Raw genomic sequence first — 57,671 nt, 5'->3', positions numbered from 1 at the left:
GGGGACGGCCATCGACTGCAGCCGACGGATCGAGCCGATCGGCACGGCTTCGGCACGCCGCTGCGCCGGCCACCACAGGAACACGAACGCGCTGCTGGAGCCCAGAAGCTTCGCCGTACCTGGCAGGGCCGCAGCGTCGCCAGTGAGCATCACCTGCACCGGCGTGCCACCGTGACCATCGCGGATGGCTTCGGCCTTGTTCAGCGCATACAGCGCCGCACCGATGGCCATGAAGCAGACCACGCCCATGCACATGCCGGTCAGCGGGCGGAACCCGGAAAACTCCCAGTTCATCCACGGCGATTCAGAGAACAGCATCCGCCATCCCCAATGCCGTGCACGCAGGCGCGCCACCTTGGCCGGGTTGCGCCGCCGCAGTGTTTCCGGCCCGCCCAGCAGCACCGCCAGCAGCGCGCCCAGCAGCAGGATCAGGATGTAGGCCGGATCACGCAGACCGGCAACCAGGAAGTCGCTGACCTGCAGGTAATCCAGGATCGACAGTCGGAACTTGACGTAGAAGAAATAGCTCGACCACAGCCCCAGCGCGGACAGGAACACGTACCCCGCACTCACCATCAACGCCGGTTCCTGCCGGAGCAGGCGCCAGATCACCGCGACCATCGAGTCTTCGTTGCCATGCGTGACCGGCAGCAATGACCAGTCGGTCGGTGTCTGATCCGCCGCTGGTGTCTGCGACCCGCCGCCAGCGGCCGTCGCGATGCCCTCGTCCCTGTTCCCCATGCGCCCTCCCCGTTCAGCAGAGCATCGCGCACTTTGGCGGTGGACGGAAGCGGGCGTGGCAATGGGCGGATGTGGTGCGAGAACCGCCCCGCTTCAGTGCACGCTGAAACTGGCCACCGTGGCGTGCTCGGTTCCTTCGATACGCAGGTCGATGGCGAAGCGGTCGCACAGCCGGTGCACGATCGCCAGGCCAAGCCCGAAGCCGGCACTGCCTTCGCCTTTGGCGAAAGGCCGCAGGATCGTGTCAGGGTCACCGGCCGGGGCGGTGTTGCGGATGCGCAGCCGTCCGGCCCCGACATCGATGTGCACCTCGCCTGCCCGCGTGTGCGCGAACGCATTGCCGACCAGATTGGCCAGCAGCATGTGCAGCACCGGCCCGGGCACGGTGAGGCGTACGTCACCGGGCACATCGACCCGCACCTGCACCGGCTTGCCGTCCAGCAGCGCCGCCTGTTCAATCACCACCTGTTCCAGCACCGGCAGCACCGCCAGCGGCAGCGCCTCCTGTTCAACGCTTTCTTCGCGGGCCAGGGTGAGCAGCGTGATCACGGTCTGTTCGAGCTGCCGCGCCGAGTGCTGTACATACTCCAGCTGCAGCCGTCCGGCCGCGGACAGCCCCGGTTCGTTGGCCAGCTGTTCGGTTGCGCTGCGGATCACCGCCAGCGGCGTGCGCAGCTCATGACTCGCATCGCGGGTGAAGGCATGTTCGCGGGCTACAAAGGCGCGCACCCGCCCGGTCAGGTTGTCCAGCCCCCGCGCGAGCACGCCGATTTCATCATCGGGGAAGTCGCGCGCGAACCCGATTGGCAGCCGATCCGGTGCCATCCCATCGACCAGTGCGGCCAGTCTGGACAAGGGACGTGTGGTGCGTCGTGCCAGCCACGCACCGGCCAGCACGGCAACCACCACCACGGCCAGCCCGGACCAGGCCAACAGACCCAGAATCTGGCGGCGCATCGGCCGCACCACCAGCTGCTGGCTGACCTCGGCGACCAGCCATCCTGGTGTACCGGCGCCGCCCGGCTGCAGCGCGCGCAGGTGATAGTGACGTCCCTGGGTGCCGGCGAACTCGTGCCGCCACGGCTCGGCATCGAACGCGGTTTTCAGATCAGCCGGGAACGTGGCGCTGCTCTCATGCACGGTCATGAACGTATTGCGCGGCGGCGACCAGCTGCCACTCGCGGCGCGCTGATCCAGCTGCTGCTGCGCTTCCTGTTCGAGCATCGCATCGAAGAAGCGATCCTCCACGCTGTACACGAACACCGCCACGTACAGGCCGAACAGACTGGCCACCGCCAGTGCGAACACCGCGAAGGCCAGCATCAACCGGTTGCGCAGGCGATTCACACGCGTCGTCATGCGTCGGCCTCCAGCTTGAAGCCAACATCGTGCACGGTCTTGAGCATGGGCCGATCAAACGGTTTGTCCAGGAGCTGGCGCAGCAGGTACAGGTGCGAGCGCAGCGGATCCGACGGTGGCGCCTCATCGCCCCACAACCGACGGATCAGCTCGCTGCGGGTCACCGTACGCGGCCATGCCTCGGCCAGCAGCACCAGCAGGCGATACGCGGTCTGCGGCAGCTCGAGCACCTGGCCGCTGCGGGTCACGCTGCCGCTGCGGCGATCGATTTCCAGCGAGCCGATGCGCAGCATGTGACCCTCGCGCCGCACATGCCGGTGCGCCAGCGCCAGGCACCGCGCCAGCAGTTCCTCACCGGCGAACGGTTTGACCAGATAGTCATCCGCACCAGCCTGGAAGCCGACCAGCTTGTCGGCCAACGTGTCGCGCGCGGTCAGCATCAGGATCGGGATGTGGCGGTCGGCCTGCTCGCGCAGATGGCTGCACACGCGCAGGCCATCCATGCCCGGCAGCGTCAGGTCCAGGACCAGCACCTGAGGTGGCTCATCCAGCGCCATCTGCAGGCCGCTGAGCCCATCGGCGGCGAAGGCCACGCGATGGCCGCGCGCCTCCAGCAAAGTGGCCATACCGGCGCGCAGCGCCGGGTTGTCCTCGATGACCAGGATGTGCAGGCCGTCATGCATGGCGTCAGCCTTCGATCGTGTCCTTGAGCTGCTTAGCTTCGGCCATGTCAGGGTGCGTTTCCAGCAGTTTGCCGAGCACGCTGCGCGCCTGTTCCACCTCGCCCAGCCGCCAGTGCGCCCGCGCGATGCCCAGCGGCAGCTGCGGCTCGCTCATGTACGGCGCGGCCAGCTGCATGATCGCCAGGGCGTCACGCACGGCCGCATCGTCCTGCGCGGCCTGCAGCTGGTAGTAGCCGAGCACGCCGATCAACTGGTCGTGATAGCCGGTGCGGTTGCTGGACAGCTCGCGCTTGACCGCGTCGCCCTCGCCGTCGAGCAGGCGCTGCACCAGCGCCATGCTGGCTTCATCGCGCCAAGGAGTACGGGCGACCGGGGTGCGACCGGTGGCGCGCACGATCGCCTCGGCGACCGCCGGCGTGGAGTACGGGTTCTGCCCGGTGATAAGCCGCCCGTCCACTACCAGCTTGGGCATCATCAGCGGCGCCTGCTCCCAGCGCGCGCCGCGCTCGCGCAGCGCCGTTTCGAGCAGGAATGGGAACTCCTTGGCCCAGCGCTTGCCGAACACGCCCTCCTCGGCATTGGTGAAGCCAGTCATGCGGCGCCCGGCGACCAGCAGTGATCCGTCCGCCAGCCGCACATCCACCAGTGCGGCCGGGCCGTGGCAGACGGCGGCGACCACGGCGCCTTGATCGTGCAGCGTGCCCAGCACCGTGCGCAGCGCGGCATCAGCGGGCAGATCGAACATCGCGCCCTTGCCGCCAACCACGTAGACCGCCGCATAGTCGGCCGCACGCAGGGTCGCGGTGGCGCGGGTATCGGCCAGCAACGCGGTCGCCGCCGGATCGGCCAGCACGCGCGCGTTGAAGGGCTCCTTCGGGTCGAACTTGTCGGCCTCCACCGGCCCGCCGCGTGGGCTGGCCACCTGCACGGCCAGGCCGTTGTCGCGGAAGATCAGGTAGGCCTGGGCAAACTCGTCCATCTCGAATCCGGGGCGGGTCTTGCCCTGGTCACGGCCTTCGCCGCTGACCACGATCAGTACCGTATCGGCCGCCGCGGGGCGGGCGTGGACTGCAGGGACAGCGAGCAGCAGGGCCAGAAAGGCACCGGTGCGGCGCAGCAGGGACAGCATCATGGGCAGCACTCCTTGGGAAGTGACCCCAGCCTGCCGCGCGGATGTGAAGCAGATTTCAAGCGGTCGCCTGCGTGCACACAGCTGAACAACCCGACCGCCGGACGCCGTGTCGATGGCTCCATCGGCCCGAAGATGCGAAAATCCCTCCCCCTCCAGGGCAGGCCCCGCGCCAGCCGATTCCCGAGATACCGTGAAGACCCCTCAAGGCTTGCAGGCGCTGATCGACGACGGCGTGATCGATGAAGTGCTCCGCCCGCTCAAGAGCGGCAAGGAAGCAGCGGTATACGTGGTCCGCAGCGGCGACGATGTGCGCTGCGCGAAGGTCTACAAGGACATGGCCCAGCGCAGCTTCCAGCAGCGCGTGCAGTACCAGGAAGGCCGCAAGGTCCGTGGCAGCCGCGAAGCGCGCGCCGTGGGCAAGGCCAGCAACTACGGCCGCAAGCAGCAGGAAGCGGCCTGGAAGAACACCGAGGTCGATGCGCTGTACCAGCTGCGCGATGCCGGCGTGCGCGTGCCCGAGCCGTATGGCTACTTCCACGGGGTGCTGGTGATGGAACTGGTCACCGATGCCGAAGGTTATTCCGCCGCGCGCCTGGGCGAGGTTGAACTCAGCCCGGAACAGGCCCGCGAGTTCCACCAGATCCTGGTCCGCCAGGTCGTGCGCATGCTGTGCTGCGGCCTGATCCACGGCGATCTGTCGCCGTACAACGTGCTGGTTGGCCCGGAAGGCCCGGTGGTAATCGATTTCCCGCAGGTGGTCAGTGCGGCGGGCAACAATGCCGCGCGCACGATGCTGCTGCGTGACGTCAACAACCTCACCGCGTACCTGGGCCGCTGGGCACCGGAGCTGCTGGAGACCTGGTACGGCGAGGAGATGTGGGCGCTGTTCGAGGCCGGCGATCTACTGCCGGACAGCGTGCTGACCGGCGAGTTCGTGCAGGATGAAAGCACCATCGATCTGGATGGCGTGCGCCATGCCATCAATGATGCGCGCGAAGAAGCCCTGATCCGCCAGCAGGGCCGCGAAGCCGCCGAAGAAAACGACGACTGAGCGGGCGTTGCGGCCTGATCGGCCGGTTGGTTCACATCAAAAAGCCCCGCCGAAGCGGGGCTTTTCGTCTTACTCAGCGCACACCAGCCGTCACGCTGCCTGCAGTGCCACCGGGCGGCGCAGGCCTGCTGCGGCGTTGTCCAGCTTGAACACCGCCACCGATTCGGTCAGTGCGTGGGCCTGCTGCTCCAGCGCGCGGCTGGCGGCGGTGGCTTCTTCCACCAGCGCCGCGTTCTGCTGGGTCACCTGGTCCATCTGCACGACCACCTGGTTGACCTGCTCGATGCCCGCAGCCTGTTCCTTGGTAGCCGCGGCGATGTCGCTCATCAGCTGATTGGTGCGCGAGCTGGCCTGGGTCAGGCGGGCAATCGCCGCCTCGGACTGCACGGTCACGCTCAGCCCGGTCTTGACCTTGCTGCTGGACTCGTCGATCAGGTCCTTGATCTCCTTGGCCGCCGTACCGGCGCGCTGCGCCAGCGTGCGCACCTCGGTCGCCACCACCGCGAACCCGCGCCCGTTCTCACCGGCACGGGCCGCTTCCACCGCTGCGTTCAGGGCCAGGATATTGGTCTGGAACGCGATGCCATCGATCACCGAGGAAATCTCGGAGATGCGCGCCGAGGACTGGTCGATCTCGCTCATGACGGCGGCCATCTGCGCGATGGCCTGCTCGGTCGCCTTGACCGCGGCACCGGCCGCATGGGCTTCGTGGTCGGCCTGATTGGCCAGCTCGGCGTTCTGCCGAACGGTGGAGGTCAGCTCCTCCATCGAGGCCGCGGCTTCCTCCAGATTGGCCGCCTGCTGCTCGGTGCGGCGCGACAGGTCGTTGTGGCCTGCGGCCAGTTCCTGTGCGGCATCGTTGATGCTGCCCGCCGCGCCCTGAATCTGCTGCACGATGCCGGTCAGCTGCACGGCGGTGACGGTGGCATCGTCGCGCATCTGCGCGAACACGCCTTCGTAGTGACCATCCATGCGCGAGGTCAGATCGCCGGTGGAGATCGCACGCAGCACCTGCGACAGGTCGGCGATGCTGCTCTGCGAGCTGGCCATCATCCCGTTCAACTGGGCGACCATCGCGCGGAACTGGAACTGGAAGCTGTGCTCGCTACCACGCACCGAGAAATCACCGGCGCGCGCCGCCGAAGCCAGCGTTTCGATCTGCTGGTTGATCGCCATCAGGCTGTCCTTGACGGTGGCCATGGTGGTGGTCAGCACGGCCTTTTCGCCCGGATAGCTGTCCAGATCGCGGCTCAGATCGCCGATGGCGTAGCGCTGCATCACCTCCACCATGTGGAACTCGACGGCCACGTGCGAACCGACCAGCTCATTGGTCGCGCGGATCATGCGCCCGAAATCGCCCGGGAAGGCGGCCTCGTCCATGCGGTAGCTGATGGCGCCGGCTTCATGCTGGCCGGCCATGTCCAGCTGCGCGGTGATCGCGCCCTGGACGGTCTGACGCACGGTGGCCATCGCATTGCCCAGCTGGGTGATTTCGTCGCGGCCGCCCAGGCGGAAGTCCTGCTCCAGGTCGCCCTTGGCCATGCGGGTGGCCAAGCCGACGGCGCGTGCCAGCGGGCCGGTCAAGCTGCGTCCGATCAACACCGAGGCAGTGATGCCGACCACCAGCGCGATCGCGCCCAGCACCAGCAACTGCAGGAACGTGCGCTCACCCAGCCGGATCGCCTCGGCGGCCGCCTGGCGGCTCTGCGTTTCTTCGTAGCTCACACCATCGCCGAGGGCTTTGTTCCAGGCGTTGGCTGCTTCCTGCACAGCGCCCAGCGTCAACGCGGTGGCACCGGCGAAATCGCCCTGCTTGAGCTGTTCGCTCATCTGCTTGTTGAGCGGGCGCGCGACCGCACGTGCAGCCGCGATGGCGTCGCCGATCGCCTTGTCGTCAGCATTGGTGGGCAACGCCTGGTAGGCAGTCCAGCTGGCCTCGTAACGCTTCACCAGGTTGGCGATGCGCACTTCGTCATCGGCCAGGCGATCGCCCTGGCGGATCAGCATCTCGCGGCGGACCACCATCATCTGGTTGTTGGCATCGAGCATTTCCGACAGCAGCCGGACCTTGGCCACATTGACCTCGACCACCTGCTGCATCGACTGTTTCTGTTCCGCGCTGCCGGTCGCGCCGATGGCGACGACCGCAGCCACCAGCAGCAGCAACAGGCCAAAGCCCAGGCCAAGCCGCCAGACGACGCTGACGTTCCGCAAATAATCCATGACAACTTCCAAACGTGGGGGGTGCACTGGTATCGGCCTTCCCTGGGCGGCCTTGATCCGTGGGCGTGTCAACGGGTGAACGGGTTCACGTAGCGGACACATTGGCTGAGGCCGTGACCCTGCTCAGCCGCGCGTCAGGCTTTTCACGGCCGCTGCGCATGTCCGGCAGGCATGGTGGAAGCACGTCTCTCCTGGAATCGCCGATGACCCTTCGCCTGCATCAGATCGCCCGCCTGTCCGCCCTCGCCCTGGCCTTGGCGGCCCCTGTCTGGGCGGTTGCGCAGACGGCACCTGCCGCGGCACCGACGACCGCCACGGCCGGCACGCCGCTGGCCACCGGGCCGCGCTCGGACCTGCATGCCCAGGTGCTTCTCGACCGCGCGCACTTCTCTCCCGGGCAGATCGATGGCGAAGTGGGTTCCAACCAGAAGCGCGCGGTGTCTGGCTTCCAGGCCGCCCGCGGTATCAAGGTGACCGGTGAGCTGGACGATGCGACCTGGAAGGCCCTGCAGCCGGACAGCGCCCCGCCGCTGGTGCGCTACACGCTGACGGCCGAGGATGTGGCCGGCCCGTTCCAGCCCGTCCCGAAGGGCCCGGCCGAACAGGCCAAGCTGACATCGCTGGGCTTCGGCTCGGTGGAGGAAGCGCTCGGTGAACGCTTCCACGCCTCGCCCGACCTGCTGAAGACGCTCAATCCCGGGGTGGACCTGGGCAAGGCCGGCAGCGTGATCCAGGTGCCCAATATCGCCGTCACGCCGCTGGCCAAGGCCAGCAAGCTGGTGATCGACAAATCCGACTCGACGCTGCGGCTGTTCGATGCCGAGGGCAAGGTGTATGCGCAGTTCCCGGTGTCCTCCGGCAGCAAGCATGATCCGCTGCCGATCGGGAAGTGGAAGATCCTCGGCATCTCGCGCGATCCCACCTTCCACTACAACCCCAAGCTGTTCTGGGACGCCAAGGCCGGCGACAGCAAGGCGGTGCTGCCGCCGGGCCCGAACAATCCGGTCGGCGTGGTCTGGATCGACATTTCCAAGCCGCATTACGGCCTGCACGGCACGCCCGAGCCTGGCCACGTCGGCAAGACCGAGTCGCACGGCTGTGTGCGCCTAACCAACTGGGATGCGCTGCAGGTGGCCGACGCGGTGGATGCCTCCGTGCCCGTGGTGATGCAGGAGTAAGCGCATGAAAACCCTGCGACTGCTGGCGGTGGGCCTGGTGCTGGGTGTGGTCGGCTATTGGTTGCTGGGGCCAGGGCCCTCGGCCCGCCTCGGCGCCGCCGAACCAGCGAAGGTAGGCTCGGCCACGAGTTCCACCCGTGCCGCACTCGATGCGCCGCCGCCATCCCCCCCGGCCCGCGCACCCGCACCTATCCCGACCACGCCCCTGCCGCCCGCGCCTGATGCCGGCGGTGTCGCATCGCCTCCTGCAACTGCGGGTGGGGCCCTGCTGCTGCCGGTGCAGGGCATCCGTGCGGACCAGTTGCAGGACACCTTCACCGATGCGCGCAGCGATGGCCGCGTGCACGATGCCATCGACATCCTGGCGCCGAACGGCACGCCGGTGCTGGCGGTCGCCGACGGCACCGTCGAGAAACTGTTCGACAGCGTGCGGGGCGGGCTCACCGTGTACCAGTTCGAACCGAGCGGTCGGTACTGCTATTACTACGCCCATCTGGACCGCTACGCCGACGGTCTGGCGGAGAAAAAGACGGTCAAGCGCGGTGAGGTGATCGGCTATGTCGGCAGCACGGGCAACGCGAGTCCGGAGGCACCCCATCTGCATTTCGAGATCCATGTACTGGGCCCGGAAAAGCAGTGGTGGAAGGGCGAATCAATCAACCCCTATCCGGTGCTGACGGGGCGGCAGGCGTTGTGATCAACGCGGGCGGGCTGTTGCATCCCGGATCGCCCGTGCCAGTTCCCAGGCACGGCCGCGCAATGCGTCCAGACGCTCATTGAGTTCACCAGCGTCCACTCGCCACTGGAAGTGGCCACTACTGTAGTCCTGCCCCAACGCAAGATCATTGAACGACCCCATGCCGCCATAGGCGCGCAGCAGGCTCTCCGGCGCACTTGGATCGCCCTGCTCAAGGCGGGCGATGACCCGCTGCATCCAATCGGCCCAGTGGTTTTCTCCGTCGCCGCGCAACAGCGCTTCCAGCTCGCACACCACCGCATGCAGGGCGCGGTTCGCGTTGCTCATGCCGATGGTGGCGTGATCAGCAGATTCCATGCTGCCCCGTCTGATGGTTGAGAGGCCGCACAGCATGCCATGGCATCGCCAGCATGGCGCCCACGAAAAAGCCCCGCTCGCGCGGGGCTTTCTCATTTACACCGGGTGGCACCGCCAGGCATCGCCCGTCAGTGCCCGCCTGATCAGGCGAACGGATCCTGCAGGACCATGGTGTGGTCGCGGTCCGGGCCGGTCGAGACGATGCTGACCGGGCAACCGGCCAGCTCTTCCAGCGCGCGCAGGTAAGCGCGGGCAGCCGGCGGCAGGTCGTCCCAATTGGTGATGCCGTGGGTGTTCTCGGTCCAGCCCGGGAACTCCAGGTACACCGGCGTGCATTCTTCCCAGCCCTGCGCGTCCAGCGGGGCGTACTCGGTACGCTTGCCGCGGTACTCGTACGCGATGCAGACCTTCAGCTTTTCCATGCCATCAAGCACGTCCAGCTTGGTGATGCACAGACCGCTGATGCCGTTGATGGCCACGGCACGCTTGAGCGCGACGATGTCCATCCAGCCGCAGCGACGCGGGCGGCCGGTCGAGGCGCCGTACTCGGCACCGCGGTCACGGATGCCCTGGCCGACTTCATCGTCCAGCTCGGTCGGGAACGGGCCACCGCCGACGCGGGTCGCGTAGGCCTTGGCGATACCCAGCACGTAGTCGATCGCGTCGGCGCCAACGCCGGCACCGGCCAGTGCGCCACCGACGGTGGTGTTGGAGCTGGTGACGTAGGGGTAGGTACCGTGGTCGATGTCCAGCAGGGCGCCCTGGGCGCCTTCGAACAGCACGCGCTTACCCTGCTTGCGCAGGTCGTGCAGGATGCCGGCAACGTCGGACTTCATTGGCTCGACGTATTCGCCGAAGGCCAGTGCTTCGTCGTAGGTCTTCTGGAAGTCGACCGCGTCGGTCTTGAGGTAATTGGTCAGCACGAAGTTGTGGTAATCGAGTGCCGTGCGCAGGAGTTCTTCCAGCTGGGCCGGGTAATGCAGGTCGGCGATGCGGATACCGCGACGCGCCACCTTGTCTTCATACGCCGGGCCGATGCCACGGCCGGTGGTGCCGATCGCCTTGCCGCCGGCAGCGCGTTCGCGCGCCTGGTCCAGGGCGATGTGGTACGGCATGATCAGCGGCGCGGCCGGGGAGATCTTCAGGCGCGAACGCACTTCCACGCCGGAGGTTTCCAGCTCGGCGATTTCCTTCTGCAGCGCGGCCGGCGAGATCACCACGCCGTTGCCGATCAGGCACAGCGCGTCTTCACGCAGGATGCCCGACGGAATCAGGTGCAGCACGGTCTTCTTGCCATTGATGACCAGCGTGTGGCCGGCATTGTGGCCGCCCTGGAAGCGCACCACAGCGCCGATTTCCTCGGTGAGCAGATCGACGATCTTGCCCTTGCCTTCATCGCCCCACTGGGCACCCAACACGACAACTGACTGACCCATGACGGGTAACTCCTGGTTTTTGTGCGGCCATCGGGGCCGCGGGTTTGGGACCATGCCGGGGTGGCCGCTCAGCGCGGGGTGGCGGGCTCCAGCGGGGAGCGCGCCGACGCTGGAGTACCCAGACACGGAAAAAGCCGGACGAGTGACTCTGAAACAGAGTGCCCGTCCGGCTTTTGTGCATTATCCGGGTTTCCGGTGGCCGCTGCCACCCCGGGGGCCGGTGGACTTCACCGGCCGGTCAGGACCGCCGCCCGGGGAGTGCCGGCGCGTGGCGGTAACCCGCTCAGTGCTTCAACCACCACAGCGTGGTCAGGCCCGCCAGCAGGATCACCCCGCCCCAGGTGCGCAGGGCGCTGCTGCGCAGCATCAGCAGCTGCTCGGCCATCCGCTTCCAGGCCAACGGGGCGGCGAACAGGAACAGGCCTTCGAGCACGGCGACCAGGCACAGGGCCGAGAACAGATCTTTCATGACATCTCCACAAACAAAACGGGGACCCGGTCTGCACCGGGTCCCCGTGGATGACTACCGCCTGCGGCCTCAGCGATCGCTCTTGAGGTACTGCAGGAACGGGTCGTTCTTGTCGAGCACGATCACGCCGTTGCCGTCGGTCATGGAGCCACGGTAGGCCTCCAGGCTGCGATAGAAGGCGTAGAACGACGGGTCGGCCGAGCCGGCCTTGCCGTAGATGCGGGCGGCGTCGGCATCGCCGGCACCGCGCAGCTGCTGGGCGTCGCGCTCGGCTTCGGCCACGATCACGGTGCTCTCGCGGTCGGCCTGGGCACGGATGGTCAGCGACTGCTCTTCACCCTCGGCGCGCAGCTTGGCCGCTTCCTGCTTACGCTGGGCGCGCATGCGCTCGTACACATCGTTGATCACCTGGCTGTCGGTCGGCAGGTCGATCTGCTTGATGCGCAGGTCGATGATCTGCATGCCGAGCGCCTTGACCGACTCGTTGATCCCGGTCAGCTGGTTGGCGATCAGTTCGCTGCGATCCCCGGACACCAGCTGCTGCAACGAGCGCGAGTTGATCTGGTTGCGCAGCGAGTCGGTGATGATCGGGGCCAGACGGGCATTGGCCACGCGGGCATCGCCGCCGGTCGCACGGAAGTACGCGCGCACGTCGGAGATGTAACCGATGGCGAAGAAGTCGACGCTGACGTCCTTCTGCTCGGCGGTGAAGTAACGCGCCGGGGCGGTGTCGAGCACCTGGAAGCGGCGATCGAACACGCGCACCGTTTCCACCAGCGGCACCTTGAAGTGCAGGCCCGGCTTGATGTCCGCACGGACCACCTTGCCAAGGTTCAGCACCATCGCAGTCTGGTCCTCACGGACCACGTAAACCGAACCCAGCAGGCCGAGCAGGACCGCTACGGCCAGACCAATCCACAGTGAACTTCTCATCGGCTGCCCTCCTCACGACCGGTCGGGCGCGTCGTCGGACGCTCCGTGTTGCGAACGCCATCGACGGCCGTGCTGGCAGGCAGCGACGGCAGCATGACTTCCGGGGTCACCGCCGGGGCGGCGTTGGTGCTGCTGGTGCGGTTGTCGCCCGGCATCGGCACGTAGATCAGCTGACGGCCATCGCCACCGATGATCTTGCGGTTCTCCGAGAGCACCTTCTGCACGGTTTCCAGCCACAGGCGCTTGCGCGTGACTTCCGGGGCGTCCTTGTACTGGACCTGCAGCAGGCTGAAGCGTTCGGCATCACCCTCGGCCTTGGCGACCACGGCCTGCTTGTAGCCTTCGGCGGTGGTCCTGGCCCGCGAGGCCTGGCCGCGCGCTTCCGGGACAACCTTCGCCGCGTAGGCCTGGGCTTCGTTGATCAGACGCTCTTTCACCTGCTGGGCACCGTTGACCTCGTCGAAGGCCGGCTTGACCTCCTCGGGCGGACGGGCATCGGGCAGGGTCAGGCCGGTCACCGACAGACCGGTGCGGTAGCTGCCGAGCGAGGCCTGCAGGCGCTCTTCGGCGGCCACGGCCAGCGGGCCACGGTTGTTCAGCACGTTGTTGAGGTCGGCACGACCGACCTGCTCACGCACCGCGCTCTGCGCGGTCTGTTCCAGCACCTGGTCGGCATCGACCGAGCCGAACAGGTACAGGCGCGGATCATCGATGCGGTACTGGACGTTGAGCGAGACGTTGACGATGTTCTCGTCGCGGGTCAGGACCGGCACCTGGCTGCTGAACGTCTTGATCTCGGTGGCATTGACCTTGGTCACCGATTCCAGCGGCCACGGCAGCTTGAAGTTCGGGCCAGGCTGCAGGATGCGATGGAATTGACCGAAGCGCAGCACGACGCCGCGTTGCTGTTCGCCGATCAGCTGGAAGCTGGAGAACAGCAGCAGCAACACCGCAGCCACTGCAACCCACCGCAGGATGCCGCCATCGAACAGGTCTTTCAGCGGACCGGGCAAACCGCCCCAACCGCCGCCATTGCCGCCACCGCGAGGACCGAACGGCCCACGTCGATTCTCGTCGGGGCCTTGTCCGCCCTTGTTGCCGCCGGGTGTATTCCAGGCCATGCACGCTCCATCAAGGTAAGGTTGCCTGCGGGCCACTCCCGCACCGTCAACCGTTAAAACGTTGTCGATTCTACTAGATGGGGCAGATCGACAGGATTGGAAGGGGTCACGCATCTCGGGGAACGATTCATAACCGCAGCGGGTATGGTGGTGGTTTCCCCCCGTCAGGCATCTTCATGGCAATTCCCGACCGGTTCAACGCCTTCCGCATCCACCAGGACGATACCGGCTACCACGCCGGGCTGGAACCGATCGGTCTGGACCAGCTCAACCCCGGCGAGGTGGTGATCCGCGCGCAGTGGTCCTCGGTCAACTATAAAGATGCGTTGGCCGGCACCGGCAAGGGTAAGATCCTGCGGCGCTTCCCCCTGGTCGGTGGCATTGACGTGGCCGGCACCGTGGTCGCCTCCACCGATCCGGCCTACCGCGAGGGCGACGCGGTGCTGGCCACCGGCTGCGGGTTGAGCGAGACCCGCGATGGCGGCTACAGCCGGTATGTGCGCCTGGCCGCCAGCGCAGTGATCCCCCAGCCGGCCGGCCTGACCCCGCGCGAGGCGATGATCCTGGGCACGGCCGGTTTCACCGCGGCGCTGGCCCTGGTGCGCATGCTGGACAACCGTCAGACGCCTGCCCACGGCCCGTTGGCGGTCACCGGGGCCACTGGTGGCGTCGGCTCGCTGGCGGTGGATATCTTCACCCGCGCCGGTTTCGAGGTGCATGCGATCAGCGGCAAGGCCGACCAGGCCGGCTATCTCCGTGGACTCGGTGCCCGCGAGGTCCTGCCGCGCGAGGTGCTGGCGACCACCCGGCCGATGGAATCGGCCCGCTTCGGTGGAGGTCTGGACAATGCCGGTGGCGCGATGTTGACCAGCCTGCTGGCGCAGACCGCGCCCTACGGTTCGGTGGTCAGTGCCGGTCTCGCCGCCAGCCCGGCGCTGGAGATGACGGTAATGCCCTTCATCATCCGCGGGGTGTCGCTGCTGGGCGTTTCATCCTCCAGCGCACCGCGTGATCTGCGCGACGCGGTCTGGGAAAGGCTGGGCGGCGAGTGGAAGCCGGCGCATCTGGAGACGATCTGCACCGGCGAGGTCGGGCTGGATGGCCTGCCGGCGGCGTTCGACACCCTGCTCGCGGGTGGCAACCACGGCCGCACGGTGGTACGAATCGACTGAGCGTGGCAGCCGGGCGACGGACGGCACGCCCGGCGCTTCACGACAATGCGAGGCCCGCACTACACTGCGGGCATCACACGGGGAACACCATGGCACGCATTCTGATCGTCGACGATTCACCGTCGCAGCTGTTGGGGATACAGCGGATCGTCGAAAAACTCGGGCACGAGATCCTGACCGCCACCGATGGCGCCGCCGGGGTGGAAACGGCCAAGGCCGAGCTGCCCGATCTGGTGCTGATGGACGTGGTCATGCCCAACCTCAATGGCTTCCAGGCGACCCGCACGCTGGCACGCGACGCCTCGACCAAGCACATCCCGGTGATCCTGGTGACCACCAAGGACCAGGACACCGACCGCATGTGGGGCATGCGCCAGGGCGCCAAGGCCTATATCACCAAGCCGTTCTCGGAAGACGAGCTGTCCGAGGTGCTGGAGCGCGTTTTCAGCCACCAGGAACCGCCGACGGCGTGAGCTGATGGCACGGTGAGCCGACCAACGGTCGGCTTCTACCGCGAAGGCAATCGCGGCCGCCCCGGTAGACACCGACCGTTGGTCAGTGCGCAACGATGACCCGGACGCCGCGCACCACCTGCCTCAGACCTTCTCGCCGAATGCCTTGGCCAGCGTCTTGTACGCTTTCTTCTGCGCCTCATCGGTGGGCGCCGGCGCAATGATCTCCAGCTCCACGATCTGATCGCCATCCGGGTTGCCCGGCAGGCCGCGGCCACGCAGGCGCAGCTTGCGGCCGGCATCGGACTCGGCCGGCACCTTCAGCTCCACCGCACCGCCCAGGGTCGGCACGCTGATGCTGGTGCCCAGCGCGGCCTGCCACGGGGTCACCTGCAGGGTGTACAGAATGTTGCGGCCATCCACCTCGAACTGCGGGTGCTCGGCGTATTCCACTTCCAGCAGCAGGTTGCCGCCACCGGTGCCCTGCCCGCCCAGCCGGATCACCTGGCCCGGGCGGATGCCCTTGGGCACGCGCACATCCAGCTGCTTGCCGCCCACGTTGATGCGCAGGCTGTCGCCCTGGTAGGCGGCCTCCAACGGCACCGACAGCTTGGCACGGGTATCGCGGGTCGGCTGCGGGCCCTGGCTGGCGCCGCCGAAGCCACTGGCGCGGCCACCGCCACCGCCGCGCTGGCGCGCGAACAGGCTCTCGAAGAAATCGCTGAAGCCGCCGCCACCGGCGCCGCCACCGAACACCTCTTCGAAGTCATAGCCCTGGCCACCGCCGTAGTTCGGCGGGGTATGGAACTCCTCGCCGGGCCGGTAGCCCTGCGCCTTGAGCTGGTCATAGGCCGCGCGCTTCTGCGGATCGCGCAGCGCCTCGTAAGCCTCGTTGACCGCCTTGAATTTGTCCTCGGCCCCGGCTTCCTTGCTCACATCCGGGTGGTACTTGCGCGCCAGCCGGCGGTAAGCGGTCTTGATCTCAGCATCGCCCGCGGTGGGTTCCACCCCGAGCGTGGCGTAGTAATCCTTGAATTCCATCCAAACACCTCGACTAAGTTCGGCCACCCGCGTGGGCGGGCGCCGTCCGCGCAATTCTAGCCGCTGCGGACCGGCCCACCGTGACGCCGGGCGCGAATGATCCTGCGCAATGCGGCGGACATGACAGACGGCTACGCTGCCCCCGTGGCCCGCCTTTCCCGCCACAGATGGGTCTGCACGGCGGCTTTTCAACGTGTTGACATGGCCATCCCATGCCCCTCACTACCCTGCCTGTGTCCAAGGAGTCCGCATGACCATCCACGTTGGCGACCGCATTCCCGAAGTCACCCTCAAGCGTATCCGCGAGGGCATGGAGACCATCGATACCCATGCCCTGTTCGATTCGCGCAAAGCGGTGCTGTTCGGGGTGCCCGGCGCATTCACCCCGACCTGTTCGGCCCGGCACCTGCCCGGCTTCATCGAGCAGTTCCCCGAATTCCGCCACCGCGGTATCGAGGTGTTCTGCATGGCGGTCAACGATCCGTTCGTGATGAAGGCCTGGGGCGAGAGCCAACAGGTGCCCGATGGCCTGCAGCTGCTGTCTGACGGCAATGGGGAGTTCACCCGTGCGCTGGGCCTGGAAATGGATGCCAGCAGCTCGGGCATGGGCATTCGCTCGCGCCGCTTCGCGCTGTATGTCGACGACGGTGTCGTGCGCGAGACCTTCATCGAGGAACCCGGAAAATTCGAGGTGTCTTCGGCGCAGTACGTGCTGGAGCATCTCCCCCGCTAGACCCACGCACCAAAGGAAACCGGCCAGCCATGTCAAAGCCAGCCAAGAACACCCAGAACGCCGCCCCGGACACCACCCGTCCGCCGGGCATCAGCGATACCGCCACCCTGCGCGCCAAAGCCCGCAAGGACATCGAGGATGGTGCGATCACCGACAGCTACAGCGCCGACCGCGAGGCGGTGATCAAGCTGCTCAACGATGCGCTCGCCACCGAGTACGTGTGCGTGCTGCGCTACTACCGCCATTACTTCATGGCCAAGGGCATGCTCGCCGATTCGATCAAGGCCGAGTTCCTGGAGCACGCACAGCAGGAACAAGCGCACGCCGGCAAGCTGGCAGAACGCATCGTGCAGCTCGGCGGTGAGCCTGACCTCAATCCGGATACGCTTACCGCGCGCTCGCATGCCGAGTACAAAGAAGGCAGCGACCTGCGCGACATGGTTCGCGAGAACCTGATTGCCGAGCGCATCGCGATCGACAGTTACCGCGAGATGATCAACTTCGTGGGCGACAAGGACACCACGACCAAGCGCATCCTCGAAGAGATCCTGGCGCAGGAAGAAGAACACGCCGACGAATTCGCCGATCTGCTGGACGGCTGGATCGGGGAATAATGCAGGCCGCCGGCCGACTCCTGGCGCTGTAGTGCCGGCCGCTGGCCGGCTCCTCGCAGCATCCGAACGGAGTGCAGTGCCGGCCAGGCCGGCACTACCGTTCACGGTGTGATGCCAGCCACCGGCCGGCACCACCAGAATCTGCGCTGCGCAACGTCAGCGCAGGATCCGGAACCGCACCTGCCTCCAGGCCCCATCCGCAGCGAGCGCGGTCAACGTGTGCTCACCTACCTCATCGAAATCGCGCTGGAAAAGCCGCGCGCCCTCGGTGCGGGCGATCCAGCGGTCATCCAGCAACCAATCCACCGTTGATTCGTTGCCCAGCGCACGCAGCTGCAGGCGCACGCCGTGCTCGGCATTCGGGGCGCGGGCGAGCGTGGCACGGTCGTTCAGCCCCTCGATATGCAGCGTCCCGCCACTCTCGCGGCCGTCGGCGCTGCAATCGGGTGACAGTGCCGGCAGCTGTGAGGCCTGACGCTGCGCCTGCGGCAGCCACGGCGACAACAGCGCCGGCCAGCGCGCGATCTCACGCGGCTCGGCCGCATGCGGCCGGCTGCACTCCGGCGACAGTCGCAACCCCGTGTGTGCATCCACCTGGAAGCGCTGCAGCCCCGGCTGCCACAGCCGTGCCTCGCGCTCGGCGAAGGTAGGCGGCACCGCACCATCCAGCACGAAGGCCGGCATCCGCCGCTGGCACAGCGGTGGCGCCGTCTGTTCGGCCAAGCCGCCGGTCGGCCAGCAGATATCGGCCTGCGCCACGCTTGCCGGCATCGGCGCCGCACTGGCATCACCGGCCTGGCGCGGCAGGCTGTCGATCACCTCGAACATCAGCGGCAACGCAGTGACCGCACCGTACTGCCCGGGCAGCGGCGTGCCATCCGGGCGCCCCACCCACACACCTACCGTGTAATGGCGCGTCGTGCCGATCGCCCAGGCATCGCGGTAGCCGTAGCTGGTGCCGGTCTTCCAGGCCACGCGGGGGCGGCCGGTGACATCGAACGTGCCGGCGCCATAGCCCGGGCGCGGATTGGACTCGAGCATCTCGCGGGTGATCCAGGCCGCGCCCGGTGACATCAGGCGTCGCTCGATCACGGCGTCCGCGGCGGTGTATCGCACTCGACCGGCGATGCCGTTTCGGTTGAACGCGGCGAAGGTACCGACCAGGTCCTCCAGCCGCGCGCCGGTACCACCGAGTATCAGCGAGAGATTGGGCGCACTGCCGTGCGGAAAGCGCAGATTGATGCAGGCGTGAGACAGACGTGCGGCGAAACGTGCCGAACCCACCCGGTCCAGCAGGTCCACCGCCGGCACGTTCAGCGACAGACGCAGTGCCGTGGAGGCACTGACCGGCCCGTTGAAGGCCGCATCGAAGTTGCCGGGCCGGTACCCACCGAAGCTCTGCGGCGCGTCCACCATCAGGCTTTCCGAATGGATCAGTCCATCATCCAGCGCCATGCCGTACAGGAACGGCTTGAGCGTGGAGCCCGGTGAGCGCCAGGCCTGCACCATGTCCACATGGCCGAGCCGCTGCTTGTCGCCGAACGCCACCGAGCCGACATAGGCGCGTGCCTCCAGCGTGCGGTTGTCCACCACCAACAGGGCCGCCGAGGTGCGCTCGGGCAGCTGCGAGAAATACGAAGACACGCGTTCTTCCAGCGTGCGCTGCAGGCCGATATCCAGCGTGCTCTCGATCCGCGCCACCCGCGGCTGCGCCGAGCGCAGGCGCTGGGCCAACAATGCCGCATGCAGCGGAGGCTGCAGCGCGCGCGTGACCACCGGCTCGATGCGCGCATCGTCGACCTCCTCGCGTGACCACACGCCGAGCGACACCATCCGCTCCAGCACCTTGTCGCGCGCACGCTGAGCCGCCTCCGGATGGCGGTCCGGACGCAACCGGCTGGGCGACTGTGGCAACACCGCCAGCAGCGCCGCCTCGGCATGCGACAGCTGCGAGGCTGGCTTGCCCAGGTAGGCCCAGCTTGCCGCCTCCACGCCTTCGATGGTGCCACCGTAGGGCGCGCGCTCCAGGTACAGCGCCAGGATCTGCGCCTTGCTCAGATGCAGCTCCAGCTGCACCGCGCGCAGCAGCTGCTTGGCTTTGCCCCACGGCGTGCGGCTATGCGGATCGAGAATGCGGGCGACCTGCATGGTCAGGGTCGAGCCGCCGGAGACGATCCGCTGCTCGAACAGCCATTGCTTGCCGGCCCGCAACAGCCCCCACGGATTGATGCCCGGATGCCGCCAGAACCAGCGGTCTTCGTAGTTCAGCAGGGCCTGCAGGTACAGCGGCGAGACGCTGTCGGCGGAGGCCGGGTAGCGCCACACCCCGTCCGCGTCGGCGAAGGCGCGCAGCGGCGTGCCATCACGCGCGACCACCAGGGTGCTGGTGTCGCGCTGCCTGGGCAGCGGGGGTGGAAACGCGAGATCCAGCACCAGCAGCAGCGTGAGCACGGCGGCCGTGCCCCATCGCAGGCAGGGCAGTACGTTGCGACGCACGGAGGTCCACGACCGCTTGGAAAAGAGAGACGTCATCGGCTCAGCAGCAAGGGAGGCGGGCCGTCAGATGACGGCCCCCCCTGCGATCAGGGCTGCACCACGGTCAGCGATGCCGGCAGGCTGCGCCCCACCCCGCGCAGGTCGGGACGGTACATGTCCTCCACCAGCGGCGGCGGCACGCGATACGTGCCCGGCGTGACCGCGCGCACCAGATAGAACACCTTGGCAGTGCTGCCACGCGAGAGCTTCAACGCGGCCACGTAACGGTCGTCGCGGAACTCCTCGTGCTTGATGTTGGCCGCATCGCCACGATCATTGACGCTCAACCCGTCAACCACCACATCGGCCCACTGCTTGGCATCGCCCAGGTTGAAGTTCTCGATCTCCAGCCCGGCCGGGAGCAGGTCGGTCAACAGTGCATCTGGCATGTCCACGTTCGGGGTGACGCTGACCCGCACGATCAGGGCCTCGCCTTCCTTCAGCGGACGCGGCGTCCACGGCTTGCCATCGGTGGTGTACCAGCTGCGCTCCACGCCGAGCGTGCGGCTGTCCGGCTCCGGCGGATTGCGCGGAATGCCGGCCACTTCCAGGCTGGCGAACATCGGCGGCTCCCCCTGCGGGGTGAAGCGCACGCCCTTGGCCAGCGCGGCGTAGTCGAAGCTGCGGCCGAACATGCGCCGCGCCGAGATGCTCTCGCTCTCGCCACCCACCACCAGTACGCCGGAAACCAGTTTCTTCTGGTTGGCCGACAACGCCTTGCCCATGCGGGCCAGCGCCACCTGCTCCTGGGTGCTCAGCCACATCCAGCCACTGTTGCGGCGGGCATCCAGCGCGCGACCGAGATCGACCGCACGGGCATCGTAGGCCGGCTTGGACAGCTTGCGCTCGTGCAGCAGCGCGATCATCAACGCGTCATCGCGCAGCGCGCTGCCGTAATCGCCGAAGTAGGCCGGACGGTCAGCCGCGCTCTTGGCGAAGCCGGCGGCAATGGCCGCATCGCCGCGCTTGTGATCGCCCTGCAGGGACAGCGCGATGCCCAGGTGCACCAGCGACAGGCCGGTCAGCGACTTGCTGCGTTCGTTGTCGTACAGCGCACGCAGGGTACCCAGCGGCGCGCGGTTGACCCGGGCCAGCACGTAGCCCGAATACGCCTGGTTGGCGAACTTCAGGTTCTCGCGGCGGTCCTCGCCGTAGAACTGGTTGCCGCCGGACAGCAGGTCTTCGCTCAAGCGGTTCAGCGCCTTCTGCAGCACGTTGTCCGGCACCGCGAAGCCAGCGTCCTTGGCGTCGAGCAGGAACTCGGCGATGTACGGCGTCAGCCACGGATTGATGTAGCCGTCGTCGCCCCACATCGAGAAGTTGCCGTTGGCGACCTGCATCGAGGCCAGGCGGCCGAAGGCACCCTCCATGCGCTCGCGGCGGGTCTTGGCGTCCAGCCCGTCCGCGCCCAGCATGGCCGAGGTCGCCTCATCCAGCATCAACGCGGCATAGCCCTTGCTGGTGGTCTGCTCGGCGCAGCCATACGGATAGTTGAGCGCGCCGTTCAAGGCACTGGCGAACGGTATCGGCGGCAGCGCGCTGACCAGCAGGCGTGCGGTCACCGAGTCGTTCATCAGGCCATCGGCCAGCCCGGCCTCCATCGTGACGACGGCCAGCGGATCCAGTGTGCGGGTCTGTGCGCGCAGCACCTGCGGCCACGCCGCGCGCACCGGAAGGTCATAGCGGCGATCAACCTTGAAGCCGTTGCCGTCCACGCGCACGCGCACCTTGGCCACGGTGTAGCCCTCGCGCGCGGTCAGCGGGAAGCTCAGCGTGCTCTTGGCGTCCGCGTTGAGCTTGAGCGTGCGGCTGGACTCGCCCAGCGTCAACGGCCCGATACCATCCACCTGCACCTTGAACTCGCCCGGCGTGCCGGTGAAGTTCTGCACGTCCAGGGTCACGGTGCTGGTATCCCCGGGCGCCATCACGCGCGGCATGCTGGCTTCGGCCAGGATCGGCGCGCGCACCACGGTTTCCACATCGCGCTTGCCGTACTGGTCATCGGCATACACCAGCGCCGAGACGCGCAGGGTGCCGTTGAAATCCGGCACTTTCAACGCGATCCGCGCAATGCCCTTGGCATCGAGCTTCACCGGGCCGGAGAACAGATCGACCGTCTGCACGCGCGCGGTCGGGCGCTTGGCCTGCGGCATCGCCGCCAGTGCCATGTCGCCACCGAACTTCAGCTTGCCGCTGCTGCCGTCGAAGCTCTCGATCACGCGGCTGTAGATGTCATACGCATCCACGGCGAGGCGACGCTGCGCGAAGAAGTGGCCAGCGGCATCGGGCACCGGGAAGCGGGTGATGTTGAGGATGCCCACATCCACCGCCGAGACGGTCACATGCGCGACCTTGCCCGCCAGCTGCGGGGCGCTCACGGTGACCGGCAGCGTCTGCTCCGGGCGCATCTGCTTGGGGGCCACCAGGCCAACGGCGATCTGCCGCGCCTTGCGGTCCATCGGCACATGCACCACGCCGACCGCACGGGCCGGGGTGATCTTGCTCGGCGCACTGCCGCCACGGAACACCAGCGCGGTGATGTAGACGTCGTGACGTTCCCACTCGGCCGTGACCGGAATGTCGTAGGTGCTGCCAGGCTTGGCGTCGATATCCTGGACGTAGAGCATCTTGTCGCTCTCGACCATCAGCACGCCCTTGCCGGCATGCGGCGGGGTCACGGTGACGCGCACGGTATCGCCAGCCTTGTAGCCGGTCTTGTCCAACGCCAGCTTGATCTTGTCCGGGCGTGCATCCAGGCCGCGGTTGTCGTCGTTCCAGCTCCAGCCGGCGTTGAAGGGATAGCGACTGGTCAGCCCGGTGGCCGGGTCGAACACGTCCAGCCGGTACTCGCCCCACTCCACCGGGAAGTCCACACCCACGGCGGCACTGCCTGCGTCGACGGTGCGGGTGTCCTTGTTCTCGAAGCGGCGGGTGAAGTCGTAATCCCAGCGGTTATCGTTGAAGGTCCAGTGGTAATCGCGCAGTTCGCGCACCAGCGTGACCTTCAGGCCCTTGGACGGCTGCGGTTTGCCCGCCGCGTCCACGCGCATCAGTTCGAAGCGCGCATTGCTGTTGGCATCGGCGCCGTCCTTGGGATCGAACAGCGGGCGTACACCGACCAGCGCCGTTGCCGGCCACATCACCCGCTTCAGGGTGCGGGTCACGGTCCGGCCACCGGTTTCATACACGCTGCCGGACAGCACCACGGCGATCGGTGCGGTCGGCTTGACCTCGGCCGGCAGCTCCACGTCCTGGCGCAGCTTGCCGTCGGCCGGGAATTCGGTATCGATGACGTCGCGCGCCTCGCGCGGCAGCGCGGTGGTCGGGTCGCCGAAGAAGTAGCCCGGCAGCGACTCGACCGGCGACTGCTCGGCCGCCACGGCCAACCGTGCGGTGAAGCGGTTGCCGTCGGCCGGGGCCCCGTACAGATACGCCGCATCGGCCTGCAGCTTGAGCGGCTCACCCGGTTTGAGCGTCTTCTGCGCGCTGTCCAGGTCCAGCTTCATGCGCTCGGGCAGGAACTCCTCGATGCGCAGGGTCATGCCCTGGATCGCTTCCTTGCTGGCCGGGTTGGTGCGGAACTCCACCTGCCAGCGCCCGGTCGGCGCCTCGGCCGGAATCAGCTGCTCGAAGCTGAAGTAGCCCTGCTCGCCGGGGGTCAGGCGGGTCTCGCGGAAGGTCTTTCCGTCCGGCTGTTTCAGGCGCAGGAAGACGGGCTGAGGCTTGACCGGCTTGCCGTCGTTGTCGCGCAGCAGGGCCGAGATGCGCACGGTCTCGCCGGGACGGTACAGGTCGCGGCCCGACCAGGTGAACACGTCGAACCAGGCATTGTCACGCCCGGCCACGGCGAACTCGCTCAGGTCCAGCGCGGGCTGATTGAACGGCAGCATCGAGGTATCGCCGCCACTGCTGGCGATCAGCACATGGCTGGCATCGAGCGTGTAGTTGAGCAGCGCATTGCCATTGCCGTCGGTCGCGCCCTTGAGCACCACCTCGCCCTTGCCATCGAGGATACGCAGCTCGATCTTCTTCAACGACGCCCCGCTCTGCAGCGAGGCGGTGTGCACGAACAGCTTGTCCTTGTAGGCACGCGTATGCAGGCCGATGTCGCTGACGGTGAAGAAGGCGGTGTCGTATTCCCCTTCGAACGAGCCACTGCGCTTCATCACCGCGAAATACAGGCCGGGCTGCTGCAGCTCCTTGATGTCCTGGGTCGGCAGGTAGGTGAGCACGCGCTCGTTCTGCTTGCCACCGATCACGAAGCGGTTCACGTAGACCGGCTCGGCCAGCTGCGACATGGGCGTCTTGTCGCCGTAGTCGCTGTCCAGCTCCCAGCTGCCGCGGCGGCCGCCGCGCTGGTACTGGCTGAAGAAGCTCGGCAGTTCCTTCTCGCGCACGCGCAGGAATTCCACGTCCACTTCCGGCACGTTGACCGAGACCACCGGCAGACCGCGGCTGTCCTTGGCCGGCAGCACGCTGCCCTGCGAGGCGAACCCGGCCACCGGCTTGAGTTCGCCGGTGAAGACCTTCTGGCGCAGCTCCTTGCCGATCCGGCTGCCATCGGCGGCGAGCAGGTCGGGCGAGACGATCAGCGAGTATTCCTTGGCCGCCTCCACGAACGGATAGCGCAGGGTCTTGCCGTCATCGGACAGCGACCAGCTGCTGTCCTCGGTGCCGACCTTCTCGGCGAAGCGGACCAGCGCGTCGAAATCCTGGGTGCCGACCAGTGGGCGCGAGAACTCCAGCGCCAGCGACAGGCCGTCGCTCTTCTGATCGGGGTAGGCCCGGACCAGGGTGAACTCGGTGACCGCCTCGGCCTTGGCCGTGATCGGCGCGCCGGATGGTGCCGGCAGCTGCCCGCTGTCGTTGCGCTTGCAACCCCCGACGCCGATGGCCAGGCCGGCGACCAGCGCCAGGCCCGCGATTCCCTTCCAGCTCCACTGCCCGAACCGACTGCGGCTAGCCATGACGTCACTCCTCGAACAAGGCGGCCAGTATACGGGCGGTCCCCGCCCGTCCGGGGCAAGACGGTAGCCGACCAACGGTCGGCTCTACCTGGCGACGTAGAGGTCCACGTACTCATGCACCGGCATCGCCTCCAGGGCCACCGGGTCCAACGAGACGTCCAGGATCCGACGCTGCTGCACGGTCGGGAACACCCCGGCCAGGTGCCGGCGGAACTTGTCCTCCAGCAGCGGAATGCCCTCGGCGCGGCGGCGGGCGTGGCCCAGCGGATACTCCACCACGGCCTCCATCGTGCTGCCATCGGCGAAGGTCACGTGCAGCGCATTGGCAATGCTGCGCTTGTCCGGGTCCAGGTAGTCGGCCGTGAACTGCGGGTCTTCCACGCAGGTGATCTTCGCCCGCAGCGGATCGATGCGCGGATCGGCCGCCACGTCATCCTCGTAGTCCTCGGCGACCAGCCGGCCGAAGACCAGCCCGATCGCCACCATGTACTGCACGCAGTGGTCGCGGTCGGCCGGGTTATGCAGCGGGCCGGGTTTATCGATGATGCGCAGGCAGGCCTGCTGGGTGCGCAGGGTGATCTGCGCGATATCTTCGCTACGTTTGCCGCTGGCGCGCATCTGCGCATGCACCTGCATCGCCGCTTCGACCGCGGTCTGGCCATGGAACTCGGCCGGATAGCTGATCTTGAACAGCACGTTCTCCATCACGTAGCTGCCGTAAGGCCGCTGGAAGCGGAACGGCTGCCCGCCGAAGGAGACATCGTAGAAGCCCCAGGTCGGCGCGGTCAGCGCGCTGGGGTAACCCATCTCGCCGGCCGCAGCCATCAGCGACAGGCGCACCGCACGGCTGGTGGCGTCACCCGCTGCCCAGCTCTTGCGCGAGCCGGTGTTGGGCGCGTGGCGGTAGGTGCGCAGCGACTGTCCATCCACCCAGGCCAGCGACAAGGCATTGAGCATGCGCTCGCGATCCAACCCGAGCATGTGCGACACGACCGCGGTGGAGGCGACCTTGACCAGTACCACATGATCCAGCCCGACCCGGTTGAACGCATTCTCCAGCGCCAGGCAGCCCTGGATTTCATGCGCCTTGACCATCGCCTCCAGCACATCGCGCATGGTCAGTGGCGCCCGGCGCAGTGCCTCGGCATTGCGGCTGAGCCAATCGGCGGTGGCGAGGATGCCGCCCAGGTTGTCGGACGGGTGCCCCCACTCCGCCGCCAGCCAGGTGTCGTTGAAATCCAGCCAGCGGATCATCGCGCCGATGTTGAACGCGCCCTGCACCGGGTCCAACTCGAAGCGGGTACCCGGCACGCGCGCACCGTTGATCACCCGCATGCCCGGCACCAGCGGCCCGAGCAGCTTGCTGCAGGCCGGGAACGAAAGCGCCGCCAACCCGCAGCCCAGCGTATCGATCAGGCAGTGCCGCGCGGTGGTGTACGCCAGCGGCGAGCTGACCTGGTAATCGCGGACGTAATCGACGATGTCGGTCAGGACCGTGTCCCACGCGGGGCGCTGGTTGCTGTGGCTGTCATGACCGGACATCGCGATTCTCCTGTTGGGCGTTACAACGTGGTGGCAGGCACCCGTACCGCACCATCCATCAATACGCGGGCGCTGCGGCTCATGATTGCCTTGGTCACCGTCCACTGACCGTCAACGAGCGCCGCCTGCGCGCCCACGCGCAGCGTGCCGGAGGGATGACCGAAGTTCACCGATTCACGCTCACCACCACCGGCCGCCAAGTTCACCAGCGTGCCCGGGATCGCGGCGGCAGTGCCGATGGCCACTGCAGCGGTGCCCATCATCGCGTGGTGCAGCTTGCCCATGGACAGCGCGCGCGCGTGCAGATCGATATCCCCGGCCGCGATCTGCTTGCCGCTGGAGGACACGTAATCCTGCGCCGGGGCGACGAAGGCGACCTTCGGCGTGTGCTGACGGCTCGCGGCCTGTTCGATGGTTTCGATCAGCCCCATGCGCACCGCGCCGTGCGCACGGATCGCCTCGAAGCGCGCCAGCGCCGCCTTGTCCTCATTGATCGCCGGCTGCAGCTCGGTACCGGTGTAACCCAGATCCGCGGCGTTGAGGAAGATGGTCGGAATGCCGGCGGTGATCATCGTGACCTGGAAGCTGCCCACGCCCGGCACGTCGAGCGTGTCGACCAGATTGCCGGTCGGGAACATCGCCCCACCCTCGCCCTCATCGGAAGGGTCCAGGAACTCCAGCTGGATTTCCGCGGCCGGGAAGGTCACGCCATCCAGTTCGAAATCGCCGTCTTCCTGCACCTGGCCCTCCACGATCGGCACGTGCGCCAGGATGGTCTTGCCGATGTTGGCCTGCCAGATGCGTACGGTGCAGAGGCCGTTGTGCGGAATCCGTGCCGGATCAATCAGTCCGTTGCTGATCGCGAACGGTCCGACCGCGGTGCTGAGGTTGCCGCAGTTGCCGCTCCAGTCAACGAACGCGGTCTCGATCGCGACCTGGCCGTATAGATAGTCCACGTCGTGGTCCGGTACCGACGGCGCGGAAATGATCACGCACTTGCTGGTGCTGGAGGTCGCCCCGCCCATGCCATCGGTGTGCTTGGCGTACGGATCGGGCGAACCGATCACGCGCATCAGCAGCGCATCGCGCGCCGGGCCAGGCAGCTGCGCAGCGGCGGGCAGATCGGTCAGCTTGAAGAACACGCCCTTGCTGGTGCCGCCGCGCAGGTAGGTGGCGGGGATGCTGAGCTGGGGGAGAAACGCCATATCGAAGTCCTGATGGAAAGACGGCCCGTTGCCGGGCCGTCGTGAGGCGGGTGGGATCAGGCGACCTGCGCCGATTCCAGGAAGTCCTGGGCAAACCGCTGCAGCACGCCGCCGGCCTCATAGATCGAGACCTCTTCGGCGGTATCCAGCCGGCAGGTGACCGGCACCCGCAGCTGTTCACCGTTGCGGCGGTGGATGACCAGGGTCAGCTCGGCGCGCGGCACGCGGTCGCCGAGCACATCGAAGGTTTCGGTGCCATCGATGCCCAGGGTCTTGCGGTTGACGCCTTCCTTGAACTCCAGCGGCAGCACGCCCATGCCGATCAGGTTGGTGCGGTGAATGCGTTCGAAGCCTTCGGCCGCGATCGCTTCCACGCCGGCCAGGCGCACGCCCTTGGCGGCCCAGTCACGCGAGCTGCCCTGGCCGTAATCGGCACCAGCGATGATGATCAGCGGCTGCTTGCGGCCCATGTAAGTTTCGATCGCTTCCCACATCCGGGTCACCTGACCTTCCGGCTCCACGCGCGCCAGCGAGCCCTGCGTGACCTGGCCATCGACCACGGCCATTTCGTTGATCAGCTTCGGGTTGGCGAACGTCGCGCGCTGCGCGGTGAGGTGATCGCCGCGGTGGGTCGCGTAGGAATTGAAGTCTTCCTCGGGCAGGCCCATCTTCGCCAGATACTCGCCGGCCGCGCTGCTGGCCATGATCGCGTTGGACGGCGACAGGTGATCGGTGGTGATGTTGTCGCCGAGCACGGCCAACGGACGCATGCCGGTCAGGCTGCGGGCACCGGCCAACGCGCCTTCCCAATACGGCGGGCGGCGGATGTAGGTGCTCTGCGGGCGCCAGTCGTACAGCGGGCTGATCGGGGCACCGTGTTCCACCTTGAAGGTGAACATCGGGTCGTAGACCTTGCGGAACTGCTCCGGCTTGACGCTTGCCTTGACCACCGCATCGATCTCGGCATCGCTCGGCCACAGGTCCTTCAAGGTGATCGGGTTGCCATCGGCATCGTGGCCGAGCGCATCCTTCTCGATATCGAAGCGCACCGTGCCGGCGATCGCGTACGCGACCACCAGCGGCGGCGAGGCCAGGAAGGCCTGCTTGGCGTACGGGTGGATGCGGCCGTCGAAATTGCGGTTGCCCGAGAGCACGGCGGTGGCATACAGGTCGCGGTCGATCACTTCCTGCTGGATCTTCGGGTCCAGCGCACCGCTCATGCCGTTGCAGGTGGTGCAGGCAAAGGCGACGATGCCAAAGCCCATCTGCTCCAGCTCGGTCAGCAGGCCGGCTTCTTCCAGATACAGCTGCACGGCCTTGGAGCCAGGCGCCAGCGAGCTCTTCACCCACGGCTTGCGGGTCAGGCCGGCGCGGTTGGCGTTGCGGGCCAGCAAGGCCGCGGAAATCACGTTGCGCGGGTTGCTGGTGTTGGTGCAGCTGGTGATCGCGGCGATGATCACCGCGCCATCGGGCATCAGGCCATCGGCCTGTTCCTGCCTGCCCGAGGCCAGCTTGCCTTCATCGGCGATGCCGCGCGCAGCCAGGTCGGTGGTCGCCACGCGCTTGTGCGGATTGGACGGGCCGGCCATGTTGCGCACCACGGTGGAGAGGTCGAACTGCAGCACGCGCTCGTACTGCGCGGTGACCAGATCGTCAGCCCACAGGCCGGTGGCCTTGGCGTAGGTCTCCACCAGCGCGACCTGGGCATCTTCGCGGCCGGTCAGGCGCAGGTAGTCCAGGGTCTGCTGGTCGATGTAGAACATCGCCGCGGTGGCGCCGAACTCCGGCGTCATGTTGGAGATGGTGGCGCGGTCACCGATGGTCAGCGCGTTGGCGCCCTCGCCGTAGAACTCGATCCACGCGCCGACCACACGCTCCTTGCGCAGGAACTCGGTCAGCGCCAGCACCACGTCGGTGCAGGTGATGCCCGGCTGCGGGCAGCCGGTCAGCTCCACGCCGATGATGTCGGGCAGGCGCATCCAGGAGGCACGGCCGAGCATCACGCTCTCCGCTTCCAGGCCGCCCACGCCGATCGCGATCACGCCCAGCGCGTCCACGTGCGGGGTGTGGCTGTCGGTGCCCACGCAGGTATCCGGGAAGGCCACGCCATCGCGCACCTGCACGACCGGCGACATCTTCTCCAGATTGATCTGATGCATGATCCCGTTGCCCGGCGGAATCACGTCGACGTTCTTGAACGCCTTCTTGGTCCAGTTGATGAAGTGGAACCGGTCTTCATTGCGGCGGTCCTCGACGGCGCGGTTCTTCTCGAACGCAGCCTTGTCGAAGCCGGGGAATTCCACCGCCAGCGAGTGATCCACGATCAGCTGGGTCGGCACCACCGGATTGATCTGCGCCGGGTCGCCGCCGGCATCGGCGATGGCGTCGCGCAGGCCGGCCAGGTCGACCAGGGCGGTCTGGCCGAGAATGTCATGGCACACCACGCGGGCCGGGAACCACGGGAAATCCAGATCTTGGCGACGCTCGATCAGCTGGCGCAGCGAGGGCTCCAGCGTGGCCGGGTCGCAGCGGCGCACCAGGTTTTCGGCCAGCACGCGCGAGGTGTACGGCAGCGTGGCATAGGCACCGGGCTGGATGGCATCGACGGCGGCACGGGTATCGAAATAGTCCAGCGCGGTGCCGGAGAGATTCTTGCGGTACTGAGTATTCATGGCTGGCGATAGCTGCTTGTTGGCGGGCCGGGGCGTCGTGACACCGGCGAAGAAGGAGTAGCGACGCCGCAACGGAGCAGACCGGCATCGCGCCGGCCTGCTCCGCAATGCACCCGCGAACGGGTGCGGTACGTCTGTCTTACTTGCGCTGGTCGATCGGCACGAAGGCCTGGTCTTCCGGGCCGGTGTAGTTCGCACTCGGGCGGATGATCTTGCCGTCGATGCGCTGCTCGATGATGTGCGCGCTCCAGCCGGAGGTGCGGGCGATCACGAACAACGGGGTGAACATGGCCGTCGGCACGCCCATCATGTGGTAGCTGACCGCGCTGAACCAATCCAGGTTCGGGAACATCTTCTTGATGTCCCACATCACCGATTCCAGACGCTCGGCGATGTCGTACATCTTGACGTTCTGCTGCTCGGCGGACAGGTCGCGCGCGACCTCCTTGATGATGTTGTTGCGCGGATCGCTGACGGTGTACACCGGGTGGCCGAAACCGATGACGACTTCCTTGCGCTCCACGCGGGCCTTGATATCGGCCTCGGCATCATCCGGGCTGTCGTAGCGCTTCTGGACTTCGAAGGCCACTTCATTGGCGCCGCCATGCTTGGGACCGCGCAGGGCACCGATACCGCCGGTGATCGCGCTGTACATGTCGCTGCCGGTGCCGGCGATGACGCGGCAGGCGAAGGTCGAGGCATTGAACTCGTGCTCGGCGTACAGGATCAGCGAGGTGTGCATCGCCTTGACCCACGAATCCTGCGGCTTCTCACCGTGCAGCAGGTGCAGGAAGTGGCCACCGATGGAGTCGTCGTCGGTTTCCACGTCGATCGCACGGCCGTTGTGGCTCCAGTGATACCAGTACAGCAGCATCGAACCCAGGCAGGCCATCAGCTTGTCGGCGATGTCGCGCGCGCCCGGATGGTTGTGGTCGTCCTTCTCCGGCGACACGCAGCCCAGCACGGACACGCCGGTGCGCATCACGTCCATCGGGTGCGCCGACGGCGGCAGTTCTTCCAGCGCGGCCTTGACCGCGGCCGGAATGCCACGCAGCGACTTCAGCTTGGTCTTGTAGGCCACGAGCTCGGCGCGGGTCGGCAGCTTGCCGTGGACCAGCAGATGCGCGATTTCCTCGAACTCGCTGGTGTTGGCCAGATCGGCGATGTCATACCCACGGTAATGCAGGTCGTTGCCGCTGCGGCCGACGGTGCACAGCGCGGTGTTGCCGGCGGCGGTGCCCGACAGGGCGACGGATTTCTTCGGCTTGAAGCCGGGGGCGGTAGTGGTGTCGCTCATGATCCCTCCAGAAAACAGTGTGCGGTCTTACTTCTTGGCGGCGAACAACGCATCGAGCTGCTGCTCGAAGGCGTGGTAACCGATACGGTCGTACAGCTCTTCGCGCGTCTGCATCGCCTCCACCACATTACGCTGGTGGCCCTCGCGGCGGATGGTCTCATACACGTTCTCGGCCGCCTTGTTGGCAGCGCGGAACGCGGACAGCGGGAACAGCTGGATCGCGACGCCGGCCGAGGCCAGCTCATCGCGACTGAACAGCGGCGTGGCGCCGAACTCGGTGATGTTGGCCAGCACCGGTACCTTCACCGCATCGACAAAGCGGCGGTAGGTCTCCAGATCGTAGGCGGCCTCGGCGAAGATGCCGTCGGCACCGGCCTCGACGCAGGCGATGGCCCGTTCGATCGCTGCATCCACGCCATCGACCTGGATGGCATCGGTGCGCGCGATCAGGAAGAAGTCCGGATCGGTCTTGGCATCGGCGGCGGCCTTGACCCGGTCCACCATCTCACCCTGCGACACGATCTCCTTGCCCGGGCGGTGACCGCAGCGCTTGGCGCCGACCTGGTCTTCGATGTGGCAGGCGGCCGCGCCGGCCTTGATCAGTGATTTGACGGTGCGCGCGATATTGAACGCGCTCGGGCCGAACCCGGTGTCGATGTCCACCATCAGCGGCAGGTCGCACACGTCAGTGATGCGGCGCACATCGATCAGCACGTCTTCCAGGGTGTTGATGCCCAGGTCCGGCAGGCCCAGCGAGCCGGCCGCGACGCCGCCTCCGGACAGGTAGATCGCCCGATAGCCGGCGCGCTTGGCCAGCAGCGCGTGGTTGGCATTGATCGCGCCGATCACCTGCAACGGCGATTCGGCGGCCAGTGCGGCGCGGAAACGGGCGCCAGCGGAGGAAACAGGGGTGCTCATGCGGCATTCCATCGTGGTTGACGGGTTGATAGGCGCAAGGGCCGTGCCAGCTCGCAAGTGTCTGATTTCATTGAGGCAGCGCGATGACCGGAACGTTTCACCTTGAAACATTGAAACATCTGTAACATGGCTGGAACTGAAACACCGAAACATGCCCATGTCGATCAGCCTGCCCCGCCACCGTTCCCGCCTCGCCGATCCGGATGCCGGCCAGCTGCCGGTGATCTGGACGGTCAGCGTGTCGCGCCTGACCGGGCTGCTCGGCGATGTGATTCCAGAATTCGACCGCCGCGCGCGCATCGTGCCGATCAACCTCGGTTTCGAAGAGGCCGTGGATGTGATTGGCCAGCGACTGCGCCGTGAGCACTGCGACGTCGTGATCGCCGGCGGCTCGAATGCGGCCTACCTGCGCAGCCGGCTGGAGGTGCCGCTGGTGCCGATCCAGGCCAACGGCTTCGACCTGATGGAAGCGCTGGCGCGCGCGCGCCGGATCGCCCCGCGGATCGGCCTGGTCACCCATGCCACCGATGTGCCGACCTTCGGCAGCTTCCAGCACAGCTTCGGACTGGACATCGAGCATCGCCGCTTCGTCACCCGTGAGGACGCACGCGATTGCATCGCCGACCTGCGTGCCAACGGTATCGAGGTGATCGTCGGCACCGGCATGGCGATCGACTATGCCGAGCAGGTGGGCCTGCCCGGTGTGCTGCTGTACTCGGCTGACTCGGTGCGCCATGCGTTCGAACACGCGCTGGAGCTGACCCAGACCCTGGCCCGCTCCGGTGCGCCGTCACTGCGGCGGCGGGCACCGGCCAAGCGTCGGGATGCGGACCATGCCCTGCTCGGCGACAGCGCGCCGATGCAGCAGGTACGCGAGCACATCGCGCTGTATGCGCCCTACGACAGCACCGTGCTGATCAGCGGCGCCACCGGCACCGGCAAGGAACTGGTGGCGCGGCAGCTGCACACTGCCAGTGGCCGCCGAGGCCGCTTCGTCGCGCTCAACTGTGGGGCGATCAGCGAGTCGCTGCTGGAAGCCGAGCTGTTCGGTTACACCGAGGGCGCGTTCACCGGCGCGCGGCGTGGCGGGCGTGTCGGTCTCGTGGAAGCCGCCGAGGGCGGCACGCTGTTCCTCGATGAGATCGGTGAGCTGCCGCTGCCGCTGCAGACGCGGCTGCTGCGGGTACTGGAAGAGCGCGAAGTGCTGCGCGTCGGCGCCACCGAGCCGACGCCCGTGGATGTGCGCGTGGTCGCGGCCACGCTGCAGACATTGGAATCGCTGGTGGACGCGCAGCGCTTCCGCCGCGATCTGTACTACCGCCTGGCCGCACTGCGCATCGCGCTGCCGACGCTGCACGAACGGCGCGAGGATGTCCCCTTGCTGGTGAGCCACTTCTTCCGTCAGCTGGCCGCTATGGATGCACCGCTGTCTTCCGAGGCGTTGGCGCGGCTGCGTGAGTACCCCTGGCCCGGCAATGTGCGCGAGCTGCGCAACATGGTCGATCGCCTGCGCATCCACTGGCAGCAGCAGCCGGGTGAGCTTTCACTTCCGCAGATGCTGCTGTGGTTGCCGGAGCTGCATGCAGTGCAGCGCCCGCTGGTGGCGCCAGGCGCCGCCGCCCCGGCAGCACTCACCGCTGCCTCGGCGGTGCGACCGGGTTCGGCCGCACTGCAGCAGCTGCTGGCCGACTGCGGCGGCAACCGCGAGCAGGCCTGCGCGCAGCTGGGCGTATCACGCACCACGCTGTGGCGCTGGCTGCGCGAAACAACGCCGACCTAGATCAGGGGAACAGCATCCGCTTGCTCCACTGCCCGTCCACACCGATCTCATAGCACCAGCGCTCGTGCAGGCGGAATTGCGCGCCGTACCAGAACTCGATCCGCTGCGGCACGACGCGCAGGCCGCTCCAGCCGTCCGGGCGCGGCACATCGCGGCCGTCGAAGCTCGCCTCGGTGGTCGCCACGCGCGCATCGAACTCCTCGCGCGAGGCCAGCGTCTTGGACTGCAGCGACGCCCACGCACCGATCTGGCTCATGCGCGGGCGCGAGGCGAAGTACGCATCGGCCTCGGCATCGCTGACCTGCTCCACGCGGCCTTCGATACGCACTTGGATGCCGGCTTCGCGCAGGCTGCGCCACAGGAACAGCAGCGCGGCCTGCGGATTGAGCTGCAGCTCGCGGCCCTTGTGGCTGTCCAGGTGGGTATAGAACACGAAGCCACGCGCATCGAATGCCTTGAGCAGCACGGTGCGCGCCGACGGCTGGCGGTTCTGGTCGGCCGTGGCCACCGTCATCGCATTGGGTTCGACTTCGCGGCTCGCCTTGGCTTCTTCGAACAGCCCGGCAAAGGTGGACAACGCTTCGGCATACAGATCGGTCATGGCGGTTTTCTTGTCACGCGGTTTGGGTTTATTGTCGCTGCATGCCTGCACCTGCGTACATGCCCCCGATCAAAGGTTTTCCGGATGCACTGGTCGCGCAGGCGCTGGACGACGCGCTGAGCTGCGACGCGGCCGTTCCAGTATTGGCGATCAGCGGTCTGCAGGGGAGCGGCAAATCGACGCTGGCCGCCCAGGTGGTCGCGTTGGCGGAAACGCGCGGCCTGCGTGCGGCCATGCTCTCCATCGACGATGTCTACCTCACCCGCGCCCAGCGCCAACGTCTGGCGCGGCAGGTGCACCCGCTGCTGCTGACCCGCGGCCCGCCGGGCACCCACGATCTGGCCTTGGCCCATGCCACGTTGGACGCCGTCGCCGCCGGCGGCCCGGTCGCCGTGCCCCGCTTCGACAAACTCGCCGACGAGCGCCTGCCCGAAAAGGATTGGCCGCACATCGACGGCCCGCTCGACCTGCTGGTGTTCGAAGGCTGGTTCCTCGGCACGCCTGCGCAGGGCGAAGCCGATCTGGAGCTACCGATCAATCCCCTCGAACGCGACGCCGATGCGGACGGCCGCTGGCGCCGCTGGTGCAATGCGGCGCTCGCGAACGATTACCCCGCGCTGTGGCAGAGGTGTGACCGCCTGTGGTTCCTGCAGCCGCCGGATTTTTCGGTGATCCCGCGTTGGCGCTGGCAGCAGGAGCAGAACCTGCAGGCCGCCCAGCCTGACCGCAGCAGCATGAGCCGCGCCCAACTGGAGCGCTTCGTGCAGTACTACGAACGGGTCAGCCGCCAGGCGCTGCGTACCCTGCCCGCGCTGGCGGACAAGGTCATCGCACTGGACGAGCAGCGCCGGATCATCGCAACGGGCTGACCACGGGGAGCACGGGGCTCAACTGACCAGGAAGGTCACCCGCAGGTTCACCCGCCACTCGGTGATGTTGCCCTCGCCATCGGTCACCACCTTGGTTTCATTGATCCAGGCGCCTTGGATGCCTTTGACTGTCTCGGACACTTTCTTCAGGCCACTGCGTACGGCGTCTTCCACGCTGGTCTTGGAGGACGCGTTGATCTCGATGATTTTGGCGACGGACATAGGGCGCTCCGGTAGCGCGCGGGACAGTCCGCGCCGCCCCACCATGGGGGCCGACGCGTAAAGGCGATGGCACGGAGATGTTAGGATCGAGGGTAATGAATCCCGCTCCGAACCTCATCCTGATTGGCCCGATGGGCGCCGGCAAAACCTGCATCGGGCGCCGGCTGGCCGAGCGCTTCACGCTGGACTTCGTGGATGCCGACCAGGCCATCGTGGACAGCACGGGGGCCAGCATTCCGGCGATCTTCGAGCACTCCGGCGAAGCCGGCTTCCGCCAGCACGAGCGCCAGGTCCTGCAGGCCCTGCTGGACGGCCATGGCCAGTTGGTTTCCACCGGCGGTGGCGCGGTGCTGGATGCGGACAACCGCGCGGCGATCGCCCGCCGCGGTTTCGTGGTCTACCTGCGGGTCAGCGTGCCGGCCCAGTTGGAGCGGCTGGCCCGTGACCGCGGCCGCCCGTTGCTGCAGCGCCCGGACCGCGAGCAGGTACTGCACGAGATGGCCGCCGCCCGTGACCCGCTGTACCAGAGCCTGGCCGATCTCACCCTGGATACCGATCTCTACACGCCCGCCGAGGCCACCGCGCAGCTGGTGCTGCGCTTGGCCGCGCAGTGGCAGCGACAGGAAACACCGGAATGACCCCCGCCCCGCGTACCGTTGCCGTCAGCGGCGACACCCCCTACACCATCCACATCGGCCCGGGCCTGCTTGGCCAGGGCGAGCTGCTGGCCCACCATGTACGTGGTCGCCATGTGCTGCTGCTCAGTGATTCCTCGGTAGCGCCGCTGTATCTGGCGGGGGTGAAATCGGCGCTGCTGGCCGCGCGCCCGGACCTGCTGATCGGTGAGCTGGTGCTGCCGGCCGGCGAAGCCTCCAAGACCTTGGCCCACTTCGGCGATGCGATCACCGCACTGGCCGCCCTGGGCGCCACCCGCGATGCCTGCGTGATGGCCCTCGGTGGCGGCGTCGCCGGCGATCTGGCCGGCTTCGCCGCCGCCTGCTGGATGCGCGGTGTCGACTGCGTGCAGCTGCCAACCTCGCTGCTGGCGATGGTCGATTCCTCGGTCGGCGGCAAGACCGCGGTGGACATCCCCGAAGGCAAGAACCTGGTCGGCGCCTTCCATCCGCCGCGCGCCGTCATCGCCGATACGGCCGCCCTGCGCACCCTGCCCCCGCGCGAGCTGCGTGCCGGCCTGGCCGAGGTGATCAAGTACGGCGCGATCCGCGACCCGCTGTTCTTCCAGTGGCTGCAGGCCGAACACACCGCGCTGCTGGCCGGCGATGACACCGCGCTGGCCCAGGCCATCGCGCGCAGCTGCGAGCACAAGGCCGAGATCGTCGCGCGCGATCCGCTGGAAAAGGGCGAGCGCGCCCTGCTCAACCTCGGCCACACCTTCGGCCACGCGATCGAGACCGAACAAGGCTACGGCGCCCCGGGCAACGACAACCTCAATCATGGCGAAGCTGTCGCCGTCGGCATGGTGCTGGCCGCGCGCCTGTCGGCCCAGCTGGGCATGAGTGACGACGCCGACACCGGGCAGCTGCGCGAGCTGCTGCTGCGCTATGAACTGCCGGTCGCCATTCCGGCGGGCCTGCAGCCCGAAGCCCTGCTGGCCCGGATGCGGCTGGACAAGAAGAACGTGGCCGGCCGCCTGCGCCTGGTGCTGTGGCGTGGCATCGGCCGCGCCGAAGTGGTCGCCGATGTCGACGAGGCCGACGTGCTGCGCGTGCTCGCTGCTGGCTGAGCCTGCGACGTTACGCCGCACCTGCCCCGTCGCTGACGGCCGCGTGCGGCGTTCACGGCTACAATCGGGGCATGCGCGTCTTCCTGCACCAACACGCCCGCGGTGCCGATCCGGCCCGCTATCTCCAGCTCACCCTGCAACCGGACCTGTTCGGTGGCTGGGAACTGCTGCTCGAGTCCGGCCCCATCGGCGGGCGCGGGCAACTGCGCCGCGAGCTGTACCTGCAGGAAGACCTGGCGCTGGCCGCGTTCGAGAAGGCGCGCGATGCGCATCTGCATCGCGGCTACGACGTGACCTATACCAGCGGCGATCCGCCGCACTGAGCGGCCACCGCCGCTCTGCTCCCATTCGGCCCCGCGCCACCAGATCCCAAGGATGCGTTCCGTGACCAGCCCCTCCCGCCATGATCGCCTGCTGCGCGCCCTGCGCCGCGAACCGGTGGATTGCACCCCTGTCTGGCTGATGCGCCAGGCCGGCCGTTACCTGCCCGAGTACCGTGCCACCCGCGCCAAGGCCGGCAGCTTCCTGGCCATGGCCAAGAACCCGGACATCGCCTGCGAAGTCACCCTGCAGCCGCTGCGCCGCTTCGACCTGGATGCCGCGATCCTGTTCTCGGACATCCTCACCATTCCCGACGCGATGGGCCTGGAGCTGTACTTCGTCGAAGGCGAAGGCCCGAAGTTCCGCCACCCCGTCCGCGACACCGCCGCCATCGCCAGGCTGGCCGTGCCGGACATGGAAACCGAGCTGCGCTATGTGATGGACGCCGTCCGCGTGATTCGCCGCGAACTCGACGGCAGCGTGCCCCTGATCGGCTTCTCCGGCAGCCCGTGGACGCTGGCCTGCTACATGGTGGAAGGCGGCGGCAGCAAGGACTTCGCCCGCATCAAGGCGATGGCCCTGAACGAACCGGCCGCCCTGCACCAGCTGCTCTCGGTCGTCACCGACGCGGTGATCGCCTACCTCGCCGCCCAGCGCGCGGCCGGCGCCCAGGTGCTGCAGGTGTTCGACACCTGGGGCGGCGTACTCAGCCCGACCATGTACCGCGAATTCTCCCTGCGCTACCTGACCCGCATCGCCCAGGAACTCGAACGCGGCGACGGTGCCGAACGCACCCCGCTGATCCTGTTCGGCAAAGGCACCGGCCTGCACCTCGGCGCCCTCGCGGACACCGGCGCCGACGCCCTCGGCGTCGACTGGACTCTGGACCTCGCCGATGCCGTCGCCCGCACCGGCGGCCGCGTCGCCCTGCAGGGCAACCTCGACCCCACCACCCTCTACGGCAACCCCGCCGCCATTGAACGCGCCGCCGGCCAGGTGCTCGACAGCTACGCCCAAGGCAACGGCGGCTCCCGCGAAGGCCACGTCTTCAACCTCGGCCACGGCATGTCGCCGGACATGAATCCCGACCACGTCCAGGTTCTGGTCGACGCCGTACATCGCTTGAGCCGACGCTGATCGCCATTGGCAGGTAGCCGGCCAGCGGCCGGCACTACCCGGGCACGACCGACGACGCACGCGTTCTGCATCCAGAACGCGTGCGCTCGTTTCCACCCTCGATACGAACCACACGTGCCGTCCGCAGGCGATGGGTGCCGATCATTGCCGCTCTGCGCGCGGCCATCCACGCATGGCGTGGATCTACCGATGGCATTCCCGGCATCACATTCATTGCCGGCATCACATCCACTCGCGCCATCAAGACGAGCGCGTGATTGCCAGCACTTCCCGTGGCAGCCAGCCCACTGTCATGGGTGCGGCACGGGTGGGTTGGCGGGACCATGAGCGCCATGGATGGCGCGACATGAGCCCCCAGGGGTGAAGGCGCATTGCTTGCGAGGCACTGCCTCGCATGCGACTGAACGCACAGCCGCCAGCGGCTGGGCCGGGCCGCGGAGCGGGGTTTACGGCGTGTCCCGCCAACCCACCCGTGCCGCAGCCTCTCCGCGACACCGACCGAGCCAATGCTTCGGCTTCGGCTTCGGCTTCGGCTTCGGCTTTGACCACACCCTGATCCCACATCGGCGATCATATCGCCCTCGTTGACGAAGGCCCCGCACCATGACCACCAGCAGCTACGCCTCGATCCGGCCCCTGTTGTGGCTCGTATCGCTGGCCATCTTCATGCAGATGCTGGACTCCACCATCGTCAACACCGCCCTGCCAGCCATGGCCCGCAGCCTCGGCGAAAGCCCCCTGCAGATGCAGTCCGTCGTCTTCAGCTACGCACTGGCCGTCGCCACCTTCATTCCCGCCTCCGGCTGGATAGCCGACCGCTTCGGCACCCGACGCACTTTCCTCGTCGCCATCATCCTGTTCACCCTCGGCTCGCTCGCCTGCGCCCTCGCCCAGACCCTGCACCAGCTTGTCGGCGCACGCGTCCTGCAGGGCATCGGCGGCGCCATGCTGCTGCCGGTTGGCCGCCTGGCCGTCATGCGCTCGGTCTCGCGCGAAGAATTCCTGCGCGCCATGAGCTTCATCGCCATTCCCGCCCTGATCGGCCCGCTCATCGGCCCCACCCTGGGTGGCTGGCTGGTTGAGGTCGCCTCCTGGCACTGGGTGTTCCTGATCAACCTGCCGATCGGCATCATCGGTTACGTCGCCGCCATGAAAATCATGCCGGACCACTACGCCGAACACCGCACCCGCTTCGACATCGCCGGCTACCTCATGCTCGCCTTTGGCATGGTTGTGCTCTCCCTCGCGCTGGACGGCATCTCCGGCATGGCGACACCGCATGCGCTGGTGATGCTCATGACCGTCGCCGGCCTCGCCGCGCTGGTCGGCTACTGGCTGCATGCGGCCAACTCCACGGCGCCGCTGTTCTCGCTTGCGCTCTTCCACGTGCCCAGCTACCGCATCGGCATCCTGGGCAACCTGTTCTCGCGCATCGGCAGCAGCGCCATGCCGCTGCTGATCCCGCTGCTGCTGCAGGTCGGCATGGGCATGAGCCCGATGAATGCCGGCCTGTTGATGATCCCGGTCGCCGCCGCCGGCATGGTCTCCAAGCGCTATGCGGTCAAACTCGTCGAACGCTTCGGCTACCGCCGCGTGCTGATGGTCAACACCGTGCTGGTCGGCCTGGCGATGGCCAGTTTCATCTTCATGACGCCCGGCCAGCCCGTGTGGGCCCGCGTCATCCAGCTGGCCTTGTTCGGCGCCGTCAACTCGCTGCAGTTCACCGTCATGAACACCGTCACCCTGCGCGATCTGGATCGCGACTTCGCCAGCGCCGGCAACAGCCTGCTGTCGATGGTGATGATGCTCGCCACCGGGTTTGGCGCCGCCGCCGCTGGCAGCCTGCTGGCCGCGTTCAACCACCTGGATGTCGCGCACGGTGCCACGGCGGCCCTGCACGCCACGTTCGTCTGCGTTGGCGCCATCACGCTGACCTCCACACTGATCTTCTGGCAGCTGCCCGATACCCGGCCTTCGCCGCGCGATGTGGAAGAGGTTGCCGAGTAACGGCGGACCAGCGGTTCGCGGCTACCGGGTGGCGTGCAGGACGCGCGCGATCGCTTCCACCAGCAGATCACCGGTCACCGGCTTGCGCAGGAACCCATCGAAACCCGCCGCGCGGGCCTGCTCCTCGATTGCAGGGTCCGTGCGCGCCGTCACCGCGATGAAGGGCATCTCGAAGCCTTGGCTGCGCAGGTGTTCGGCCAGCGCGATCCCGCCCAGCCCCGGCAGATCCAGATCCATCAGCACCACGTCGAACTTCGCCTCGCTGACCTCGCGCAGTGCCGACAAGGCATGCTCGGCATGCACCACGTCGTGGCCGCGCGCGGACAACAAGCCGCACACCACCTCGGCCACGGTCAGATCATCCTCGACCAGCAGGATCCGCAGGGGGGGCAACACCCATCGCTCGCCATCGGCACCGATCACTTCGGCCGCCGTGCCCGAGTGCAGCGGCAACGGCAGGGTCACCGTGAAGCGGGTGCCGACCCCAAGCTGGCTGCGCACCCCGATCTGACCCTGCATCGCCAGCGCCAGCTCGCGACAGATCGCCAGGCCCAGCCCGCTGCCGCCGTACTGCGCGGCCGTTCGTGCGCCTTCGGCCTGCTCGAACCGCCGGAACAGGCGTTCCTGCTGATCGCTGCTGATGCCCGGCCCGGTGTCGGCCACCTCAATGTGCAGGCCCCGTTCGGCAGTGATCCCGCGCACGATCAAACGTACTTCGCCATGGCGGGTGAACTTGACCGCGTTGCCCAGCAGATTGAGCAGGATCTGGCGCACGCGCAGTTCGTCGCCCACCGTGCTGGTGCCTGCCGGCAGCGCGTTGTCGACCACGAAGCGAAGCCCCTTCTGCTCGGCCAGTGCCGCCATCAAGGTGCACACATCATCCACCAGACGTTGCAGATGGAACGGCTGCGCCTGCAGCTCCAGACGGCCGGATTCGATCCGCGCCAGGTCCAGCGCGTCGTTCACCAGATGCAGCAGATGCTCGCCCGCGTGCCGGATCGATTCGGTGTAGCTGCGCTGCTGCGGATTCAACGGCGAGGACAGCAGCAGCTCACTCATGCCCAGCACGCCGGTCATCGGCGTGCGTACCTCGTGCCCCAGGTTGGCCAGGAAGCGGGTCTTGGCCATTGAGGCCTGCTCGGCCAGCTCCTGCTTCTGCAGCGCCAACTGATACGCATGCCGGCGCTGCAACCGGCGCCGGTACAGCCACGCGAACAGGCTCAGCAACAGCAGCACCGCCGAGGTGAGCAGCAGCAATCCCGTCAGGCTGCGCCACCACGGGGGCTGCACGCGGAACTCCAGAACCTGCACGCGTGACCAGATGTGATCGGCCGAACGCGCCTGCACCTCCAGCCGGTAACGGCCGGGCGGCAGGCGCGAGAACAGACGCTCGCCCGCCGGGCCCACTTCCACCCAGTCCGGATCATAGCCGGCCAGGCGATAGCGGTAATTGTTCGAGGTGGAATCGGCGAAGGACAGCAACCGCGCCACGATGCGTAGATCGCGATCACCATCGGCGATGTCCAGCGGTGCTACGTGAGTCAGGTCCAGCACCTTCTCACCGCGACGCACCTCCACGCGTTCGATCACCAGGGGCGCACGGCGCGTGGCCGGCTTGACCTGCTCGGGATCGAACACCACCACGCCGGCCGGGGTGCCGCCGACGATGCGCCCGCTCGGTGTCAGCGTGAGCGTGCGGCGGCGGAATTCCTGGCTGGGCAGGCCGTCATGCACGCCGTACGGGCGCACGCTCCCGGTGACCGGATCGACGCGGATCAGCCCGCGCGCATTCGCGGCCCAGACCACGCCCTGGCGGTCCACCACCAGCCCGGTGGCGGTCACCTCGGGATACCCGGCACTGCTGCCGATCACCGATTGCAGCGTGAGCCGTCCGGTGTCCCAGCGATACTGCGAGAGTTTGCCTTCTTCGGACAGCCACACGCTGTCATCGGCCGCGAACGCCAGCGCATGCACGCCACCGGCCGGTCCTCCGGGCACGGGTTCAAAACGGGAGCGCGACGGCACCCAGTGCAGCAGCCCCTGGCCGGTCGCCACCCAGAGCCGGTCCTGCGGACCGCACTGGATGTCCTGCGCGATCTGGGTAGGCGCCAGCCCGGCATGGCCCAGCGTCACCCGATGCAGCACATGCCCATCCAGATCGCGCTGCTGCAGCCCGGTGGTCGAGGACGTCCACAGCCGCTGGCCATCGCACAGCGCCATCGATTCGATCGCGCCCTCCATCGTTGCATCCACCGCCGCGTCGCGACCCCAGCGCTGGATCCGGTCCTGCTTGGGGTCATACCGCAGCAACGCGTCCCACGAGCCGATCCAGACCTGACCGCGCGGATCTTCCAGCACCGACTGAAGCCACTGCGTGCCGTCCACCCAGGTGCGATGCTGCTGGATCTCGCCGCTGACCGGGTCGAACTTGTCCAACGCACCGTGGGTACCGACCGTCCACACGCCGCCATCGGCGGCCGCGCCCATGCCGAGCACATAGGCATTGCGCAATGAGGCCGGATCGTCCTCCAGCCGCGACAGCACCGAAAACTGCCACCAGCGCGGCAACAGATGCCACAGTCCGCCATTCGTGCTGGCCAGCCAGATGCCGCCTTCGCGGTCTTCGTAGGCACCGGTCCAGTTGGGCCGCACCTGCCCACGCGCCACCGCGCTATACAGCGGTACCTGCTGGTACTGGTTGTTCATGGCCCGCCCCAGCCCGGAACGGGTGTCGAGCCAGTACCCGCCCTGCTCATCGCGCAGCATCATGCCCAGGATCTGGTCGCCCTCGCTGACCTTCCACGGTGCCGGCTCGAAACGGCCGTCCGGCCGCCGCACCGTGACCCCGGCATTGCTGCTGATCCACAAGCTGCCATCCGGCTCGGCGGTCAGGCCGTTGATCACCCGTGGCGCCATCTGCGCGTCCGGGACCGGATCGAAATCATGGCCGGTCCAGCGTGCCAGCCCAGCCTTGGTGCCCACCCAGAGACTGCCATCGAGCGTGGTGGCCAGATACCCGACCGATGCTGCCGGCAGGCTGCGCGGGTTGCCCGCTTCGGGCATGTAGCGGGTCAGCGTGCCGTCGCGATCCAGACGATGCAGGCCGCCTTGGTAGGTCCCAAACCAGATTGCACCGTCCGGCGTGGAGGCCAGGCTCCAGATCGTGTTGCTGCCGATCTCCGGATGGCTGTGGCGATCATAGAAGAGGATCTCGCGCCGATCGGCCGACATCATCGCCAGCCCGGCATTTTCGGTGCCGATCCAGACCTGGTTGCGCGCATCCACGTGCACGGTCCAGACGTGGTTGTCGCGCAGGCCGTCCTCGGCACGCCAGATGCGGTAGTTGCGGCCGTCGTAGCGGGCCAGGCCATCGTTGGTGGCGATCCACAGATAGCCGAAGCGATCTTCGGCCATGCGGTTCACCGTATTGGAGGGCAGACCATCGAACACGGTGAGCTGCCGCGGCGTCGGCGGTACCGGCTGGGCCGACACGCAGGTCGACCAGAGCACACACAGGCCGATCAGCAACGGCCACAGCACACGCAACACCAATGGCTCTCCCGGGTCTGTCAGTGGATCCCCTGCCGCCGCCCGGCAATGCCCCGCATAGTAAACGGTTCGCTGCGCCGGCACGATCCGCTCAACACGGTCGCACCCGCCGTAATGCCGCCTGCAGCGCATCACCGGCCAAGGGTTTGTGCAGCAGGCCCTCCGCGCCGGCCAGTGTGACCTGTGCGACCAGGTCCGGATCGCGGCGCGCGGTGACCACCAGGACCGGCTGGCAATGACCCTGCTGGCGGATCAACCGCAGCAGCGACAGCCCATCGATCCCGGGCAGGTCCAGATCCAGCAGGATCAACTGCGTCCCGGCCTCCGCCAGGCGCGACAGCGCGGCGAGCGCATGGGCTGCATGGTTCACGGCATGGCCCTGTACCTGCAGAAGCCCGCAGATCACCTCGGCGACAAGTGGATCGTCCTCCACCAGCAGGACCTGCAGCGCACCGGCCGGGGACGCGTGCGCCACGATGGGGTCACGCGTTGCCCAGGGCATTGGCAGGCTGAGCCCCACCTGCCAGGTATGGTCGTTGCGCGCGGACACGTGCAGCCGGCCATGCAGGGCGTGCATCAGGATGCCAGTGTCGGCCAGCGCGTCGCGCAGCGTCGACAGCGCTGGCGCCGGACCCGCGCCGACCGTGACGATCACATCGATCAACAATCCCGCGCGCCCCGGCAGCGACGCTGCGCGCAGCACGATCCGCGCCGCGCTGACATGCGCAGCAAGCACCAGCAACAGGCTCTCCACCACCTGCTGCATGCGCTCCGGATCGCCTTCGCCGTGTGCCCCGGCCGGAAGCTGCCGGGACAGGGTGAGCGCACAGTCGTGCGGGGCCATCACGCGTTCCAGCGCCACGTGGAGGTCGTCCAACCACGCGGCGATGTCGAAGCAGCGTGGCTGCAGCGGCAGCTTGCCGGCCTGCAGGCGCGCGGTCTGCAGCGCAGCATCGACCACCTCCAGCAGGTCGCGCCCTCCCTGCTGGATATGCAGCACCTGCGCACGCGCCGGCGGCGGCAACGGCGCCGTCAACAGCAGCTCACTCATCCCCAGTACGCCGGTCAGCGGGGTACGTATCTCATGGCCGAGGGTGGCCAGATACCGTGCCTTGGCCTGGGCCGCCTGCTCGGCACGCGCCTGCCGCCGCGCGACGCGTTGGCGTGCGAGGTGTCTGGCGCAGTGACGACGCACCTGCCAGGCAATGAGCGTCACCGCCCCCAGTGTTGCGAGCAGCAGCAACGCCCAGGCCCCCGGATGCGCCCAGCCGCTGTAGGCCACCTGCAGCCGGGTGGACTGCAGTGGCGACCAGCGGCCATCCACGCCGCGAGCCTGGTACTCCAGCACATGCTCGCCCGGTGGCAGCCGTGGGAATCCGCGTGTGCCGCGCTGCCCCGCGCGGACCCAGTCCGGGTCTTCGCCGCGCAGACGGAACCGGTAGTCACGCCCCCCACCCTGACCGCCGGTGAGCAGGCGCGCGGAAAGTTGGATGTCGCGATCATCGGCATTGAGCCGTAGCGGGTCGGCTGCAGGCAGCTCGATCCAGCGCCGGTGTCGACGCACCTGCACCCGGTCGATGACCAGCATCGGCGGCACCGTGGCAGCGGCCATTCCTGCCGGATCGAGCACCAGCAGATCGCCCTCCACTCCCATCGCCATGAGGTGTTGGCCTGCCACGATCAGGTCGCTGGCCAAGACCATCATCGGCATTCCATCTTCGGCGGTGTACAGCCGGATGCTGCGCTGGTCCGGCTGCAGACTCACCACACCGCGTGCGGTAGTGGCCCACAACGTCCCGTCGCCGGCGTCGGCCAGACCGCGCGGTAGTACCGCTGGAAGCCCCTGGGCCGGATCGAACTGGTGCGACCGTTGCAGGCGGCCGGCGTCGTGCCGGTAAGCCACCCAGCCCTCTGCATCGGCCACCCAGAGCCGACCATCGGCTGCCAGATGCAGCGCGCCGGCCTGCCGCCTGGGCGCACCGGGCACGGGAACGAAGCGTCCAACGGCCGGTTGCCACCGCTTGAGTCCATCCCGGTCGCCCAGCCACATCTGTTCCGTCGCATCACAGTGCAGGACGAAGGGCGCGCCCCCCGGACGCAACTGCGCCGCATCGTAGGACCAGGTGCCGAGCATGGCGCCAGCCCTGGTGCGCTGTTCAAGCCGCCCCAGGCCGGCGAGCCAGAGATGATCCCCACAGATGCGCAGCACGGCGTGGCCGCTTGATGGCGGATCCTGGAATGCGCCGTGTTCGTCGGCCACGCGCCAGTGCTGCTGAGGGCCCCGTGCGGCATCGATGCGGGTCAGCCATGGTGCGGCGAACACCCACACCTGGCCGCGACCATCGTCCGCCACGGCGTGGCGATCGGTCCGCGCAGGATCATGCGCATACGGCCAGCGCCGCCGGTCGAATCCGGATGTCGGCGACACCCTGGTCAGCCAACCGCCCCACGCCTGCCACGCCGTGCCGTCCGCCGCGGCAGCCAGGCCGGCCGCGGCGGCGCCGCCTTGGCTGGACGGGGCCGTGAACCGCTGGACATGCCGCCATTGCGCGCCGAGGCGCCACAGGCCTTGACGGCTGCCGAGCAGCCAGGCCCGGCCCTGGCGATCTTCCACCACGCGCGCGATGCCTGGACGGGTGCGTCGGTCCGATCCAGGCAACGTGATCGCATGGGTGTGCTGCCCCGACCGATCCTGCCACCACACCCGCATCCCATCGGAGAACCATTGCCCGCCGTTCCGGCTGTGACCCAGCCAACGGTGGCCTGCGTGAGCCCGTCCCGCATCGGGCTGCAACGACGGCAGCTGACGGACGTCGGTGCCCACGGAAGTGCTGGACCACAACGCCCCCTGTGCGTCGAGCCCCAGCGCGGTCACCGGCAGCGCGTTCGCACCGAGCATGTCCGGCGGCTGGAACCGGTCGTCCTGCCAGCGCGCCAGACCGGCAGCCGTGCCGAGCCACACGCCCCCGGCGGCATCTGCAACCAGCTGGTCCACGCGGGCCGATGGCAGGCCACGGCCATCGGCCGTCGGCAGAAACTGGCGCAGACGCCCATCGCCGCCCAGCCGATAGGCCCCCGCATCGCGGGTACCGAACCAGACGCTGCCATCGGCCAGCGGCTGCACCGCGAGCACCGGGCTGGCGGCAGCCGCCTGGGCGCGCGGACCTGCCCAGCGCGCCAGATGCTGCCGGTCCGCCGAGAGGCGCTGCAGATAGCCATTGCCAGTGCCGATCCAGAGCTGGTCCTGCCCATCCAGTGCCAGGCTTCGCACATCGTTGTCGGCCAATCCATGTTCCATGCGCCACACGCGGAAGCCGCTGCCGTCATGCCGGGCCAGACCATCGGCAGTTGCAAACCAGAGGTAGCCGTGGCGATCTTCAACGACCTGGTTCACCTCGTTGGCGGGCAGGCCGTCGGCCGTGGTGATGCGCTGTGCGGGACTGCACAGTGCCAGCACCGGAACCCACGACAACAGCCAGCCAAGCACGACGCCCCCCCATCGCATTGGCACCTCCCTGCTCATGCGCGCTTCCGGCATTGCGCCAGGCACGCCGCCAGCCGCTCCCGGCTCGCCGGCAGCCGCAGGAACAGATCGAACCCGGCGGCTGCCGCGTCACGCTCGGCCGCCATGTCCGCGCGCGGGGTCAGCGCCAGGCGCGGTATGCCGGGCCATCGACGCTGCAATGCCACGGCACTGCGCTCCGCGCCCAGATACAGGTCAGGATCACTGACGACCAGATCCCAGCGCGCGTCGCCCACCGATGCAGCGGCAGCGTCATCAATGCTGCTTGCCGTCGCCACCGCGTGCCCCATCGAAGTCAGCAACGCCTGCAGCACCTCGGCCACGGAGGTAGTCGGCAACACCAGCAGCACACGGAGACTGTCCTCCCGCCCTTGGTCGACGACGTCAGGGATCACCGGCTCCGGCAGGTCCGCAGGGCAGCACGACAGCGGCAGCAGGACCCGGAAAGACGACCCCTCGCCCGGCCGGCTCGACACGTCGATATCGCCGCCCATGGCCCGCGCCAGATCGCGCGAGATGGCCAGGCCCAGGCCACTGCCCCCATAGCGCGCCAACGTCTGCGCGCCATCAGCCTGTTCAAACCGCTGGAACAGACGCGCGCACTGCGCTGCACTCATCCCCGGGCCGGTATCGATCACATGCAGCATGACCCCTTCGCCCTGGCGACCAGCGCGCACCTCCAGCCGAACCGTACCGTGTGCGGTGAACTTGAGCGCATTGCCCAGCAGGTTGAGCAGGATCTGACGCAGATACCGAGCATCACCGTTGAAGCGTGCAGACGCCGGCAGCGTGCTGCGCCACGCCAGCACCAGCCCCTTGCGCTGTGCCACCGGCAGCAACAGGGCATGGACCGCTTCGAGCAGCGGCTGCAGCAGGAACGGCGCCGCCTGCGGTTGCAATCGTCCGGATTCGATGCAGGCCAGATCAAGTGCGTCATCCATCAACCGAAGCAGATGGCCGCCGGCCTGACGAATGCTCTCAACCCGGCTGCGTTCGGCGGGCGCCAAGGCTGTGCGCGCCAACAGTTCACTCCAGCCCAGCACCGCTGTCATCGGCACACGGATGCGTGCCCCCAGCTCGGTCAGGAAACGCGTGCGCTGCAGTGACGTCTGCTCGGACTGGCGCTGTCGTTCGCGCAGTGCGCGCCAGCGCTCCCGGCGTCTGCGCCGCGCATGGGCTGCCCATGCACCCAGCCACAGCAGAGCCGCGCCGGCCGCAGTCACGCTCCAACGGGTCACAGGGGTCTGCCACCAGGCAGGACACACCTCCAGTGCGATGTGCCGGATGGACGACCAGTCGCCATCGCCCTTCCGTGCCTGCACGTCCAGCGTATGCAGACCCACGGGCAATCGCTCGAAAACACGCTGCCCGGCCGATCCGCTGTGTACCCAATCCGCATCGTGGCCCTGCAACCGGAACCGGTACTGCACGCTGGTCGGTGCGCCGCCCAGCAGCCGCACCGCCACCCGGACATGCCGGTCAGCACCGGAGAGCGGCACCGGCGCAGTGCCGGCCGGCAAGCTGATCTGGCGGGTGCCTCGCCGGGCCGTGATCGCGTGAACCACCAGGCCGGGCATGCGTGCCGGGGCCTGGACCGCGCCGGGCTCGAACAGCAGCAGCCCGCCTTCGTGTACGGCCGCAGCGACGCGCCCGCCGGGGGTGCGTATCAGCCGCCGGGGCAGTACCGCATGCGCGGGCAGGCCATCGTCGCTGCCGAACTGGCGGACACCGCCTCCGTGCGGATCGACCCGGATCAATCCGCGTGCGGCTCCCGCCCAGGCAACCCCATGTTCATCCACCGTCAGCGCCCGCGCCAGCAGTTGCGGATAGCCATGCACCGCGCTGAAGCTGTGGGTTTTACGCAACTGCTGCCCATCCCAGCGATAGCGGCGCAGTACACCGGGGCTGCTGGCCCAATAGTGATCATCCCGCCCGTGGGCGATGGCACCCACTTCCTCGACTGGACTGCCGCCGACCGCCGCAAAACGCTCCTGCGCCGGCAGCCAGCGTTTGATACCGGCGCGATCGGTCGCCCACAGCGAGCCGTCCTCACCACACAGCAACTGCGGCCCCGCAGCGGGCGGCACCAACCCCAGCGTCTGCGGTACCGCCGACAGTTGAAGCACGCCATCGGCATCGCGCCGTTGTATCCGGTCCACCCGGGCCAACCACAGCGAACCATCGTTGCATGCCTTCAGATCCACACCACCTGCGGTGCTGCCCAGATCCAGCAGCCAGTGCCGCATCCCGCCGGTGGTGGGCTCGTAGCGGGAGAGCGTGTTGCCGCTGGCCAACCACAGACGGCCGCGCAGATCCTCGGCCATGCCGACTGCCGCCTGCCGCATGCCTTCGGGCCGGTAATCGATACTCAGCCGGCTGGTGCCGGTGCGCAGATCCACACGCTGCACATGCCCGCCATCGGTGGCGACCCACAACCGCTCACCGCGCGAGGGCGCCACTGCCCACACGTGCCCGCTCTCCAATCCAGGGCGGCCGTTGCCGGCCGCCGGGAGCAGCGCGAACTGCCGCCAGCGTGCAGGCAGATGCCACAGGCCTTGAACGTGCCCTGCCCACCACAATCCACCCAGACGGTCCTGGAAGGCCGTCACCACCCGCGTGCGGGCCGGTGTGCCGTCGTGCCCGGAGAGCGGCACCGGCTGTGCAGTGTCGCCAACACGATGCCGGACCAATCCGGTCGGGCCGGTCGTCCACAGCTCACCCTCGCTGCTGCGCAGCACCGGCATGCCCCGCTGCGGGGGCGATGCAACGCGTGCGCCGTCCTCCCCCCAGCCGAGCACATCGCAACAGGTATGTCCCCAGACGCCGCCCTGCGGATCGGCCCACAGCGATGCAAGGCCCTGATGGTCGCCTGCCGGCAGCGGCAGGGCGGTGAACCGCACGTCATCGCGGCGCATGAGGGCATGCGGCGTGCCGACCCAGAGCCGCCCCTGGCGATCGACCACCAAGGCGGTGATCCGGTTCACCGGCGCGCCATCGTGCTGCAGCGGAACGCTGTGCCAGCGGCCGTCGGCCTGCCGTGCAAACAGGCCGTGGCCGCTCGTCGCGATCCACAGGGTGCCATCGGGCGTGCTGGTGACCTGCACGATACCGACGCGTGGCAACACGGCGCCGCGCTCGCCGGTCTCACTATGGAAGACGCGACGATCCGCCGACAGCGCGACGAGCCCCTGCGATGCCGTGGCCAACCAGATGCGCTGCTGCGCGTCCACATGCAAGGCGCGCAGGTCGCCGTCCGGCAGGCCCTGCTCGCGGCGCCACGCGCGGAAGCGATGACCATCGAAGCGCAGCAGGCCATCGTCGCTGGCCATCCACAGGTAGCCGTCCTGGTCTTCATCGATCGCCCGGATCGCCGCCGTCGGCAACGCATCGGCCGGGCCCAGCCGCCGTGGCCACGGCAGGGTAACCAGGCCATCGGCCAACGCGCGTGCGGGCAGCAACAGCGCAACCACGAGAATGAAGGCGATCCAGCCCTTGCCTGCATGGCCGCACTGGGCTCCTGCCACGTGTACTCCAACCATCCTCAGCTGCTCGAACAGCAAGGTATGACGAAGCCATCGCTGGACAGCCGCTCAGAACGTGCGGCCGTCACATCCCAATCAATGAAGTTTTAGATTGAAATCGCAGGTTCGAGACGCAAACGCGATGAACGCCTCACGCCCCCCCGCCTCAGGCTCCGTAATGCAGCGCCCGACCGGCCCGTGCCTGTGCAATGGCATCCACGAGCAGGTCGCCGGTGACCGGCTTGCGCAGGAAACCATCGAAGCCCGCCGCGAGCACCTGCTGCTCTGCATAGGCATCCGAGCGTGCGGTGACGGCAATCAACGGCAGTTCATATCCCATAGCACGCAGCTGTCCGGCAATGGCGATGCCATCCAGCGCCGGCAGATCAAGATCGAGAAGCCCGACATCGAAGCTTCCCGCCGCCACTTCGGACAGTGCCCCCAGGCCATGCAGAACATGCACCACGTCGTGACCGCGGGTGCGCAGCAGGCCGGCGATCACGTCGGCCACGGTGGGGTCGTCTTCGACCAGCAGGATCCGCAGCGGCGGCAGCTGCGTGCGGGATTCCGCGCCCGCTTCGCGCGCCATGCCCGCAGCGGACAGCGCCCACGGCAACGGCAGCTCGACGGTAAAGCGTGCGCCATGGCCAGGGCGGCTGTCGATGCCGATGCGACCGCCCATGGCCACTGCCAGCTCCTGGCAGATCGCCAGCCCCAACCCGCTGCCGCCGTATCGCGACGCCGTGCGTGGCCCATCGGCCTGCTCGAAGCGATGGAACAGCCGCGCCTGCTGATCCTGATTGATGCCCGGTCCGGTATCGGAGACCTCAAACACCAGACCCCGCCCGTCATCGCACAGTTCAACACCCAGCCCGACATGGCCCTGCTCGGTGAATTTGATCGCGTTGCCCAGCAGGTTCATCAGGATCTGGCGCACGCGCATTTCATCGCCACTGACCTGCACCGGGCCCGGCAGGTTGAAGCTGCGCTCGAACGCCAGGCCGCGGTGATGGGCCATCGGCTCCATGAGCGCATCCACCTGTTCCATCAGCGACATCAGGTCGAACGGGCGCAGGTCCAGCTCCAGGCGCCCGGCTTCGATACGGGCCAGATCCAACGCGTCGTTGACCAGTCGCAGCAGGTGCTTGCCGGCATGCTGGATCGATCCGGCATAGCCGCGCTGCACCTCATCCAGCGGGGTGGCCAGCAGCAGTTCACTCATGCCCAGCACACCGGTCATGGGCGTGCGCACTTCATGCCCCAGCGTGGCCAGGAAGCGGCTCTTTGCCTGCGAGGCCTGCTCGGCCAACTGCTGTTTGTGCACGGTGAGCTGCCATTGCTGGCGACGGCGAAGGCGTACGCGCGCCACGTACGCCAGGGCTGCCACCGTCATCAGGCCAAGCAGCACGTAGCCCACGATCGCCCAGCCGCTGCGCCACCACGGCGGCCGCACGTCCAGCGTCAGGGTGCTGGGCGGAGTCCAGGCTCCCTGCGACGTCGCCGCCTGCACCTCGATGCGGTAATGCCCGGCCGGCAGGCGCGACAGCAGGCGCTCGCCATCAGCCGCCTGCATCACCCAGTTCTGGTCATAGCCGGAAACACGGTAGCGATAGCGGTTGCCGTGTGGATTGGCGTAGGACAGCAGCCGCGCGGAGATGATCAGGTCGCGATCCTGTGGCCCGAGCACGATCGGCGCGTGCGTGGACAGCATCTGCTGGCCTTCGGCGTCGTCGCGGCGCACCTGCACGCTGTCGATCACCAATTGTGAGGGCGGCAGCACCCGGTCCGGCACATCTGGATCGAAGCCGACCAACCCGGTCGCGGTCACCGCGAGCACGCGTCCATCGCGCGCCTGCACGGGCGGGCGATTGCTGAACTCCACGTCCGGCAGCCCATCGCGTTCGCCGTACAGCCGCAGCCGTCGCTCATCCGGGTGCCAGCGGATCAGGCCGCGTGGCGTGGTCGCCCACACCTGGCCTTGCTTGCCCAGCGCCAGCCCACCCATCGATATGGCGGGCATGCCCTGGGCTGCGCCGACCCGCTCGCGCAGACGCATGGTCAGCCCATCCCATCCATAACGCTCCAGCGCCCCCTGCCGCGCCAGCCAGACTTCATTCGGCCCGGTCCACGCCGCGTCGTAGATGCTGCCTTGGGAAATACCCGGCACCTGCTCGAAGCGCCCCTCGCGCCAACGTTGCAGACCCGCACCGGCGCCCATCACCCATAGCTGGCCGCGCGGATCGAACACCATCTGCTCCACCGGCTCCTCGCCCAGCCCACGGTTCTGGTCGTTGCGGATCGTGTCCAGCACGTTGCCCTGCGCATCGCGGCGCTGGATGCCGAAATTCATGATCGACAGCCACAGCTCGCCGTTGGGCGCCTGCCGGATCAGATCGATGCGTTGGCGCACATCCGCGCCCCCGCCGATCTTCCATTCGCGCAGTGTGTGCTTGGCGGGGTGGTACAGGCTCAAGCGACCGGCACGCCCGATCCACAGGGCCCCGTCTTCGCGCGGCAACAGCGACCAGGCTGCCCCGACACCGATCTGCTTGTCGTCGGCGATCTGGCGCAGCTCGCCCTGCGCATCGAGACGGTAAAGCCCGTGCGCGCCGGAGATGTAGTAGTCATCGTCTGCTGCGGCCGCACCGAGCAGATAGACGCTGTCCAACGGCTTTCCATCCAGCTGGTACCAGCTGGAGAAGCGCTTCCAGTCCGGTGGCAGATACGCCAGGCCCTGGGTCAGCATCGCCACCCACAGGCCACCCTCGTGGTCCTGCAGCATGTCCAGCACGCCACTGCGTGCGGTCAGGAAGCCGCTGCCGGCATCCCCGGCAAGCAGACGCATCGCACGGTCGTCGCCTCGGTACAGCCCATCGGCCGTGCCCAGCCAGTAGCCGCCGTTGCGATCATGGATGACCGTGGCCGCACGCACGTCCGCACTGAGCGTCCAGGGCGCGGGCCGGGCCTGGTCATCGGTACCGATCTGGAACAGGCCGCCTTCGGTGCCGGCCCACACCGTGCCGTCAGGCTCACGGGTCAGCCGGAACACGCTTTTTCCACTGAGCAGCGCAGGCGCGATGCGGGTGAACCCATCGCCATCCCAGCGCGCCACGCCATTGGATGTGCCGATCCAGACCCGCCCCTGCGGGTCGGACAGCAGGCTGTAGATGGTGTTGTCCGGCAGGCTGCGCGGATCGGCCGGGTCTGCCTGGTATTTCACCAGCGTGCCGTCTTCGCTGCGCCGGCACACGCCGTGCTGGTTGGTTCCGATCCACAATGATCGCGAGGCGTAGGCCAACGACCAGAATTGACCTTCGCACGCCTCGTTCAAGCCGGGAAACCGCACGAAAGCCGTGCGATCCGGCCCGAGCATGCTCAAGCCAGCACCATTGCTGCCCACCCATACCCGGTCCAGCGGGTCCACCAGCAGGGTTTCCACCTCATTGCCGGGCAGCGAGCCCGGATCGGCCGGGTCGTTGCGCCAGACTCGCAGGCCGACACCGTCCACACGGGCCAGGCCATCATCGGTGCCCGCCCAGATATAGCCTTGGCGATCCTGGGCGACAGCCAGCACCATGCGCGACGGCATGCCTTCGGCCGCGCTCAGACGGCGCAAGCGTGGCGTTTCTGCCGATGTCCCTGCGGCTCCCAACACTGACGGCGCTGCGCACAACCACAGCACCAACAGCACGATGCCTGCACCCCAGCGGCGCGTGCTCATCGATCCGGATCTCCCTGTTGATGCGGATTGTCACACAGCGATCAGGACGGTGTCCGCATTCTGGCCCGGCTGCCATGGATGGAACGGGCTGTTGCCGTCGATCAGATGGCACGCAGCACAAGCGCTCGGCGCTGTTGCCGGGCGCACCACGATCTGTTGCAGCCATGACGCTGCGCCCCATGACATGGCTGTGCGTATGATCGCCCCAGACCCTGATGGAGGCTGCGACGTGTTCAAGCGCCTGACCCTTTCGCTGCTGCTGGCCGCCACCCCGCTGCTTGCCCTTGCAGCACCCGACAGCTATCGGCTGGATCCGGTGCACACCCGTGTACTGTTCGCGGTCGAGCATGCCGGCTTCTCGCATGCCTTGGGCACGGTATCCGGCAGCGAAGGCGTGCTGGTGTTCGATCCGGAAGACTGGCGCACGGCGCGGCTGGAGGTCAGCGTGCCGATCCAGCGGCTGGACCTGGGCGATCCCAAATGGAATACCGCCACGCTGGCGCGCAACCTGCTCGACGGCGAGCGCTTTCCGGAGGCACGTTTCGTCTCCACGCGTGTCGAACCGATCGATCCGACCCACGCCAACGTCATTGGCCAGCTCACCGTGCGCGGCGTGACCCGTGAGGTCACTCTGGCAGTCACCCTCAATGCCCTCAAGCGTCATCCGCTGCCGCCCTTCCGCCGCACCGCCGGTTTCTCGGCCACCGCCACGCTCAGCCGCAGCGCCTTCGGCGTGGATGGCTGGGCCTCGATGATCGGCGATGAGGTGCAGTTGCGGATCGAAGCCGAAGCCGTGCGTGATCGCAACGCCGGCGATCCTACCGATGCAGCCCCCACCGAGGCGCCGGGAACTCCCACCGCCCCGGCCCACTCAGATACCCCACAGCCGGTCCAGGAGACCACGCCATGACCGCCAAGAACACCCCGACCCGATGGGGTGGCGTCAGCCAGACCCTGCACTGGCTGATCGCCGTGTTGATCCTCGCCCTGGGCATCGTCGGGCTGACCATGGGCGAACTACCCAGGACCCCGAAGTACTTCTGGGTCTACACCATGCACAAATCGATCGGCATCACGGTGCTGGCGCTGGTCGTGACCCGCCTGCTGTGGCGCCTGTACGCCGGCGCACCACATCCGGTGCCGGGCACGCCGACCTGGCAGGAACGCATCGCCTCGGCAACCCATTGGTTGCTGTACGTGCTGATGTTCGGCATTCCACTGTCGGGCTGGCTGTACGACTCGGCCAGCGGCCTGCGTCCGTTCCGCTGGTTCGGGCTGGTCGACGTACCCAAGCTGAGCCCACCGGACGAACGGGTCACCCAGATCTCGCACGCCATCCATGAGTGGGGCTTCTGGCTGCTGATCGCCGTGGTCGTGGCCCATGCCGGTGCGGCGCTTTATCACCATTTTTACCAACGCGATGCCACGCTTGCGCGCATGCTCCCGCAGCGCTGGCTTGCCTCCCCCCAGAAGGATTGACCATGAACATCAAGCTCACCTCTCCCGCCGCCGTCGCTGCCGCCCTGGCCGGGCTGCTGGCCACTGCCCCGGTGCTGGCCGCCGACTACGTGCAGGCCCCGGGCTCGGTGCTGGCCTTTGCCACCAAATACGACGGCGAAGTGTTCACCGGCACCTTCCCGGGCTTTGATACCAAACTGAGCTTCGATCCGGCCAAGCTGGATGACGCCAAACTGGAAGTGACCATTCCGCTGGCCAGCGCCAAGAGCGGCAACAGCGACCGCGACTCGACCCTGCAGGGCGCGGACTTCTTCAACGTGGGCAAGTTCGCCCAGGCCAAGTACAGCGCCAGCAAGTTCCGCTCGCTGGGCAACAACCAGTACGCGGCCGACGGCACGCTGGAACTGCGTGGCGTCAGCAAGCCGGTCACCCTGACCTTCACCTGGACCCCGGGCGCGCAGCCGGTGCTGGCCGGCAAGGCCACGGTCAAGCGCCTGGACTTCGGCGTGGGCGGCGGCGACTGGGCCGACACCAAGACCATCCCGAACGAGACCGCGATCAGCACCAAAGTGGTCCTGAAGGCGAAGTAAGGACAGATGGCGGTAGTGGCGGCCGCGGGGCGGCCCCAACCCATCCCCCCCCCCCCCCCGCCGCAGGGGGGCAGCCCGGCCAGGGGAGTACCCCCGCCCC

Annotated in this window: 41 protein-coding genes (1 of these 41 running past the window's edge); 17 read left to right on the top strand and 24 right to left on the bottom strand. The window is 67.7% G+C overall.

Features of this window, described 5'->3' with window-relative positions; translation table 11 throughout:
• From ABE464_RS09615 to ABE464_RS09600, 4 genes are all read right to left on the bottom strand, one after another.
• Positions 1-741, bottom strand: partial view of a hypothetical protein gene (locus tag ABE464_RS09615; protein WP_346471762.1) — the 5' portion only. The gene continues 54 nt to the left of window position 1, outside the view; only the first 741 of its 795 coding nucleotides appear in the window; it begins with the start codon at positions 739-741; the stop codon falls past the left edge of the window.
• 93 nt (positions 742-834) lie between these two features.
• Positions 835-2,100 (bottom strand): HAMP domain-containing sensor histidine kinase, encoded by a 1,266-nt coding sequence (locus ABE464_RS09610; RefSeq protein WP_346471761.1) that lies wholly within the window; start codon positions 2,098-2,100, stop codon positions 835-837.
• Positions 2,097-2,783, bottom strand: a complete 687-nt coding sequence (locus ABE464_RS09605; protein WP_346471760.1) for a response regulator transcription factor — start codon at positions 2,781-2,783, stop codon at positions 2,097-2,099. Before ABE464_RS09605 ends, ABE464_RS09610 begins: the two co-directional genes overlap by 4 nt.
• 4 nt (positions 2,784-2,787) lie before the next feature.
• Positions 2,788-3,915 (bottom strand): DJ-1/PfpI family protein, encoded by a 1,128-nt coding sequence (locus ABE464_RS09600; RefSeq protein ID WP_346471759.1) that lies wholly within the window; start codon positions 3,913-3,915, stop codon positions 2,788-2,790.
• Between the two features lie 190 nt (positions 3,916-4,105).
• On the opposite strand from ABE464_RS09600, the gene ABE464_RS09595 reads away from it, so the two are divergent.
• Positions 4,106-4,966 (top strand): PA4780 family RIO1-like protein kinase, encoded by an 861-nt coding sequence (locus ABE464_RS09595; RefSeq protein ID WP_346471758.1) that lies wholly within the window; start codon positions 4,106-4,108, stop codon positions 4,964-4,966.
• Between the two features lie 90 nt (positions 4,967-5,056).
• Here ABE464_RS09595 and ABE464_RS09590 read toward each other — a convergent pair whose 3' ends face one another.
• Positions 5,057-7,189, bottom strand: coding sequence for a methyl-accepting chemotaxis protein (locus ABE464_RS09590; protein WP_346471757.1), 2,133 nt, complete (start codon positions 7,187-7,189; stop codon positions 5,057-5,059).
• A 203-nt stretch (positions 7,190-7,392) separates the two neighbouring features.
• Here ABE464_RS09590 and ABE464_RS09585 point away from each other — a divergent pair, with 203 nt between their 5' ends.
• Positions 7,393-8,367: a L,D-transpeptidase gene (locus ABE464_RS09585; RefSeq protein WP_346471756.1), complete on the top strand. Its 975-nt coding sequence runs from the start codon at positions 7,393-7,395 to the stop codon at positions 8,365-8,367.
• A 4-nt stretch (positions 8,368-8,371) separates the two neighbouring features.
• A complete protein-coding gene (locus tag ABE464_RS09580) occupies positions 8,372-9,064 on the top strand; it encodes a M23 family metallopeptidase (protein ID WP_346471755.1) in 693 nt (230 codons plus the stop codon).
• Here the strand turns inward: ABE464_RS09580 and ABE464_RS09575 are convergent, their stop codons facing one another.
• The 5 genes from ABE464_RS09575 to hflK form a co-directional block, all read right to left on the bottom strand.
• The gene (locus ABE464_RS09575) at positions 9,065-9,421 is read right to left on the bottom strand and encodes a hypothetical protein (protein ID WP_346471754.1); all 357 of its coding nucleotides are present in this window, start codon (positions 9,419-9,421) and stop codon (positions 9,065-9,067) included. It lies immediately after the preceding gene.
• A gap of 143 nt (positions 9,422-9,564) precedes the next feature.
• Entirely contained in the window at positions 9,565-10,857 is a 1,293-nt protein-coding gene (locus ABE464_RS09570; RefSeq protein ID WP_088432983.1) for an adenylosuccinate synthase, read from the bottom strand.
• Positions 10,858-11,140: 283 nt separating this feature from the next.
• A complete protein-coding gene (locus tag ABE464_RS09565; RefSeq protein ID WP_121038863.1) occupies positions 11,141-11,326 on the bottom strand; it encodes a DUF2065 family protein in 186 nt (61 codons plus the stop codon).
• Between the two features lie 69 nt (positions 11,327-11,395).
• A complete protein-coding gene (locus ABE464_RS09560) occupies positions 11,396-12,259 on the bottom strand; it encodes a protease modulator HflC (RefSeq protein WP_019186091.1) in 864 nt (287 codons plus the stop codon).
• Positions 12,256-13,380, bottom strand: a complete 1,125-nt coding sequence (gene hflK / locus ABE464_RS09555; RefSeq protein ID WP_346471753.1) for an FtsH protease activity modulator HflK — start codon at positions 13,378-13,380, stop codon at positions 12,256-12,258. Before hflK ends, ABE464_RS09560 begins: the two co-directional genes overlap by 4 nt.
• Positions 13,381-13,556: 176 nt before the next feature.
• Between hflK and ABE464_RS09550 the strand changes: the two genes are divergently transcribed.
• Positions 13,557-14,552, top strand: a complete 996-nt coding sequence (locus ABE464_RS09550) for a YhdH/YhfP family quinone oxidoreductase (protein WP_346471752.1) — start codon at positions 13,557-13,559, stop codon at positions 14,550-14,552.
• A gap of 89 nt (positions 14,553-14,641) precedes the next feature.
• Positions 14,642-15,025 (top strand): twitching motility response regulator PilH, encoded by a 384-nt coding sequence (gene pilH / locus ABE464_RS09545; RefSeq protein ID WP_123730488.1) that lies wholly within the window; start codon positions 14,642-14,644, stop codon positions 15,023-15,025.
• A 123-nt stretch (positions 15,026-15,148) separates the two neighbouring features.
• Here pilH and ABE464_RS09540 read toward each other — a convergent pair whose 3' ends face one another.
• Positions 15,149-16,045: a DnaJ C-terminal domain-containing protein gene (locus tag ABE464_RS09540; protein WP_123730487.1), complete on the bottom strand. Its 897-nt coding sequence runs from the start codon at positions 16,043-16,045 to the stop codon at positions 15,149-15,151.
• Between the two features lie 250 nt (positions 16,046-16,295).
• Here ABE464_RS09540 and ABE464_RS09535 point away from each other — a divergent pair, with 250 nt between their 5' ends.
• Positions 16,296-16,778: a peroxiredoxin gene (locus ABE464_RS09535; protein ID WP_346471751.1), complete on the top strand. Its 483-nt coding sequence runs from the start codon at positions 16,296-16,298 to the stop codon at positions 16,776-16,778.
• Between the two features lie 29 nt (positions 16,779-16,807).
• Positions 16,808-17,392, top strand: a complete 585-nt coding sequence (locus ABE464_RS09530; RefSeq protein ID WP_346471750.1) for a ferritin-like domain-containing protein — start codon at positions 16,808-16,810, stop codon at positions 17,390-17,392.
• A gap of 156 nt (positions 17,393-17,548) precedes the next feature.
• Here the strand turns inward: ABE464_RS09530 and pbpC are convergent, their stop codons facing one another.
• From pbpC to prpB, 7 genes are all read right to left on the bottom strand, one after another.
• On the bottom strand, positions 17,549-19,924 hold the full coding sequence (gene pbpC / locus ABE464_RS09525) for a penicillin-binding protein 1C (RefSeq protein WP_346471749.1): 2,376 nt from the start codon (positions 19,922-19,924) through the stop codon (positions 17,549-17,551).
• Between the two features lie 50 nt (positions 19,925-19,974).
• A complete protein-coding gene (locus ABE464_RS09520; RefSeq protein ID WP_346471748.1) occupies positions 19,975-24,894 on the bottom strand; it encodes an alpha-2-macroglobulin in 4,920 nt (1,639 codons plus the stop codon).
• Between the two features lie 84 nt (positions 24,895-24,978).
• On the bottom strand, positions 24,979-26,436 hold the full coding sequence (locus ABE464_RS09515) for a bifunctional 2-methylcitrate dehydratase/aconitate hydratase (RefSeq protein WP_346471747.1): 1,458 nt from the start codon (positions 26,434-26,436) through the stop codon (positions 24,979-24,981).
• 20 nt (positions 26,437-26,456) lie between these two features.
• On the bottom strand, positions 26,457-27,641 hold the full coding sequence (prpF, locus tag ABE464_RS09510) for a 2-methylaconitate cis-trans isomerase PrpF (RefSeq protein ID WP_346471746.1): 1,185 nt from the start codon (positions 27,639-27,641) through the stop codon (positions 26,457-26,459).
• 56 nt (positions 27,642-27,697) lie between these two features.
• Positions 27,698-30,313, bottom strand: a complete 2,616-nt coding sequence (acnD, locus tag ABE464_RS09505) for a Fe/S-dependent 2-methylisocitrate dehydratase AcnD (protein WP_346471745.1) — start codon at positions 30,311-30,313, stop codon at positions 27,698-27,700.
• Positions 30,314-30,452: 139 nt separating this feature from the next.
• Positions 30,453-31,610 carry a 2-methylcitrate synthase gene (prpC, locus tag ABE464_RS09500; RefSeq protein WP_123730477.1) on the bottom strand — a complete coding sequence of 386 codons (1,158 nt, stop codon included), beginning with the start codon at positions 31,608-31,610 and terminating at the stop codon, positions 30,453-30,455.
• A 27-nt stretch (positions 31,611-31,637) separates the two neighbouring features.
• Positions 31,638-32,528 carry a methylisocitrate lyase gene (prpB, locus tag ABE464_RS09495; RefSeq protein ID WP_123730476.1) on the bottom strand — a complete coding sequence of 297 codons (891 nt, stop codon included), beginning with the start codon at positions 32,526-32,528 and terminating at the stop codon, positions 31,638-31,640.
• Positions 32,529-32,685: 157 nt separating this feature from the next.
• Between prpB and prpR the strand changes: the two genes are divergently transcribed.
• Positions 32,686-34,308, top strand: coding sequence for a propionate catabolism operon regulatory protein PrpR (gene prpR / locus ABE464_RS09490; protein WP_346471744.1), 1,623 nt, complete (start codon positions 32,686-32,688; stop codon positions 34,306-34,308).
• Position 34,309: 1 nt separating this feature from the next.
• Here the strand turns inward: prpR and pdxH are convergent, their stop codons facing one another.
• A complete protein-coding gene (gene pdxH, locus ABE464_RS09485) occupies positions 34,310-34,909 on the bottom strand; it encodes a pyridoxamine 5'-phosphate oxidase (protein ID WP_346471743.1) in 600 nt (199 codons plus the stop codon).
• Between the two features lie 41 nt (positions 34,910-34,950).
• On the opposite strand from pdxH, the gene ABE464_RS09480 reads away from it, so the two are divergent.
• Positions 34,951-35,778 (top strand): kinase, encoded by an 828-nt coding sequence (locus ABE464_RS09480; protein WP_346471742.1) that lies wholly within the window; start codon positions 34,951-34,953, stop codon positions 35,776-35,778.
• 18 nt (positions 35,779-35,796) lie between these two features.
• Here the strand turns inward: ABE464_RS09480 and ABE464_RS09475 are convergent, their stop codons facing one another.
• Positions 35,797-36,000 (bottom strand): dodecin family protein, encoded by a 204-nt coding sequence (locus tag ABE464_RS09475; protein ID WP_019186071.1) that lies wholly within the window; start codon positions 35,998-36,000, stop codon positions 35,797-35,799.
• Positions 36,001-36,095: 95 nt separating this feature from the next.
• On the opposite strand from ABE464_RS09475, the gene ABE464_RS09470 reads away from it, so the two are divergent.
• The 5 genes from ABE464_RS09470 (at position 36,096) to mdtD (ending at position 41,209) form a co-directional block, all read left to right on the top strand.
• Positions 36,096-36,638, top strand: a complete 543-nt coding sequence (locus ABE464_RS09470) for a shikimate kinase (protein WP_346471741.1) — start codon at positions 36,096-36,098, stop codon at positions 36,636-36,638.
• Complete coding sequence (gene aroB / locus ABE464_RS09465; RefSeq protein WP_346471740.1) at positions 36,635-37,744, top strand: 3-dehydroquinate synthase; 1,110 nt, start codon at positions 36,635-36,637, stop codon at positions 37,742-37,744. The genes ABE464_RS09470 and aroB overlap by 4 nt, the downstream gene beginning before the upstream one ends.
• A 71-nt stretch (positions 37,745-37,815) precedes the next feature.
• The gene (locus ABE464_RS09460) at positions 37,816-38,067 is read left to right on the top strand and encodes a WGR domain-containing protein (protein WP_346471739.1); all 252 of its coding nucleotides are present in this window, start codon (positions 37,816-37,818) and stop codon (positions 38,065-38,067) included.
• Between the two features lie 52 nt (positions 38,068-38,119).
• On the top strand, positions 38,120-39,202 hold the full coding sequence (gene hemE / locus ABE464_RS09455) for a uroporphyrinogen decarboxylase (protein WP_346471738.1): 1,083 nt from the start codon (positions 38,120-38,122) through the stop codon (positions 39,200-39,202).
• Positions 39,203-39,805: 603 nt separating this feature from the next.
• Positions 39,806-41,209, top strand: a complete 1,404-nt coding sequence (mdtD, locus tag ABE464_RS09450; RefSeq protein WP_346471737.1) for a multidrug transporter subunit MdtD — start codon at positions 39,806-39,808, stop codon at positions 41,207-41,209.
• Positions 41,210-41,230: 21 nt separating this feature from the next.
• Here the strand turns inward: mdtD and ABE464_RS09445 are convergent, their stop codons facing one another.
• From ABE464_RS09445 to ABE464_RS09430, 4 genes are all read right to left on the bottom strand, one after another.
• On the bottom strand, positions 41,231-44,758 hold the full coding sequence (locus tag ABE464_RS09445) for an ATP-binding protein (RefSeq protein ID WP_346471736.1): 3,528 nt from the start codon (positions 44,756-44,758) through the stop codon (positions 41,231-41,233).
• A 91-nt stretch (positions 44,759-44,849) separates the two neighbouring features.
• Positions 44,850-48,263, bottom strand: coding sequence for a response regulator (locus tag ABE464_RS09440; protein ID WP_346471735.1), 3,414 nt, complete (start codon positions 48,261-48,263; stop codon positions 44,850-44,852).
• A 14-nt stretch (positions 48,264-48,277) separates the two neighbouring features.
• A complete protein-coding gene (locus tag ABE464_RS09435) occupies positions 48,278-51,805 on the bottom strand; it encodes an ATP-binding protein (protein WP_346471734.1) in 3,528 nt (1,175 codons plus the stop codon).
• Positions 51,806-51,968: 163 nt separating this feature from the next.
• Positions 51,969-55,523 carry an ATP-binding protein gene (locus ABE464_RS09430; protein WP_346471733.1) on the bottom strand — a complete coding sequence of 1,185 codons (3,555 nt, stop codon included), beginning with the start codon at positions 55,521-55,523 and terminating at the stop codon, positions 51,969-51,971.
• Positions 55,524-55,752: 229 nt separating this feature from the next.
• Here ABE464_RS09430 and ABE464_RS09425 point away from each other — a divergent pair, with 229 nt between their 5' ends.
• The 3 genes from ABE464_RS09425 to ABE464_RS09415 are packed head-to-tail and all read left to right on the top strand — an operon-like array spanning position 55,753 to position 57,571.
• Complete coding sequence (locus tag ABE464_RS09425; RefSeq protein WP_346471732.1) at positions 55,753-56,433, top strand: YceI family protein; 681 nt, start codon at positions 55,753-55,755, stop codon at positions 56,431-56,433.
• Positions 56,430-57,002, top strand: a complete 573-nt coding sequence (locus tag ABE464_RS09420; RefSeq protein ID WP_123730462.1) for a cytochrome b — start codon at positions 56,430-56,432, stop codon at positions 57,000-57,002. The genes ABE464_RS09425 and ABE464_RS09420 overlap by 4 nt, the downstream gene beginning before the upstream one ends.
• Before the next feature lie 2 nt (positions 57,003-57,004).
• Positions 57,005-57,571, top strand: coding sequence for a YceI family protein (locus tag ABE464_RS09415; RefSeq protein ID WP_346471731.1), 567 nt, complete (start codon positions 57,005-57,007; stop codon positions 57,569-57,571).
• Positions 57,572-57,671: the final 100 nt, after the last annotated feature.

Origin of the sequence: Stenotrophomonas sp. TWI587 (assembly GCF_039674145.1) — a bacterium.
Classification (GTDB): domain Bacteria; phylum Pseudomonadota; class Gammaproteobacteria; order Xanthomonadales; family Xanthomonadaceae; genus Stenotrophomonas; species Stenotrophomonas maltophilia_AY.
This window is presented reverse-complemented; position numbering and strand designations above follow the sequence as displayed.

Bases quoted from the DNA above. Each gene is read 5' to 3' on its own strand.
- ABE464_RS09470 (WP_346471741.1), top strand. From the start codon at position 36,096: ATGAATCCCGCTCCGAACCTCATCCTGATTGGCCCGATGGGCGCCGGC.
- ABE464_RS09590 (WP_346471757.1), bottom strand. From the start codon at position 7,189: ATGGATTATTTGCGGAACGTCAGCGTCGTCTGGCGGCTTGGCCTGGGC.
- ABE464_RS09430 (WP_346471733.1), bottom strand. From the start codon at position 55,523: ATGAGCACGCGCCGCTGGGGTGCAGGCATCGTGCTGTTGGTGCTGTGG.
- aroB (WP_346471740.1), top strand. From the start codon at position 36,635: ATGACCCCCGCCCCGCGTACCGTTGCCGTCAGCGGCGACACCCCCTAC.
- ABE464_RS09565 (WP_121038863.1), bottom strand. From the start codon at position 11,326: ATGAAAGATCTGTTCTCGGCCCTGTGCCTGGTCGCCGTGCTCGAAGGC.
- ABE464_RS09480 (WP_346471742.1), top strand. From the start codon at position 34,951: ATGCCTGCACCTGCGTACATGCCCCCGATCAAAGGTTTTCCGGATGCA.
- ABE464_RS09540 (WP_123730487.1), bottom strand. From the start codon at position 16,045: ATGGAATTCAAGGATTACTACGCCACGCTCGGGGTGGAACCCACCGCG.
- mdtD (WP_346471737.1), top strand. From the start codon at position 39,806: ATGACCACCAGCAGCTACGCCTCGATCCGGCCCCTGTTGTGGCTCGTA.
- ABE464_RS09600 (WP_346471759.1), bottom strand. From the start codon at position 3,915: ATGATGCTGTCCCTGCTGCGCCGCACCGGTGCCTTTCTGGCCCTGCTG.
- ABE464_RS09440 (WP_346471735.1), bottom strand. From the start codon at position 48,263: ATGCGATGGGGGGGCGTCGTGCTTGGCTGGCTGTTGTCGTGGGTTCCG.
- ABE464_RS09520 (WP_346471748.1), bottom strand. From the start codon at position 24,894: ATGGCTAGCCGCAGTCGGTTCGGGCAGTGGAGCTGGAAGGGAATCGCG.
- ABE464_RS09570 (WP_088432983.1), bottom strand. From the start codon at position 10,857: ATGGGTCAGTCAGTTGTCGTGTTGGGTGCCCAGTGGGGCGATGAAGGC.
- ABE464_RS09415 (WP_346471731.1), top strand. From the start codon at position 57,005: ATGAACATCAAGCTCACCTCTCCCGCCGCCGTCGCTGCCGCCCTGGCC.
- ABE464_RS09580 (WP_346471755.1), top strand. From the start codon at position 8,372: ATGAAAACCCTGCGACTGCTGGCGGTGGGCCTGGTGCTGGGTGTGGTC.
- hflK (WP_346471753.1), bottom strand. From the start codon at position 13,380: ATGGCCTGGAATACACCCGGCGGCAACAAGGGCGGACAAGGCCCCGAC.
- ABE464_RS09560 (WP_019186091.1), bottom strand. From the start codon at position 12,259: ATGAGAAGTTCACTGTGGATTGGTCTGGCCGTAGCGGTCCTGCTCGGC.
- ABE464_RS09585 (WP_346471756.1), top strand. From the start codon at position 7,393: ATGACCCTTCGCCTGCATCAGATCGCCCGCCTGTCCGCCCTCGCCCTG.
- ABE464_RS09575 (WP_346471754.1), bottom strand. From the start codon at position 9,421: ATGGAATCTGCTGATCACGCCACCATCGGCATGAGCAACGCGAACCGC.
- ABE464_RS09550 (WP_346471752.1), top strand. From the start codon at position 13,557: ATGGCAATTCCCGACCGGTTCAACGCCTTCCGCATCCACCAGGACGAT.
- pbpC (WP_346471749.1), bottom strand. From the start codon at position 19,924: ATGACGTCTCTCTTTTCCAAGCGGTCGTGGACCTCCGTGCGTCGCAAC.
- pilH (WP_123730488.1), top strand. From the start codon at position 14,642: ATGGCACGCATTCTGATCGTCGACGATTCACCGTCGCAGCTGTTGGGG.
- ABE464_RS09530 (WP_346471750.1), top strand. From the start codon at position 16,808: ATGTCAAAGCCAGCCAAGAACACCCAGAACGCCGCCCCGGACACCACC.
- pdxH (WP_346471743.1), bottom strand. From the start codon at position 34,909: ATGACCGATCTGTATGCCGAAGCGTTGTCCACCTTTGCCGGGCTGTTC.
- prpR (WP_346471744.1), top strand. From the start codon at position 32,686: ATGTCGATCAGCCTGCCCCGCCACCGTTCCCGCCTCGCCGATCCGGAT.
- ABE464_RS09515 (WP_346471747.1), bottom strand. From the start codon at position 26,436: ATGTCCGGTCATGACAGCCACAGCAACCAGCGCCCCGCGTGGGACACG.
- prpF (WP_346471746.1), bottom strand. From the start codon at position 27,641: ATGGCGTTTCTCCCCCAGCTCAGCATCCCCGCCACCTACCTGCGCGGC.
- ABE464_RS09475 (WP_019186071.1), bottom strand. From the start codon at position 36,000: ATGTCCGTCGCCAAAATCATCGAGATCAACGCGTCCTCCAAGACCAGC.
- ABE464_RS09535 (WP_346471751.1), top strand. From the start codon at position 16,296: ATGACCATCCACGTTGGCGACCGCATTCCCGAAGTCACCCTCAAGCGT.
- ABE464_RS09610 (WP_346471761.1), bottom strand. From the start codon at position 2,100: ATGACGACGCGTGTGAATCGCCTGCGCAACCGGTTGATGCTGGCCTTC.
- ABE464_RS09420 (WP_123730462.1), top strand. From the start codon at position 56,430: ATGACCGCCAAGAACACCCCGACCCGATGGGGTGGCGTCAGCCAGACC.
- ABE464_RS09460 (WP_346471739.1), top strand. From the start codon at position 37,816: ATGCGCGTCTTCCTGCACCAACACGCCCGCGGTGCCGATCCGGCCCGC.
- hemE (WP_346471738.1), top strand. From the start codon at position 38,120: ATGCGTTCCGTGACCAGCCCCTCCCGCCATGATCGCCTGCTGCGCGCC.
- prpB (WP_123730476.1), bottom strand. From the start codon at position 32,528: ATGAGCACCCCTGTTTCCTCCGCTGGCGCCCGTTTCCGCGCCGCACTG.
- prpC (WP_123730477.1), bottom strand. From the start codon at position 31,610: ATGAGCGACACCACTACCGCCCCCGGCTTCAAGCCGAAGAAATCCGTC.
- acnD (WP_346471745.1), bottom strand. From the start codon at position 30,313: ATGAATACTCAGTACCGCAAGAATCTCTCCGGCACCGCGCTGGACTAT.
- ABE464_RS09605 (WP_346471760.1), bottom strand. From the start codon at position 2,783: ATGCATGACGGCCTGCACATCCTGGTCATCGAGGACAACCCGGCGCTG.